Raw genomic sequence first — 48331 nt, 5'->3', positions numbered from 1 at the left:
GAACCCGAACGAGAACGGGGCCCCGCGGGTCTTCCTCGTGCAGGCGAAGATGCCGGGATGGTGGCAGGTCCTGCTGCCCGTCGAGCCCAACGGAAGCACCGGCTGGGTGAAGGCCGCCCAGGTCAACGCGAGCCAGACGCCTTACCGCATCGAGGTGGCGCGCGGCGCGCACGTGCTGCGTCTCTTCAGCGGCGATCAGAAGATCGCGGAGGAGAAGGTGGCCATCGGCACCTCGGACACTCCCACCCCCGGCGGCCGGTTCTTCCTGATGGAGCTGCTGCGGCCAAGCAACCCGAACGGTGCCTACGGGCCGTACGCGTTCGGCCTGAGCGGGTTCTCCACCAGCCTGGACGACTTCGGCGGCCGCGATCCGGTCATCGGGATCCACGGCACGAACGATCCGAGCTCGCTGGGCCGCGACGTCAGCCACGGCTGCATCCGGCTGAGCAACGACTCGATCACCCGGCTGGCACAGACCGTCCCGCTGGGGACGCCAGTGGAGATCGTCGCCTGATCCCGGACGGTCCCGGTGATCCCGGGCTGATCAGCCTCACTCGCGCTGATCAGCCCGGGTCCGGTCCACGCCGATGTTCGGCGATTCGCACGGTTGACACTCCACGAACGTTGCTGGACGTCTGAGCGCGATGCCCCGAATGGGCGAGTCCGATGCGTGAAGAGTTTTGGTCGTTCTGACGGCCACAATCCTCACCTCTTGCGGATCGCCAGGTGCCCTGCGGCCCCTTTTGCCCCTCTTGAGGCGGATTGCTGGCGCTGCGCGGCGCCGCGGGATCCCCGGTGGGTCGCGTGCCGCGGGTGGACGCGCCGTTTCGGACTCGCTCTGTCGGGATCAGCCCCGACGGCGCTCCGGCGGACGGGTGTGCCCGTGGCGCGTCGGCACGAGCTGCCCTCCACATCCCGCACCGACGCGGCCACGTCCGATGGAGCCCGTCACTTCCCCACCGGATGGACGGGCGAGGAGTCGAGCCCGCCGCCTCCCTGCCCATCTCAAGGGTGGCCAATCGCAGCCGAGTGAACCTGCGGACAGGGGAATCGGATGGTGTCGGATAGCCGACACGACCACCACTTGCGGCTAGACCAAACAACCCGATACGGGAAACATCCGACGATCCGCCGCACCGGGCCGCGCCGGGCGATTCAGATCCGCCTCGGCGCCGACGCCCCACCGGCCGACGCGTTCCGGGCCTGCGCGTGCCGTGCAAGGGCGTCACGGCGCTCCACCGCGTGGTCCACGATCGGGCCCGGGTACCCGTTCGGTGGGCCGCCCGGGCACTTCCACGGCTCGTGGACCAGCTCGGCGGGCAGACCGCGCAGCTCGGGAACCCAGCGCCGGATGTACTCCCCGTCGGGATCGAACCTGCGGCCCTGGGAGACGGGGTTGAAGACGCGGAAGTACGGCGCCGCGTCGGTGCCGGTGCCGGCCGTCCACTGCCACCCGTGGTTGTTCGAGGCGAGGTCGCCGTCCACCAGCCGTTCCAGGTACCAGCGGGCCCCGTGCGCCCAGTGGACGTGGAGGTCCTTGCAGACGAACGACGCCTCGATCATCCGTACCCGGTTGTGTACCCAGCCCTCGGCCAGCAGCTGGCGCATCCCGGCATCGACGATGGGATATCCGGTTCGCCCCCACTTCCACGCCTCGAAGCTCTCGCCGGGTGGTTCATAGGACATCCGGGCCAGGGTTTCGGAGAGGTCGCTCCGTGCTGAGGATGGATTAGCCGCGAGGACATCCGCGTAGAACTCCCGCCACGCGATCTCGCTGCGGAACTTCTCCGCCGCCTCCGTGGCGCCGTCGGTGGCGCCGTCGGTCGAGGGAGCCGTCGCCGTGCGCACGCCGTCCAGCACCGTTCTCGGATGTATGCAGCCCCATTTCAGGTAGGGCGACAGGCGCGAGGTGACGTCGGCCGCCGGCTCGTCGCGGTGCCGCGCGTAGTCGCCGAGCGGCCCACGCAGGAAGGCGTGCAGGCGGTCATGTGCGGCCTGCTCACCCGGCGGGGGCAACGTGACGCCGTCGAGGACGGGGTCCGGGGGAATCTCCTCGCTGCCCCCGCTCAGCGAGGCCGGATCAAGCCAGTCCGGCTCCGTGGGCGCGGGTGCGACCGGCTCGGGCCACCCGTGCGCCTTCCAGGCCCGGTAGAAGGGGGTGAAGACCCGGTAGGGCGAGCCGTCCGGCTTGACCAGCCGGCCGGGCTCGACAGCATAGGCCGAGCCGGTGCGCCGCAGCTCCCGTCCGCCCGCGAGCAGTGCCCGGGCGACCCGTTCGTCGCGGCGACGCCCGTACGGCCCGTGGTCGGCCGCGATGTGGACGACGTCGGCACCGATCTCGCCCGCCACGGCGGGGACGACCTGTTCGGGGTCGCCGGCGCGCACGCACAGCCGGCCGGCGAGCCTGCGGTCGAGATCCCGCAGACAGCGGTAGAGGAACGCGAGCCGCACCGGCCCGGCCGGGCGGCAGAGCGCCTCGTCGAGGACGAACAGTGCCAGCACCGGGCCCTGCCCGGCCGCGGCGATCAGGGCCGGGTTGTCGTCGAGGCGCAGGTCCCGGCGCAGCCACCACACGGTCCGACTCGATGTGGACGATCTCATCCACAGAAGGTAACGACCCACACACCGCAACACACTGTGGACCACTTCAGTGCCACACAGGTCCACGGCGTGGCATCACTTCATCGCCAGCCACACACTGTTGTGCTGTCGGGGTGACGCAGGCCGTGCAATGGGATCAGGGCATCTCGGACGCCTGGTCGCGAATGGCGCAGACCGGGCCCAAAGTGATCGTCTTCGCTCTGATCCTCGCGATCGGCGCGGTCGTCGTCCGGGCCCTGCTCCGTCTCGCGGACCGGACCCTGGAGGACAACGGTTTCGACCGTCTGCTGGCCCGCAGCGGCATCGGCCGGCTGCTCCGCTGCCATGACACCATGGTCCGCGACGGGCTGTTCCGGCTGGCCGCCGTGGCAGGTCTGCTGGCCGTCCTGCGCGTCGCGCTCGGCGTCTTCGGTCCCAGCCCGGCCGACCGGATGGCCGGCGCGGTCCTGGGAGTGCTGGTGCGGCTCCTGCTGGCGATCGCGATCGTGCTGGTCGGCCTGGCGCTGGCCGGCATCGCGCGTCAGTTCCTCACCGACTCCTTCAGCGGGCTGCCGCACGGGCGCGCCCTGAGCCGGGTCGTCGCCGCGGCGGCCTGCCTCCTCTTCGGAAAGGCCGCCCTGGACGAGCTCGGCATCGGAACCTCCGTCACGACCCCGCTGCTGTACGCGGTACTCGCCGCCGGCACCGGTGTGCTCGTGGTCGGAGTGGGCGGTGGGCTGATCCGTCCGATGCAGAGCCGCTGGGAGGAGATTCTCGATCGCGCCGAGGACGCCGCCGAGGACGCTCGTGCCGCCTGGCGTACCAGCCACCCGCCGACGGCACCCACCACACCGCCGCCCTCATCCACCGAGCCGGCGTCCCCCGCAGGCCAGGCAGCCTCAGCCAGCCAGACAGCCTCCGCCGGCCAGACAGCCTCCGCAGGCCAGGGGTCCTCAGCCGAGCAGGTCCGCCGCGAGACCCGCCCGGCGCCTGGCCCGCGGCCCCCCATCCCGCGGCGCCCGCCCATCCCACCGCCAGGCGAACGGCCGATGCCGGCGCTGCCGCCGCGTCCGTCGACGGCGACCCGCCGGACGGCCGATCCCCGGGGACCGATACCGTCTGCGGACCGCACCGTCCCGCCCCCAGCGACGGGCACCGCGCCACGGTCCGGGCAGCCTGCTCCACCGCCCACACCCCCTGTTCGGGGGGATCAGCCCAGCCCCTGACCACGCTTCTGACCGACCAGTAGGGGCGCGTTCGGCAAACTACGACGCGCCACGACGCCGGGTGGGGCACTCTGGGAAGACGAGAACTACTTCGGGTCGCGGCGCGGCGCCGACGCCGCTCCGCACGACGGGGGGAGCCCCCTACGCCAGGACGAACAGCGGACGATCAGCACCTCGCGGAGGGCGACGCCACAGTGGCGTCACGAGATTGCGAGCGAAGGGACTTCCGGGTGAACGAGCCATCGGACATGGAACGTTCACGGCTGCTCCTTGGCTGGCTGGCAGCCCGTCGGGCAGTGGATCACTGCCTGTCCGACCTGCTGGCCGCCGGCCCCGCCGGTGAACGCAGGGTCCGTGAGTCGCTCGCGAGGGTCGATGACCTGGAGACACGCGCCCAGGTGGCATTCGATCGCTATCGCAGCGCGGCCGGGTCGGCCGAAACGGCGATGCCAGGTACCGAGCCGCCCCAGATCTGGCTGGCCGACGCCGCGCCAGCCGCCGGCGCGGACGGAGCCGAGGACGGCCAGAACAGCAGGAACAGCGAGACGGGTCGCGGCCCGCGCAGCACCGTGGGCAGAATCGGCCCGGTCGAGCGCGGTGGCCCGGTCGACCGCGGGATCGGTGCGGCCCAGAGCAGCGCGGCCCAGACGGCCCAGAGCGGTGCGGCGCAGAACGGCGAGGCCCGCGCGTTCGACGCCGAGACGAGAAACGTCATGCCACTACCAATGCACTCCCGCAGCATGACCCCAGCCGGTCGGGAGCAGTCCGGAGCCGACCCCGCGGCGGATCGTTGGGCGCCACGTGAGCGCCCGCGACTGAACGTCGTGCGCGAGGGCGATCTCGCGCGCAGCAGTTCAAATACAAAGAGTAATCAACGACACCGTTGATGCACGGCCAGGTTGGCGGCGCGTCAGAATACCCGTCGTGTCGGCCGCCCGCCGCCGCCGCGTCGTCGCGGTCCGGCTTCTTACCTCGCTGCTCGCGACGATGATGGTCGTCACCGGCTGTGGACTCATCGGTGCCAACGATTCCTCCCCGCAGGCCAGCGCGACGGGCAGTCCGGTAACCGCGACAACCTCGCCATCACCGTCGCCCACATCGGGACCGGACGCCTTCGAGCGGAGTGGACGCGGTAGTCAGATCCGGCTGACGCTCCCGGACAGCGGCACGGTCGAGCCGTATCCCCTGGTCGTGGCTTTGCACAGCCTTTACCACGACGGCAGCGAGCCGCAGCTCGGCTGGGGCCTGGACGAGTTCGCCCGCTCGTCGGGCTTCGCGGTCGTCTACCCCGACGGCCTGAACCTGTCCTGGAACGCGGGTACCTGCTGCGGCGCCGCCGCCGCGTCAGGCGTCGACGACGTCGCCTGGCTGCGTTCGCTCATCGCGCATCTGGAGACCAGATACCCCATCGACCCCCGGCGAGTCAGCATCATCGGACTGTCGAACGGCGGAATGCTCGCCTACCGCTACGCCTGCGAGCACGGCGACGAGCTCGCAGGCTTCGCCGCCGTCGCAGCCAGCCTGCAGACGCTCAGCTGCGCCCCGTCGGCGCCACTGACCACAGTGGAGATCCACGGCAGTCTGGACGGGCACGTCCCCTACGCTGGAACACTGTGGTCGGAGCCGTTGCAGACCGGGATCACGCCGGTGGACGTCAGCCTCGCGCCGTTCCGCGCGGTCGACGGCTGCCCGGCGCCCACCCAGCCCGGCGACACGAGCTACACCGGCGCGGACGGCCGCCCCATCGGTGCCAGCACGAACCCCACGGCGGCCTCCTCCGGCTCCGCCGGCACGCCCACCGGCGACGGAGCCGCGTCCGCGATCATCTCGGCCGCGGGACCCGACGGCCAGCTGGCCGGCTCCGGGACGGCCGGCTCCGGGACGGCCGGCTCCGGGACGGCGGCGGGGGCAGCTGTCCCATCGCAGCAGGCCACACCCACGACCACGCCGGTCGCGATCCGGCACGAGACGCTCTGCTCGACATCGGCCCACCTCGTCCAGTACGTCCTGCCGACGCTGGGGCACGGGTGGCCGGCGCTGACCGGCCCGACCGCGTTCAACACCGCAGCGGTGCTGTGGGACCTGCTGAAGGACGCCCGGTCGGCTACCGCCGGGCCGCGCATGTAGATCCCTGGACCCGCGCGGCCCGCGGCCCGCGGCCAGCGGCCGTCGGGCCTTGCCCGAGCCCGCGCCGTTGCCGGAGCCGTTACCCGAACCGGAGCTGGCGGTCGTGGACGGTGTCGCCACGACCGCCAGCCGGTCAGGCCACGGGCTGGAAGGACGCCCGGAGCGCGGCCATAAGGGTGTTGAGCGTCCCCGAGGCCTCGGCGGGCACCCGGGCGATGAGCACGTAGACCGCGCCGGAACCGTCGACCGTGCGCATGAGGTAGGACACGCGCTGACCATCCCGGTCGTAGGAGCCGGCGAGCTCCTGGGTCGGCGCGCCGGACGAGTCGGTGGCGGCGCCGGAACGATCCTGGCTCAGGCCGCTGACGCTGCCGAACTCACCGGCCTGCACCTTGCTGAGGGCGGTGGCGGCGTCCGCCCCGGCCACCCGGGCCACTCCGATCATCTGTGGGCCGTACTCGGCCGAGGTCCCGGCGGCGCCGGCACCCGGCTCACCGAAGAAGACACCGGTGTTGTCCTGGCGTTGCTTCCAGGACCCCGGATGGGAGAACGTGGCCTTCTGAACGGCGTCCGTGTAGGCCACCCAGTCAGCCGGCACCGTCACCTGGGGCTGAGCACTCGCGGCGGCGCTGGGTGCCGGGGTGGTCGCCCCCGCTGCCACGGTGGGAGTCGCGGCCGGTTCGGTGCCCGTAGCACCCGTCGCGGACGTCGTGTCGTCGCCGCTGGGCCGCACCTTCTCCCAGACAACTCCCGCTCCCACCCCGACCCCGAGCGCCACGCCCAGCACGACCAGAGCGATCACCAGGCGGCGTAGGAAGGGCCCCAGCCCGGTGTCCTCGCCGCCGGGATAGTCGTCGTCGAGGTCGTCGTCGCCGACCTCGACCGGGAAGTCCGGTTCGTCGCCCAGGTCCGCGTCGCCGAAACCTCGCCGACGGGCCGCCGCGCGACGGCGTGGCCCGGTGCCGGCACGCTCCGCGCCGCCCAGGGCATCCCGGCCATCGAGATCCCGGCCACCCGGGTCGGCGCCACGGCCCGCATCCGCGCCGCGGCCGGGCAGGCCGCGCTCCTGGCCTGCGCGGTCAAGGTCCCAATCCCGACGGCCTGGGCCATCCGGGTCCGCGTCCCGGTAGGAACGAGCGGCGCCGCCCACCGGTTCGACGCGCGGTGATGCCGTCGCGGAACGCGCCGATCCCTGTTGGTGAAGATCCCCACGGGGGCCGGTGCCGTATCGCGGATCCGTCCCGGCGGTGTTCGCCGGCACGGGCCACTGCCCCGTGCCCACAGCGCCCATCGCACCCGTCGCACCAGCGGCACCCGCCGCGCCGAGAGCCCCCTGAGCACCGGTGGCGCCCTGGGGGCGGGGTGACGTGCGCGCCGCGCCTGCCCGCGGCACAAGAGCCCCCCGCACGGACGTCCCGCCGGAACGGGTGTCGGTCGGTTCGTCCCAGCCGTTGTCGGGCGGGTAGCCACCGGCGGTGGGGCCGGTCGGAGGCTGGCCCATGGCGGGGAACCGGCCTCCCGCCGGCTCCGCGGCAGCCGGGCCTGGTGACGGATGGCCACCGGCGGTCGCGCCAGGTACGTAGCCGGCCGTCGCGGCATAACCGGGCCCCGCGGGCTGACCGGACGCGAACTGTCCGGTCAGGGGGTCCAGGCCATCCGACGGATAGGCCTGCGGCGGCTGGCCCGACTGGAGGTATCCCGGCTGGGGCTGACCCGACTGCGGGTAGCCCGGTTGCGACTGTCCCTGCTGTGGGTATCCCGGCTGGGGCTGACCCGACTGCGGGTAGCCCGGTTGCGGCTGTCCCTGCTGTGGGTAACCAGGCTGTGGGTAACCAGGCTGTGGCTGAGCCGGCTGTCGATACTCCCCAGGCGCATAACCGCCCGGCGGGTAGCCGCCGTCCTGATATCCACCGCCCACGGGACGCCCACCCGGATACGGCGCAGCGCCGCCATAGGGATCTCCAGGCTGCGAATCGTTCGGGTGCGGCTGCGGCTCACGTGAGCCGGGTTCGCCCCAGTACCCCTCGGGTTCCGCGCCGCCCTGCGGGTGCCCCCGATAGCCGGGGCGACCTGGATCTCCAGGGCCTCCCCTCCATGCACCGTCCGTCACCAGACAACCTCCGATTCCGGGACATGCAGGAAAAACCCGCGCGGTATACCGGTGTACCACGCCGTTGCGAGTGCGTTGCGCGAGCCCCCTTGACATTCGGGCCAGCCGGAGACGAAATCCCGGCGAACAGCCGGGCCCCCTTCCCCGGATGCGACCTACGCCGAACGCGGCTCACCGTGCGCGGCACGCAACTCAGCCGTGCCGGCTCAACGCGGCGGGCGACGCAGTCATGACCGCCCAGCGACATCATGACCACATCCGACGGTCGACATGTCACGACATCATGCTCCGGCACTCACATCATGCCGCCTTCGCCCGAAAGCAGCACGAACTGGACGGGACCGTCCCAGCCTGGCACAAACGTGCCGGGATGCCAGCCGATCACGCCGGCAGATCTTCCTCCGCCAGGACCGCGCCCCTCCCCATCGCGGCCGCCGGCCGAGACATTTGTGAGTAGGCCTTCACAACCGCCGCATCAAGCCGCATCAATGAGCGACCACCGTCCGGCAGGCCACATCGCGAGACGATGCAACGCACGCGGATCAGATCGGGCCATCGACTGGGGGCGGGATCCCGGCGGGCGGCGGGCGATGTCCGGCGGCAGGCGACGGATCCGAGCGGCGGCAGACGACGACGCCTCGCCACCGCGTCGGCATCACGGAGGCCACGCGCCCCAGACCTCACCCGGGCCGGGCCGTAACCTGCGGCGACGGCGTGCCGGGCGACCACCACAGCGCGATCCGTCCTGGCGGGTTCGTGCCGGCCTGACCCACGCATCGGGCAGTATGTCGTGGATCGGACACGCGCCGCGGTGCCTGGCTAAGCGGAACGTTGGTCGGAATTCAGGAATCGCTCAGGGTGCCGGGGGAAAGTGCCTACCATGACAGCCACGCACGACGCTCGGTCTCCCTGGGCACCGCCCGACAACCTGCCGGAGCGGACCAGGCCCGAGGCGGCTAGTTCGGAGGGGCCGATGGAGCCGCGGTCGCACGACAACCAGCAGCCTCCTGGCGGGCCCTCCTCCGGCGCGCCCGCCTCGACGCCCAGCCCCGCCGGGCCTGAGCAGACAGGCGCTTTCCCCGCCGTCCACACTCCGGCTCCGGTTCCAGCTCCGCCTCCGACCGGTCCGCGCCCCGGCCCGGGCGTCCCAGCTGGCTATTACCCGCCCGGCGACCAGCGGAGCAACCCCTACCAGCAGTCGGGGGGAGGCCACCGGTGCCCCCGGAGGCCTCCTACGGCCAGCCCTCGCCCTGGGCCGCGCAGCAGGCCTCCACGAGCCAGGGCCAAGGCGAGCAGCGGCCGGGATACGGCTCCGGCGCCACGCCCGGCGGTCCAGGCGGTCCGGGGCAGCAGAGTGCCTGGTGGAGCTCCTCCTGGGGATCACCGGTCACGCCGCCCGCACCCGGTGGGCAGGCGCCCGGATCTCCCAACGGACCTGACGGCTACGGCCGGTTCACACCCGCCACGCCGACACCGGCGCCTATGCGGCGTCGCCGCCTGATCGCGGCAGCCGTGGCACTCGCGCTGGTGTCCGCTGGTATCGGTGGTGGTGTCGGCGCACTGGTCGCGGGGGACGACTCACCGGCCGCGGTCGTGTCGACCGATTCGGGCCTGCAGCAGGCGACCGGCAGCTCCGGCGGGGTCTCCGAGGCCGCCGACAACACGGTCTCCGCCGCCGCACAGACCATCCTCCCGAGCGTCGTGACCATCGCGGAGGAATCCAGCCAGGAGGCCGGAACCGGGTCCGGCACGATCATCCGCCGGGACGGCTACATCCTCACGAACAACCACGTCGTCTCCGGGGCGTCGAACGGCGGCACCCTCACGGTCACCATGCAGGACGGCCGGACCTTCGACGCGACGATCAAGGCCACCGACCCGAGCGCGGACCTCGCCGTCATCAAGATCAACGCAACCAACCTGCCGGCAGCCACCTTCGGGCAGTCCGACGCGCTGCAGGTCGGCGAGCTGGTTGTCGCCGTGGGCAGCCCGCTGGGCCTCAACGGCACGGTCACCTCGGGAATCGTCAGCGCACTGCACCGCCCCGTGCGCACCGGCGACTCAACTGTTCAGGACCAGACGAACACCGTGCTGGACGCAATCCAGACCGACGCGCCCATCAACCCCGGCAACTCCGGTGGCCCGCTGGTCAACAGCAAGGGCCAGATCATCGGGGTGAACACGGCCATCGCGACGGTTGGCGGCAGTTCCTCACCCTTCGGTGAGTCCCAGCAGTCCGGCAACATCGGAGTCGGTTTCGCGATTCCGGGCAGCTACGCACAGAAAGTTGCGGCACAGCTCATCGACACCGGCACCGCCCGGCACCCCTATTTGGGAGTCAGCGCCAACACCGCGGGTGAGAACACCCGGTCCACGGCGGCAAGCGGCACCGGAGCAAGGATCCAGTCGCTGGTCGACGGCGGCCCGGCGGACAAAGCGGGCCTCCGTTCGGGCGATGTCATCACCAAGGTGGGCGATCGGACCATCACGGACATCGATTCGCTGATCGCGGCGGTCAGGTCCCACGACATCGGAAACCAGGTCCAGGTGACGTACCTGCGCGACGGCCAGACCAACACGGTGACCGTAACACTGCTGGAACAACCGCCCAATTCCTGAGCACCGGCCGGGCGACGGTTTTGGGGAACATCCGGCGGTTTCCGCACCAGCCACCAGGACCACGCCACGCCGGCGATGCCGGAGCGGATGTGTCGAAGATGCCTTCGTATACGCTTGCTTCGGTGTCCGATGAAGGGGGATACGACACCATGTTCAGCGTCAAGCTGGCCATGGTGTCGAGGTGACGACAAAAAATCTTCACAACCTTCACCCCGGCCAGATCAGGCACCTCCTACTATTGAGCCTGCCTGACCGGTGACCAGGCCTGGCGCCACATTGGTCGCCAAACCTGGTCCCGGCGCCGAGACCAGGAACGTCGTCACGGGGAGTTGCAGCTGATGAACGACGACGCGGACCTGGTGGCCCGTGTTCGGCGTGGTGATCGTCAGGCTTTCAACGATCTCTACAACCGCTACGCCGACGACGTCTTCTCGATGTGCCTGCTGATCCTCGGCGACCCGACGGTCGCCAGGGCGGCGGCCGGAACCGCGTTCGCCCTGGTGGCGCGGACGCGGTTGAATCCCCTCTCCGATCCGACCCGCCTGCGCCCCTGGCTCCTCGAGCTCGCGCGCGGCAGCGCTCTGGCCTGGTCCGGCTCGCCGCAGGCCCGCAGCGTCCCGGTTCCGCACGGCGTCTCGCCGGAGGAACTGCTGGACGGTGCCATCGTGCCGGCGCCGACCAGCCTGCGAACCGGCCTGCAACGCACCTTCGACCGCGCGGCTGTCGCCGCCGCGGCCGCCGCGAACCGGCGGGCCGCGGAGCGCGCTGGTTCCGCTGGTTCCGCCCGAGGCGACGAAGCCACCGTCACCCCGCTCCCCGGCGCGGCCATCCCCGGAAACGCCCCGGCCTTCGGCGGCGCGCCGGCAGGTGCGCCCCCCGACCATCGGGTCGCCTTCACCGCCTCGGGCGGCGGAAACGGCGCCGGCGTGCGCGCCGTCGGGCCCGAGGACGCCGTCACAATCGTCTCCCCCTCCACCGGGCTGCAGGCGGGGCAGCTCGACGAGCAGGTCACGCCGCCAGGCGACCGTCCCGACGACGGGTCGGCGGACGGCCTGCCGCTGCTGGCCCTCGACCGGGCCCTGGCGGGCTCGAACGCCCGCGGCAACGGATTCTCCGACTTCCGGGCTCGGCCGACCATCGCGGTGGCGGCCGCGCTGGCAGTGGCCGTGGCCGGGCTCACCGCCGTCATCTCCTGGCCTACCGGGCGCTCCGAGCTGGTGGCCGACGCGGGCACCGGCATGGTCGCGATCACTCCGACGCTCCCGGCCGGCGCAGGCACACTGCCGACCGCGGCCCAACCGCCGGTCGCGCCAGTGGACGCGCCGCCCTCACCGACGGTGGCAGGCGCCTACACGAGCCGCCCCGCCACCTCACGCCCCACACAGATCGTCCGTGAGGTCGACGCGCCGAAGCCCTACACCCCGCCACCGTCGAGGCCCGCACCGGCGCCCACGCCGCCGGCCACGGTTCAGCCGCCGGCGCCCACCCCGGCGCCGCCCACCAGCCAGCCGACCGCGCCGGCCACCGTGGTGCCGACGACACCGCCGGCGCAGACGCCCACCGGCCCGTCGTCGACCACGCCGTCTGACGGCCACGCGCCGACGCCCACGACGGGGCCACCGACGACGCAGAACACGCCGACGACACCACCGACCTCGGATCCGTCCACGCCGACGACCGGGACGCCGGCACCTTCGACGCCGTCGTCGCCCCCGAGCAGCAATACGAACCCGTTCCCGTTCCCCCTCCCCTGGCAGACCAGTCCGGTCCCCGTCTGACCCATCCGGTCGAGGTCCGGTCCGGTCTCGTCGCGGGCACCGGACCTATGAGCGCTCGTAGCTCGGTTTGGCGAGTCGCAAGAGTGAACAATTTTGGTCGTTCCGACGACCAAAATCCTTCGTTCTTGCGGAGTTCTTGCGGGTCGCCAGACGACCCTGCGACCCTTTTGCCCCTCTTGAGGCGAATTGCCGGTGCCGTGCGGCGGTGCGGGATCCTCGGTGGGTGGCCGTGCGGGTGGAGTTAGCATTCCGTGGGCACGGCTCCGCCAGGCCCACGCTGGTGGCCCGGATCGGCCGCGTCTCAGGATTCTGCTACGGGCTCCTCCGGCGGCCACGATCCTGAGATCCTGCTCGGCAGCAGCGGCAGCCCGAGCCGGAACTCCACCGCTGCCCGCGCCCCGCCTGCCTCAGCGCACCTTGTAGAAGACCGTCGTCACGTACTGGTCGAAATCGTTGACGCGCAGGTAGAGACGCAGCTGCCACTGGCCCGGCAGAGGCACTCCGACCCCTTCGGCGACGGCCTGGCCGTCCGCGACCCTCACCAGTGGGACGTCCAGGGGCCCGACGCCCGCCGCCGGCAGGCTCAGCTCGCCCTTGGCCTCGACCAGCCGCTGCGACCGGCCCTGCGGGTCATAGGTATGGATACGGATGGTTTCCAGGCCGGTTCTGGTGGGCGCGATCTCGACGTCGACGGTCATCGGGCCGGCGATCACCGTCCTGGAGAACGGCGGCGCGTACGACTCCCGACCGGGAATGGTGTTCACGAGGATCGCGGTGACAGTGAGGACGGCGACGCCGACGATCATCTCGAAGAGCACGCCTCGGCGCAGCCCGGCGATGGCAAGCGAGGTGACAGCCTGATTCGATGCCGCCTGATTCGAAGCCGGCTTTTCCGAAGCCGGCTTCGGAGCAGCCGGGAAGTGGCGGTGCACCCAGCGCTGGGCCAGCAGGCCCAAACCCAGCACACCGAGGACGAACCAGAGCTTGTACAGCAGAAGACGCCCGTACGTCGTGCCGAACAGTGCTCCGAAGGCACCGATCTCCCGCAGGGTCTGGAAGATCCCGGTCAGCACGATCACGGCGACCGCGACCATCGCGGTCCTGGACCATCGGGGCAACACCCGGGCCATCTCGTCGGCCCAGCCGGGCTCGACGGGCTCGCCGTCGCCCAGCCCGTCGAGGCCGTAGAGCTTGTTGAGGCCCGGTAGCTCCATGGAACCGGCCGCCGAGACCGCCTCCGCACTCGCACTCGTGCCCGCGACGGCCCCGGTACCCGTACCCGTGCCCGCGACGGCCCCGGTGCCCTGGCCGGACGAGACCGCGGCCGGATCCGCGGGGCTGGCGAACGAGCCGGGAACGCGTGGGGAGCCCTCGGCGCCGCCGGTACCGGTGCCGGTGTGACGCGGTCTGGGCCGGCCGAGCAGGGACAGCCCGAGAACGCACAGGCCGCCGAGCCAGATCGCCATCGCCGCGGTGTGCAGCGTCATCGAGGCGGTCGCCAGCCAGACCAGCCCGCCCGCGCTCGCGTGGCCGATCATCGCCATGGTGGTCACGAGCACCAGCCCCAGCCCGGCAAGCTCGACCAGCCCTCGCCGACTCGGCCCGGTCGGCTGGTGGCCAGCGCTGCCGGCCTCGCTGCCGGCCTCGCTGTCGTCCTCGCCGCCCCCGCCGGCGGGCTGCCGCACCCGGCGCAGCAGCGGGACGGCGAGCAGCAGCGCCAACATGCGGATCGCCAGGAGCTGGCCGTAACGATCCTCCAGGGTCACCGCGATCTGATCGGCGTTCAGGACGGCGGAGATTCCCTCACCCGACGAATAGGGGCCCTGAAGCAGCAGCATGCCGATCGCGCCGAACAGGCTGAGCAGCCAGCCGGCGGCGATCAGCCGGACCGGGCCGCGGCGGCGCGCACCGGCCGGCCAGAGCACCGTCACGAAGAAGGTGGCACCGATCAGCAGGGCCGCGCCGGCGAAGGTCACCAGCCGGGCCGCGCCCAGCGCCACGCCGACCACTCGTGATCCGCCGCCGCCCGAGGGCAGCGCCGCGGCCGCCCCGGCGTCGGGCGGCCCGCCGACACCGAAGGCGAACGCGCCGCCGACCGGATGACTGTCCGCGGAGACCACACGCCAGCTCACAACGTAGGTTCCCGTGCCGAGACCGGAGCGCAGCGCGATCGTCACTTCCGACGCCGAGGAGCCGTTCTTCGCCTCGCCCTCGTCAGCCCGGGCGCCGGTGGCGTCGAGGACGCGAATCGCATCGGACTTGACCGACACGGCCTCGCTGAAGGTCAACGTCACCCTGGCGGGGGCCTGATCGAGGGCCGCGCCGCCGACCGGGTCGCTGCGCTCCAGCACGGCATGGGCCGACGCCGGCAGCGCCGTGCCCAGCAGCGCGACGGCGACGATCCCCACGACCGTGAGCACCCGCCGAAGCCCGCCGAACGACCCGCCCCCGCCCGGGCTGGGGCTACGGCGCGGATGCGTGCGGTGGTTGCTGGCGCGTCGATCGAGTCCGGTCATGAGGTTTCCGTTCTGAGTGATCTCCGGAGCGGGTGCCCCCGGAGCGGGTGCCCCTGGCGCCGGTGGCCGGGGGCACCCCAGGTGATCAGGCCCGGCGACGGGTGCTGATCAGCGCGAACGCGCCCGCGGCCAGACCGAGCACTCCCAGCACGAGGCCGGTGATCCCGAGCGCGCGTGCCGTGCCGTCCGACGCCGACGCCGACGCCGACGCCGATTCGTCGCCCGCCGCCGCGGAGTTCCCGGTGCCGGCATCCGCGTGCTCGTCGGCGGCGCCGTCGTCATGGTCGCTGTCCGAGGCCGCGGCCGTGGTCAGGGTGACGGCCGGTGCCGGGTGGTCCGGCTCGTCCGTGCCAGGCTTGGCCACGTCGATCCAGCGGACGACCTCACCGTCGGAGTAGGTCTGCAACGTCTTGAAGACCACCTGGTCGGCGTCGTCCGGCAGCGGGCCGGCCGAGACGTTGAAGGTGTCGAACTCGCCGGGCTTGATCCCGGCACCGTCCTGAGCCGTCCAGGTGATCTGCGTGACGACCTCGGTGATCTGCGTTCCGTGGGCGGTGAGCGGCTTCGCCGGCGCGTCCTTGGTCACCTTGTAGGTCCAGCCGGGCTTGGGCTGGACCGTCACCGAGGCGATCGGAGCGTCGGCCGGGAACTGCACGTCGAGCGCCGTGGTCGACGCGGTGTCGCTCTCGGTCGGAACCTTGAACGTCAGGGTGGTGTAGGCACCCTTGGCCGCCTCGGCCGGAGCGACGGTGACGTGCGCGGACGCCGGAAGGGCCAGCGCGATGCTGCCCGCCGCGGCGGCGAGCGTGCACAGTGCGCCCCGACGGAGGCGAACTGCGCGGGTGGTGCGAGACATGGGACCTCCTCGAGGACCGGACTGGTCCTCACGGGTGATCGGACTGGTTGACCCGAGCACCAGGGCCGTGGCACGGCGCGACAGGCCGGCCCGTGGGCAGCGCGATCGCGCTGCTGATCACGGACGGACCGCCGCGGCGCCTCCGTCCAGGCGGACGCGCGGAACCCGCTACCGGGCTGTCGCCATCACTGCGGACACACCGGCGCGGGGACACGACCCCGGCCGGCGCGCCGGCGGGCCGCGCCAACCAGCGTCGCTTCCCAGCAGGAGAAGGTGCGCACACCAGCGCGCCCCCGCGCCCCCGCCGCCACCACCGACGCCGTGGCCATCGCCACCACCGCTGCCGCCGACCCGGCCCAGCGCGGCGGCCACGCCGGCAGCGGCGTTGCGCAGCCGGGCCCACGTGCCCGCGCCCGATGCCATCAGCCGTGCCGCGGCCCGCAGGCGAACCAGGACGTCCATGAGCACGAACGCCACAACCGCGACGACCCGTTCGACGGCCACGCGCAGCGCCGCCGTCGCCCACAGCCGCCGCTCGCAGCGGCGCAGTGACACGGCCACGCAGCCGGCCGCGAGGGCATGGGCAGCGATCATGGGCCCGGCCGGGACCAGCTCGGCGAGCAGGTGGGCGCCGGCGCCCGGCCGCGGGCGAGCCGCCCCGGCCGCCTGGTGGTGATGCGCCTGGAGCGCGAACGCCGCGTGCAGGAGCACCTGGGCGGTCACGACGGCCGCCACCAGGGCGGGCAGTGCCCGCTCCCGGTCGGCGAACCCGAAGGCCACCCGGATCAGCAGCGCGGTGGCGACGGCGAGCATCGCGATCGGTGGACGGGGGTCGCCGGCGGCGACGTGCGCCGCGAGCGCGAGGCACGTCGAGGACACGCCGAACACGGCCGCTCGCGCGAGCCTGCCTGTCCCCCGTGCACATGTCATCGGTGCAAGCCTGCCACGTGCGGACGTCGCGGTCCGCAAAGACCACATCACGACATCAGCGGGTGGACGTAGCTGACACCGGCCGCACTCCGGAATCAGGGAAGATTCCTGGCATTACGGACCCCAGGCAGCCACGGAGCGCCGGATCTCCAGCCCGTCGCTCCCGTCCGAGGCGCAGATAGGGTTCGTTCTCGTACCGCCTCGACAACGATCGGGGAGCCGGCGGCGACGAACAGCCGCACCCGGCCGCCGTTGTGTTGGTAACCGAAAGCGAGCGCTGATGGGTACAGCTGCGGGCCTGGGCGCGGGCGGCGAGGCGGGTGACGAGGCGGGCCGCGCCGGGAGCCCGCCCCCGGGGCGGATCGTGCGCATCTACCGATATCCGGTGAAGGGCTTCAGCCCGGAGGAGCTGGCCGAGGTGTCGCTCACCCCCGGCGACGGCGTGCTCGGCGACCGGATGTTCGCGCTGGCCCGCCCGGACACGGAGTTCACCGAGGACGAGCCCGTGTTCCTGCCGAAGACCCGCTTCGTCATGCTGCAGAAGGACGAGGCGATCGCCCGGATCCGCACCTGCTACGACCCCGCGGCCGGAACGCTCACCTTCGGCCTCGGCACCCCCGGCGGGCAGGTCCGCACCGATCTGACCAGCCCGGCCGGGCGCGCCGTGTTCGAGGAGTTCGTCCAGTCGCAGCTCGGTCCGGGCCTCGGGGGTCGACCGCGGCTGGTCGCCGCCCGCCGGCACCACCGCTTCACCGACGCCGGTGGCGCCGGGGAGGCCTTCATGCACGCAGTCTCGGTCATCAATCTGGCGTCGGTGCGCGACCTCGCGGAGCGGATCGGGCAGCCGGTGGACCCGCTGCGCTTCCGCGGCAACATCTACGTGGACGGAATCCGGCCCTGGGCCGAGCTCGACTGGACCGGCCAGGAGTTCTCTCTGGGCGCGGCCCGGGTGCGGGTCCTGGCCCGTACGCCACGCTGTGCGGCGACCACGGTCAATCCGGACACAGGCGACCGTGACATCCGGATACTCAAGGAGCTGTCCAGTCACTACGGGCATATGGACTGCGGGATCTACGTCACCGTCCTGACCGGCGCGACACTGCGGCCCGGCACCTCCCTCACACCGCCGGGCGGATACGAGGAGGCTCTGCCGTGCGAGTCGTGATCGCGGAGGACTCGGTGCTGCTGCGCGAAGGCCTGCGCCGGCTGCTCACCGAAGCGGGCTGCGAGGTGGTGGCGGCGGTGGGCGACGGCCCGGGCCTCGTCGACGCGGTCGCGGCGCACCGGCCCGACGTCTCGGTGGTCGACGTCCGGATGCCGCCGTCGCACCGGGACGAGGGGCTGCGCGCCGCGATCTCCGCCCGGGAGAAGGTCCCCGGCTCCCCTGTTCTCGTCCTGAGCCAGTACGTGGAGAAGCAGTACGCCGGCGAGCTGCTGGCCGACGGCGTGGGGGCGGTCGGCTACCTGCTCAAGGACCGGGTGGCGGACGTCCGCGAGTTCGTCGAGGCGGTGCGGCGGGTGGCCGCCGGCGGGACGGTGATGGATCCCGAGGTGGTGGCCCAGCTGCTGGCGAGCAGCCGCCGCAACGACCCGCTGACCTCGCTCACGCCACGTGAGCGCGAGGTTCTCGGGCTGATGGCCGAGGGGCGTTCGAACACGGCGATCGCGGCGGCCCTCGTGGTCAGCGGCGGAGCGGTGGAGAAGCACATCTCGAACGTGTTCACCAAGCTCGGGCTGGAATCGTCGGGCAACGACCACCGCCGGGTCCTCGCCGTCCTCGCCTATCTGCGACGCTCCTGATCGGCCCCGACGTTTCCAGGTGGCCCGACGTTTTCCGGGTGGCTCGGCGTTTCCAGGTGGCTCGGCGTCGCGCCGCCTGACGGGTCACCACCCCCCGATGTCCGGTGGAGGTCGCCATGGCGCCGCATCCCCTCGACCCGCTTTCGGCCGCCGAGATCAGCCGGGCGTCGGCGTTGCTGCGCGCGGTTGCGCAACCGGGGCCGGAGTTTCGTTTCGTTTCCGTTGAGCTTCAGGAGCCACCAAAAGCGGCGCTGGTGGCCCGCGAGTCCGAGCGCGAGGCCGCCGACGCGCTCGCGCCGCCGGACCGGCAGGCGTTCTGCGTCCTGTACGAGCGCGGAACACGGCGGACGCACGAGGCGGTCGTCTCGCTCACCGCGGGCACGGTGGTCGACCTGCGCGTGGTGCCAGGGGTGCAGCCGTCGATCATGATGGACGAGATTCTGGCCTGCGAGGACGCCGTCCGCGCCGACGGCGCCTGGCAGGCCGCCATGGCCGGGCGCGGGGTCACCGACCTTTCGCTCGCCATGATCGACATCTGGTCCGCCGGGTACACCGGAAGCGACGACGATCCCGCGCGGCGCCGGATCGCCCGCCCACTCACCTTCGTCCGGGCGGCCCCCGGGGAGAACGGTTACGCCCGGCCCGTGGAAGGGCTCACCGTCGTCGTCGACCTCGACGCGATGGCCGTGGTCGAAGTCGTCGATCACGCGGCGGCGAGCGACGGACCGGCAGGCGACGCAACGGCAGGCGACGGAACGGCAGGCGACGGAACGGCAGGCGACGGAATCGTGCCGCTGCCGCCCCGGCCCGGCAACTACATCCCGGGGCTGATGACCGCCGATCCGGACAACGTGCCGGCGTTTGACCGGCTACGTGACGATCTGCGCCCGATCGAGGTCAGCCAGCCGCAGGGAGCGTCCTTCACCGTCGACGGGCATGCCCTGCGCTGGCAGCGCTGGGAGCTCCGGGTCGGCTTCACGCCCCGCGAAGGGCTGGTCCTGCACCAGATCGCCTACGTGGACCGGGGACGGCGCCGGCCCCTCATCCAGCGGGCCTCGGTGTCGGAGATGTTCGTCCCGTACGGGGACCCGGCGCCGACCCACCGAGTGAAAAACGTCTTCGACATGGGCGAGTACGGGGTCGGCCGGCTCGCGAACTCGCTGCGGCTGGGCTGCGACTGCCTCGGCGAGATCACCTACCTGGACGCGGTCGTGAACGACTCCGCGGGTGAGCCGGTGACCATCCCGAACGCGGTGTGCATCCACGAGGAGGACACCGGCATCGCCTGGAAGCACACCGACTTCCGGACAGACCACGTCGAGGTCCGGCGGATGCGCCGGCTGGTGATCTCGATGATCAGTACGGTGGGTAACTACGAGTACGGGTTCTTCTGGTACCTCTACCTGGACGGCTCGCTGGAGTTCGAGGTGAAGCTGACCGGCGTGATCTCCTCCGGCGCAGTCCGGCCGGGAGCGTCGCCGACCCACGGTGTGCTGGTCGCGCCCGGCCTCTACGGACCAAACCACCAGCACTTCTTCAACGTGCGCCTGGACATGGAGCTCGACGGCGGCCCGAACTCCGTCGTCGAGGTCGACTCGGAGCCGGAGCCGCCGGGCCCGGGCAACCCGACCGGCGTCGCCTGGCGCACGAAGGAGACGACGCTGCTCACCGAGAGCGAGGCCCAGCGCGTGGTCGACCCGGCCGCCGCACGCTTCTGGCGGATCACGAATCCCCGCCGGCATGGGCCGCTGGGCCGCCCGGTCGCCTACCGGCTCGTCCCCGGCCACACGGCCCCGCTGCTGGCGCATCCGGCGTCCCACCAGGCGGCCCGGGGCAGGTTCGCCGCACGCAATCTGTGGGTCACCGCCTTCGACGAGAGCGAGCGCTTCGCCGCCGGCGCCTACCCGAACCAGAGCGCGGGCGGTGAGGGGCTCCCGCGGTACGCCGCCGCCGACCGGCCGGTGGCCGACACCGACATCGTCGTCTGGTACAGCTTCGGCGCCCATCACGTCGTCCGTCCGGAGGACTGGCCTGTCATGCCGGTGAGCCGGATCGGCTTCGAGCTACGCCCGGACGGCTTCTTCGACGGCAACCCCGCGCTGGATCTTCCTCCCACCGCACACCACGGAACGGACCACGGAGCGGACCACGGAGCGCGCCGTCCGGCCGCCGGCACCGGGCGATCCCACCTGGGTGGGGGCACCGCCGAGGGGGCATGCGGTTGCTGACGGGCGGGCCCGGCGACACGGGGCCCACGCGACACGCGCGGCCCGGAAGGTCATGTCTTGCCCCAGAACGGGGGTACCTGCCCTAGGCTCCGGAAGATGTGAGCCCTGTTCTCGCCTCGAATCGGGCCGGGAACCTCGTCCGTGCTCTGATCATCATCGCCATCCTGGTCCTGATCATGCGCACGGCGTACCTGCTCTGGGTCTTCCACACGCCGGCCTGGACGTCCCGCCCGCACGACGTCCAGTACTGCGGCGGGTGGTACGAGCGAAGCGAGACCCCTGACCTCACCGGGGCCGAGGCCCGCAAGCGCGCCGGTGGCCGGCTCAAGCAGGTCATGCGGTCACCGGTGCTGCGGCCCATCACGGCCTACCGGCCCGGATCGGCCTGCCCTCGGTACATCTTCGCGAAGGTCGCCTCCGACACGTACGTGCAGTACGAGATCACCGACGACTGACCGGCGCCCGCGCCACCCTGGTGGCAGGTCAGAGCGCCAGGTCAGGTCAACGTGGCAGGTCAGCGGTGGCTGAGCTTGTTCGCGTGCCGGGCGGCGGCGTGCACGTGGACCCGGGCGTGGATGGAGGTCCGCTGCGCCAGGGCGGCACGCACGGCGCGGTGCAGACCGTCCTCCAGATAGAGCGTCCCGTCCCATTCGACGACGTGCGGGAACAGGTCGCCGTAGAAGGTCGAGTCGTCATCCAGCAGGACGTCGAGCGCGAGCACCCGCTTCGTCGTCACGAGCTGGTCGAGCCGCACCTGCCGCGGCGGAATCGCGGCCCAGTCCCGCTGGCCCAGGCCATGGTCGGGATACGGGCGACCGTCACCGACCAACTTGAAGATCACCCGGCACCTCCTTACTCGGGGGCGAGAGACTGCCCGACCACAACAGCCTAGAATCCTCCGCCCGCGCGCCGGATCCCGGTGTCCTTCCAGCCGCGCGTTGCGCAGACCTTGGGAATTCTGGCCGAAGTTGATCTGAGACGCGGACCCGTAACCAGACGAATGACTTGACCAACTCCGCATCTGCCACTTAAGTAAGCCTTACCTGATGCTAGAGGAGGTCCGGTGACGAGTCCCAGCACGGACGTCGACATGCCAGTGCTGGCCGAACAGGCGAGGACGATCCTCGCCGGCGGCCGGCGCGCGCTGCTCACCCTGCCCTGCGCCAACGTGCGCGGCTGGGCCGGACTCATCGACGACGGTGGCGAGCCGCTGCTGATCGTCGGGGCGGACAGCCCTCCGGTCCACTGCGCCGGCGCGGGTCGCCGCGCCCGCGTCGACGTCTGTGGCCACAACGGCGAACGCCTGGTCCTCGCCGGCGTGTTGCGGCTGGCACCGGAGAGCACCGACGATCTCGTCGATCGCCTGGCCGACCTGGGCCGTACCATCTCGGTGACCGCCGGTGACGTCAGTGCCCTCCGGGTCCTGTCCCTTTCAGTGGACGACGTCCTGATCTGTCTGCCGGAACGCGCGGAACGCGCGGATCGCGGGCTCGGTTCGGGTCGGGCGGCCCAGAACACGGCGACGTCACGCTCCAGGCCGGCCGGTCCCGCGGCGGCATCGTCGTCCCGCGGGTCCCGGCTGGGTCGGTCAGGGCGCGGATCACGGCGTGCGAACACCGTTCGGCTGGACGGCCGCTGGTCGGCACTCGGCCCCGCGCGCCGGGTCGATCTCAGCTCGTACGCCCTCACCGAGCCCGACCTGATCGCCGCCTACGCCCCGGATCTGGTCCGGCACCTCAACGATGAGCACGCGGCCCAGGTGCGGCTGCTCGCGGCACACGGTGTCGCGCCCACCGGGGCCCCGCAGGAGGCGACCGGTGCTCCCGTGACGCCACTCGAGGTGATCGGCGCGTCGGTGACCTCGCTGGACCGCCGCGGGCTCGACCTGTGGCGCGTCGACCCCGACGGCGCACGCCAGGTCCGGGTGGCCTTCAGCGCGCCGCTGGACGAGCCGCGTTCGCTCGGCCGCGAGCTGCGCCTGCTGCTCGACGGGACAGCACACGGAGCCGACGAGACGACATGCGGAACCGACTAACGCTGCCGCTGCTGCTCCTGCTCCTGCTGCCTGACAAGATCTGAGGATCGCGGTCGTCACAACGACCAAGATCCTCAGATCTTCGAGCCGCCACTTCGAGCCGCCGCTGCTACCGAGCAAGATCTGAGGATCGCGGTCGTCAGAACAACCAAAATCCTCGTCTATTCGCCATCTCTTCGCCCTTCAAGGAACTACTGAGGCGTTGCACCGGCACCTCCCGGCGCTTGGCCCGAACACGGCCTGCCGGGCCGCGACCCCGCACCGATGACCGAGCGCGACCATGGGAGCAGTTTTGGCCAGCACCGCCAGCGTGATCGACCAGCTGTTCCCGGTCGACGGCACGCCCGAGGGTGGCCCCGCCCACCCGAAGATCACCAGCACCGGCACACCGGATGCGCTTTCGCCGTTCGACTCACGGATCGCCGGCTGGGCACGGGCACTGTCCATACCGGGCCCCAGAGGGGCTGCGCCGGGCTCATAATCATCGGCGGACGCACCTGCCCCTCCCGTCCGGAGGTCCGATGCCGCACCCGCCGTTCCGACGCGCCCGGCCGACCCGGCCGACTCGGCCAGCCCGGCCGACTCGGCCAGCCCAGCCGACCCGGCCAGCCCAGCCGACCCGGCCAGCCCAGCCGGCTCGGAGAACGTCCGTCGTCCTGAGCGGTCTGCTGCTCGCCGGCCTCGCTGTCACGGGCTGCTCGTCCGGCTCCGATTCCGGCTCGGGCACCGGCACCGGCACCGGCACCGAAGGCGACAGGAAGACCACGCCTGCCCAGACCGGGTCGGTGGCCGACGACCGCTCACCGGCGGTGGCCTCCGCTCAGCCCGGCGGGGCACCGGGCAGTCCGGCGGCCGTGCGGACCACGCGCATCAAGGGTGCCGGCGGGAACGTCGATGTCGGATTCGTCGACCTGCGGGTGGACGGCAGGCTCCTACAGCTGGATCTGCTCTTCACCCCCCGCTACGCCGACGATCCCGGCACCGAGATCTCGCTCTACGAGATGGCCGGCCGGCGCGATGCCAGCGTGACCCTGATCGACACCACGAACCTGCTCCGATACACGGTGGTGGAGGATTCCGGCGGAGTGGCCCTGGCCCCGGCCGCAGGCACCACCCGGGCCCACAACAACGAGGCTGTCTCCGGCACGTACACCTTCGCCGCGCCGCCGGCGAGCGTGACAGCTCTGGACGTCTATCTCAACGACCAGCTGATCGTCGATGATGCCCCGATCAGCCGCTGACCGGGGCGCCAGGCGGGCCGTCGGGCCGGCGCTCGCCGTCTGTGCCCTTGCCTGTGTTCTCGTCGGCCCAGGGAGCCCTCGCGCGCTGGGCGCCACGGCCGACCCGTCGGCCGCGGGCCCGACGCGATCCGCGGACGTGCCCGACGAACATCTCACAGCGTCGGTGCGCGGCCTCGACACCGCCGTGTCGGTGCTGCCGATCGATCTGGCCGACGCCGTCAGCCCACTGCACACCGAGGAACGCCGGGATGACCAGGTGGTCGTCACGATCAGCGCGGATGTCCTGTTCGCCTTCGACTCCGCCGACCTGACGGACGTCGCCCGCGCCGAGATCACGAAACTCGCCCCACGGGTCAGGCCCGGCACCGAGACGGTCACCGTGCTGGGTCACACCGACAAGCTCGGCACCCCGGCCTACAACGTGATGCTCTCCCAGCGTCGCGCCGACGCGGTCGCCGGCGTGCTCCGCAGCCTGCTGCCGGCCGGGACGAGGGTCTCGGCGACCGGCCGCGGCGGCGCCGACCCGGTCACTCCGAACAGCCATCCGGACGGATCGGACGACCCCGACGGCCGCGCGCTGAACAGGCGAGTACAGATCAGCTTTCCCGCCAGCTGACCTCGCGCGCCCTTGGCTTTCTCTCCCCGGCTGCCTACCGGCCTGACGTGACCTGGCCGGGGCCAAGCAGGGCCAGGCGTTCCAACCACGGCACTGCGGAACCGCGGAACCGCGGAACCACGACACTGCGGAACCGCGACACTGCGGTTCCGCGGAACCGGACCGGCGGCCTCCCGCCGGTGCCGGTTCTGCTCGCGGGTCAGACCCAGCCCGCGGCATTCGCGCGGGATTCCGGGTGATCCGGCGATCCACGCTGATTTGACATCCGGATCGACAACCGTTTTCATTTTCCCATGCGCCCCGCCCAGCTCCGTGCCGCGGTCGGAAGACGATCGAAACGTCACCCCGCGACCGCCCGGCGGGCGCGCCTCACCGCCTCCGTAGTCGCCACCACACTCACCGCGGGCCTGGCGGCCTGCGGTGGTTCCGGCGCGGGGTCCACCGCGGGCGGGGAGGAGTCGGCTCCACGCGTCGTGGCGACCACGACCTATGCGGCCGATTTCGCGCGGGCCATCGGAGGCGACGGTATCGAGGTCACGCAGATCCTCCGGCCAGGGGTGGACCCGCACGACTACGAGCCCTCCCCAGCCGATCTCGCGGCGATCGCCGACGCGGATCTCCTGATCGAGAACGGGGTGGGGCTGGAGAGCTGGCTGGACGACGCGATCTCGGCGAGCGGTTTCGACGGTACCGAGGTCGTCATGGCCGACGGGGTCACGATCCGCCATCCGGACGACTCCGAAGAGGCTGCCGCCGCGGAGCACGACGAGCATGAAGGCCACGAAGAGGGCGATCCACATATCTGGCACGACCCCCGCAATGTGAAGATCATGGTTGGCAACATCGAGAAGGGCCTCGCCGCCGTTGATCCCGAGAGCTCGGCGGAGTACCAGGCCAATCTCGCGACATACCGCGCCAAGCTCGGCGAGCTGGACAGCGAGACCCAGCGCGAGATCGACAGCATTCCGGTGGCCCACCGCAAGCTCGTGACCAACCACGACTCCTTCGGCTACTACGTGCAGCGGTACGGCCTGGAGTTCGTCGGCTCGATCATTCCCAGCTTCGACACCTCCGCCGAGCTCTCCGGCCGGTCCATCGACGACATCGTCGGGAAGATCCGGGCCTCGGGCGCCGTCGCCGTCTTCTCCGAATCGTCGCTTCCGCCGCGAACCGCGCAGACGATCGGTAGCGAGGCAGGCGTCCGCGTGGTCTCGGGCGAGGACGCGCTGTACGCGGACACCCTCGGGCCGGCCGGTTCCGCCGGCGCCACATATCTGGAAGCTCAGCGCCACAACACCGACACGATCGTCGACGCACTCCGGTGAGCGGCCCGACCAGCGCTCCCGTCGTCGCGGTACCTGAGCAGGCGAGCACGGATGTCCGGCCCTCGGCCGGCGACCAGACGCCCGTCGGCGACCGGACCCCCGTCGGCGACCAGGCTTCCGCCGGCACCGCGCTCGCCTTCGATGACGCGGCGATCGCCTACGGCCGCTCCACGGTGCTCCACAGCGTGCACGGCACCCTGCACCAGGGCCGGACGCTGGCGCTCATCGGGCCCAACGGCGCCGGCAAGTCGACCCTGATCAAGGCCGTGCTCGGGCTGCTCCCCGTGAGCTCCGGATCGATCACCGTGCTGGGCCGGGCGCCGGCGGCGGCGCGTCGCGAGGTCGCCTACGTGCCCCAGGCCGACACCCTCGACCGGGACTTCCCGATCTCGGTCGGCCAGGTCGTCCTGATGGGCCGCTACCGCGGAATCGGTTGGATCCGCCGGCCGAGCCGAGCGGACCGCGCGGCGGCCCAGGCCGCGCTGGAGGCCGTCGGGCTGGCCGACCGAAGCCGGGACCGCTTCGGCCTGCTCTCCGGCGGGCAGCGCCAGCGCGTCCTGCTCGCCCGCGCCATCGCGGCCGAGCCACGCCTGCTGCTGCTCGACGAGCCCTTCAACGGGGTGGACGTCGTCTCCCAGGAGGCCCTGCTCACCGCGCTGGCGACCCTGGCCGGCACCGGCACGGCGACGGTCGTCTCGACCCATGACCTGGCACTCGCCCAGACCGTCAGCGACCAGGTGTGCCTGTTGAACGGCCGCCAGATCGCGTTCGGCCCGGCCACCCGGGCGCTGGCCCCCGACCAGCTGCGCGAGGCCTACGGCGGTGCCGCGCTGGAGATCGGCGGGGCAAGCGTCATCGTGACCCGGACATGATCGGCGTGACCCGGGCATGATCGGCGCCGATCTGTTCATCGCGCCGTTCGAGCTGCCGTTCATGTTCCGCGCGCTGATCGAGATCCTGCTGCTCGGCGCCGTGAGCGCCGGGGTCGGTGTGCTGGTGATGCTGCGGCGGCTGGCCTTCCTCACCGATGTGCTCACCCACGCGGTCTTTCCCGGTGTCGTCGTCGGGTTCATGATCGGCGGCACCTCCGGAATCGTCCCGGGTGCGCTGGTGGTGGCTGCCGTGGTCGCGGCGGGCTTCACCGCACTGGCCTCAACCCGGCGGATCAGCGAGGACGCGGCGATGGCGATGCTGCTCACCGGCTCCTTCGCGGTCGGTGTCGTCCTCGTCTCGCGCCGGGAGTCGTACACCTCGGACCTGACCGGCTTCCTCTTCGGCCGTCTGCTCACCGTCAACACCACGGACATCACCGTCACGGCGGTGACCGCCGCCGTGGCCGCCGCGGTGCTCGCGCTGGCCCGCAAGGAGCTGCTGCTGCGTGCGTTCGACCCCGAGGGCGCGCGCGCGGCGGGCTACCCGGTGTGGCTGCTCGACCTCCTCCTGAACCTCGTGATCGCGCTGGTGGTCGTCGCCGCGGTCCGCGCCGTCGGGACGGTCCTGGTCATCGCGCTGGTGGTGATCCCGGCGGCGGCGGCCCGGCTGGTCACCGGGCGGCTCACCGCCATCCTGGCGATCTCCGTCCTGCTGGGCCCGCTGTGCGGCTGGCTCGGGCTGGTCGCCAGCTACGAGGCCTCGGTGAACCATGACGTGCGGCTCGCGGCGGGCGCGACGGTCGTCCTCGTGCTGGTCGCGGCCTATGCGCTCGCCTTCGCCGGGAGCGCGCTGCGCCAGTTCACGGGACGGGCTCGGTCACAGCCGTCCCAACCGTCCCAGCGATCGCAGTCGCAGCGGTCACAGTCGCCCCCTGATCGGGAGGCCTCGGCGACGTCGACTGTTGCGTCCGGAGGTGCCTGATGACCCTGCTGGAGTCGTTGGGGGATGACTACATCCGACGCGCCCTCGCCGAGGTCGTGATCGTCGGAGTGCTGTGCGGTGCGGTCGGTGTTCATGTCGTGCTGCGCCGGCTCAGCTTCCTGACCATGGCGTTGACCCACGCGACGTTTCCCGGGGTGGTCCTCGCCTCGCTGATCGGGATGAATCTGGTGCTCGGCGCCGGCCTGTTCGGTGTGCTGGTCGTCCTCGCGGTGGTCATGATCGTCGGGGCGGCGGGCGGCTCGGTCGGCACCGGCGCGGCGGCCGGCGGCGGTACCGGCTCCGGGGGCGGCGCGGCGGCCGACCGGGGCGGCTCCGGGGGCGGCCGGGACATCAGCACCGTGACCGGGGTCGTTCTCTCCGCCGGGTTCGCGCTCGGCGTCGCGCTGATGTCGGCCCAGGACGGATCGAACCGCGACCTCAGTGCCTTCCTGGTCGGGTCCGTCCTCACCGTCCAGACCAGCGATCTCGCGGTCAGCGCGGTCACCGCGCTCGGAGTTCTCACCGTGCTGGTGGCGCTGCGCAAGGAACTGGTGCTCGCCGCCTTCGACCCGACCGCGCTGTCCGCCGCCGGCTACCCGCAGCGAACGCTGGGCCTGGTCCTCCTGCTGCTCGTCGAGGCGGCCGTCGTCACCTCACTGCCCGCGGTCGGCACGATCATGGCGGTGGCGCTGATCGTCGGGCCGGCGTCCACAGCCCGCCTGTGGTGCTCGTCCACCTCGACGATGACGGCCGTCTCGATCGCGGTGGCCATCTTCTGCGGTGTGACCGGCCTCGCCGTCAGCGAGCAGTGGGACGTCGCCGCCGGAGGCGCCATCGTCCTGACCGTCGTGGCGGTGCTGGTCGCCTCCATCCCGCTGAGCGCCGCCCTGACCGGACGCGGCGGACACACCGCCCGAAGTGGTCGCCGCGGCCACCCGCGGGAGGTGAACGAGCTCGCCCGGAAGGTAGCCGTCTGAAAATCCTTCGACAGGGCATCTACGCTGGTCGCTATGGAGTTCGCCCAGTCCGACAAGCTCGCTGACGTCTGCTATGACGTCCGAGGCCCCGTCCTCGAAGAAGCGATCCGGCTGGAGGCCGCAGGCCAGCGCATCCTGAAGCTGAACATCGGCAACCCCGGTCCGTTCGGCTTTTCCGCGCCGCCTTCGGTGCTCGCCGCGGTCGCCGAAAACCTGGCAGCCGCACAGGGCTACAGCGACTCGAAGGGCCTTCTCCCCGCACGCGAGGCCGTGGTCCGGTACTCGGTTGGAAAGGGCCTGACCGGCATCGGGCCCGACGACGTCTACCTCGGCAACGGCGTGTCCGAGCTGATCATGATGTCGCTGCAGGCGCTGTTGAACGACGGCGACGAGGTGCTCCTGCCGGCGCCCGACTACCCGCTGTGGACGGCGGTGGTCTGCCTCTCCGGTGGGCGCGCGGTCCACTACCGCTGCGACGAGTCCGCCGGCTGGAACCCGGACATCGACGATCTCACCAGCAAGATCACATCTCGCACCCGCGCCATCGTGATCATCAACCCGAACAACCCCACGGGTGCGGTGTACGACCGCCACGTGCTCGAGGAGATCATCGAGGTCGCCCGCCGGCACAACCTGATGCTGTTCGCCGACGAGATCTACGACCGCATCCTCTACGACGATGCCGAGCACCACTCGCTCGCCGCGCTCGCCCCGGACCTGTTCTGCGTGACCTTCAACGGCCTGTCCAAGTCCTACCGGCTGGCGGGCTTCCGCTCCGGGTGGATGGTGCTCTCCGGGCCCCGCGAGCACGCCACCAGCTACATCGAGGGCCTGAACATCCTGGCGAACATGCGCCTGTGCGCGAACGTTCCCGGCCAGTTCGCACTGCAGGCCGCACTCGCAGAGGGCGGCGGCGCCGGCGATCTCGTGCTGCCGGGCGGCCGGCTGCACGAACAACGCGACACGGTCGTGAAGCTGCTGAACGACATTCCGGGCGTTTCCTGCGTTCCGCCGCGCGGAGCGCTCTACGCCTTCCCCCGGCTCGACCCGCAGATGTACCCGATCCGGGATGACGAGCGCTTCGTCCTGGATCTGTTGCGCACCGAGCGGATCCTGCTGGTGCAGGGCACCGGCTTCAACTGGCCGGATCCAGATCATGTACGGATCGTGACGCTGCCCTGCGTTGACGACCTGACCGACGCCATCGGTCGGATCGAGCGATTCCTGGGCGCCTACGCTCGCACCTGAGCACCTCGAGCCGACCCGGGTTGGACGGGGCTGGACCAGGCTGGACCAGCCCGGGTCGGGCTGGCGAGGCGGCGGCAGATCGCGGCGGTGTCCACAAGGGACCACGCCCTGTGGATAGAACCTGTGGACAACCGGTGGAACAGACACAGGCGTCGGCCGGCCCGGCGCTGGAGTGCACGGACACACGTGAAACAACGGCACGATCGGGCCATCGAGTCCCCGATCAACAACCTGCGGTAACAGGACGTAGCCGGCTGCTGGCGGTGGCCGGGGTCGCCGCGGTCGCCGTCGCCGTGCAGGCGGTGCTGTGGCAGCGCTTCCGCCTGCCCCTCTGGTACGACGAGCTGTGGCGCCCGCACTTCGCCGGCGAGCCCGTCGGGAGCTTCTGGTCCGAGCTCGGGGTGGCGAACGCACCGTCCTCGCTCGGGTCGCTCGCGCTGGTCCGGCTGTGCGGCGAGGTGTTCGGCTGGCACGCCTGGGCGCTGCGGCTGCCCTCGGCCGTCCCGCTGGTCGCGCTCGCCGTGGGCACCTGGCTGCTGGCCCGCCGCCTCACCACCCGGCCCGCGGCCCTCGGGGCGGCGCTGGCCGTCACCCTCGCCGGCACCATGGTCGACCTCGCCTCCCAGATCAAGCCCTACACCTTGGACGCCGCCTGCGCGGTCGCCGTGGTCGGCCTGTGGATGGATTCCACGCTGCCCACCCGGCGGCTGATCCGGCGGCGGGTACTCGCGGGCATCCTCGCTGTGTTCTCGCTCCCAGCCCTGTTCCTGATCGTTCCGCTGTTCGTCCACGACGCCGCCCGGCCGCTGTGGACCAACCGCGGGCAGCTCAGGTCACGCGGCCCACGCGCTCTTCTGGTGGAGACGGTGCGTGCGGCCGGTCGGGCCGCTCCGGCGATGGCGATCAGCGGCGCCCACGCGTTGCTGTTCGTGACGCACCAGTCCGGCCAGCGGGCCAGCACCTTCTGGAACGACCACTTCCTCGCCGACCGAGGCCCGCTGGAGGCGGCGCGCTTCGTCATCGGCCAGCTCGCCGCGACAGCGGCCGGCGCGCCGCCCGGGAGCGATCGCTACGACCCGAACCTTGTTCACCCGCTGACCGACGCAACCGACGCGCTGGTCGTCGTTCTCGGCTGCGCCGTCGCGATCACCTTCGTGACCGGCGCGATCACGCTGGCCCGGCGCGCGGACGGCCGGGTACTGCTCGTCGCGGTCGGCGGCGCGGAGCTGATGGTCCTCGCGGCGAGTGCCTGGCGGTACTGGCCCTTCGGCGCCGTGCGGCCGAACACGTTCCTCGTGCCGCTGCTCACGATCGTCTCGGCGGTCGGCGCGGCCACTCTCGCCCGGCCGCTTCCCGCCCGGCCGCTTCCCGCCCGGCCGCAGGCCCACGCCCGGTCGACCCCGGCGTCGGCCGTGGCGAAGCTGCTGATCCCCGCGAACCTGGTGATCCTGCTGGCCGCGCTCGCCGTCCCGGTGGCCGGGGCGACCGGGCTGAAGCCGATGTGGGTGGAGCGTGCCGACCGGCGCCCAATCGACCTGATGGTGGACGCCACTCTGACCGCCCGCAGCCTGTACCGGCCGGGCGATCTGGTGTTGGTCGGCGGCAGGCTGGCCCGCGCCGGCTGGCTCTACGGCATGGAGCTCAGCCAGGACGGTGCCGTCACCAGCGCGGGCGCCGCCGGTACCGCCCAGCCGCGGATTCCGCTCTCCGCCACGGTCTTCCTGACCGCGATCGGGGACGGGGGCGTCGACCGCGCCCTGAGCCGCCAGGCTCCCGGACCGAACAGCCACGTCCTGATGTTCGTCCTCGCCTACGACCGGCGGGGCACCGAGCGTGCGTTGGACGAGGCCCGCCAGCGCGGGTGGTGCCCCACCCAGGCCCAGGACTTCGAGCTGACCGGCACGCTACAGGTCCTCGCCCGCTGCCAGCGAGCCGCCAGCGATGAGTCTGCCGGCCGCCGCGGGTCTACCTCCTGACGGAGACATCGGATTCATCAGGAGCTGGGCATGGGCCTCATCCACATCGAGCTGTTCACCACCCTCGACCTCGTCGGGCAGGCGCCCGGCGGCCCCGACGAGGACCCGGTGGGGTTCCCGTTCGGCGGCTGGCAGGCGCCCCTGCTGGACGAGGTCGCCGGGGCTCAGGTCATGGCCGCGTACGAGGGCACCGACGCCCTCCTGCTCGGCCGGCGGACGTACGAGATCTTCGCCGCCTACTGGCCGCACCAGGAGAGCGGCGTGGACGGCGGGATCGCCACGCTCTTCAACAGCGTCCCGAAGTACGTGGCCTCCCGCGGCCGGCCCGACCTCTCGTGGGCCGGGTCCACGCGGCTCGGCCCGGATCTGGCCGGCGCGGTGCGGGAGATCCGTGACCGGCACGAACACGTGAAGGTCGTCGGGAGCCTGAACCTGGTGCAGACCCTCCTGCGCGAGAAGCTCTTCGACCGTCTCGACCTCTGGGTGCACCCGGTCATGCTCGGCGTCGGGAAGAAGGTGTTCGACGGTGGCGCGGTGCCCACGAACGTCACCCTCCTCGAACCGCCCGTGGCCAGCCCGACCGGCACTGTGTACCTGCGCTACGGCCTCGCCGACGGCACGCCCGGAACAGGCGACATGAGCGCGCCCGATCGCGGCACCGGGAGAGGCGACCGCTAGCCCAACGCCGTGCCGCGGCCCGCGGCCGCGGTGCCACCGCCCGAGCCGGCGGACGTCACCGCCGAACTCCCGGCCTGCGCGCTCCCCGCCTGCACGCTCCCGGCCTGGGCCACGGGCAGACCTGTGTGCAGCGACAGCGACTCCCAGGACGCGTCGCCCTCCGCCAACGCCGTCCTCAGCTGGGACTGAAGCTCCGTCAGGGGCACCTGGGTCCCGTCGAAGAGGTGGGCACAGGTCTGCGCCGCGGCCGCGTAGTGTTCGATCCCGCCGGTGAACATTCCGTTGGCCTGCGGGTCCGGGCCGGCAGGCAGCCTGTTCGCGGCCTTGGCCTCCGCTGCCAGCTGGGTGCACCGCGGCTGAAGCCCGGCGCCGTCCTGGGCCTCGAGGTAGCCCCGGGCCACCGCGACGGTCGTGGCGATGCTTGCCCGCAGCCCCTGGGTGGACTGGTACCAGCTGGTCAGCTCCGAGGTGCCGACCGCGGCCTCCGCCGGAGCCGCGGTCGCCATGACCTCGTGCTCCTCCGAGCCGCCGACCAGCACACATCCGACGACAAGCGTGAGAGCACCGACCAGTGCCGCGCCGGTCGCCGCCGGCGACAGCGGCGGTTCCGCGATCGGCCGGAACCCCGTCCGTAGCCAGACCGGACGTCCCGCCAACTTCCACCCCCGCCACCCGATGGCGTGCCGGAACCATGATCGGCCCAGACTGAACGCAAACAGTACGGAAAGACTACGGGAGGCTGAGCACGGCCCCGCGCCTGTCCTCACCTGCGCGTTCAGAGCCCGTAACGGTCAGCTCTACACAAATCGCCAACCAGTGACGTAGGGCGACGCGGCACCATCAGCGGAGGGCTGGTCTCAGCAGTTGACGAACTCCGGGCGCTGGTTGAGCACCTGGGCACGGGAGGAGACAAACGCCTGGTGCTGCGGGCTACCGACCGCATTCGGCGGGAAGACGGCAACCCGGTGACAGTTCTGGAACGCCAACGCCACCCCGAAGTGCCGCTCCAGCGCTGTGCGGATGGACGTACTCGCCATGGCCCGCAGCAGCTGCCCACTCGCGGCATCGTCCGGCGGCGGTACCTGGTTGTCGACGAACACGCGGGCGGGAGCCTGCGTGGGGACCTGCGCGGGCCCCTGCGCCGACAACGCCGCGGCCAGCGTCTCGACCAGCTCGTACGCGTAGGGAAGGGAGGCCCGCACGCAGGCGAGGAACTCCTCGTCCGTCAGCTGGTCCGCGTTCGCGGCCTCGACAAGCTCGGGCGTGACGGTCAACGACATCTGGAACCTCCGGTGAGACGCACGGAACGGCGACTGATCGCGCCGAGGACGTCACCCACGGTCGCACAAAATGAAAACCGTTGTCAATGTCACGCGCTCGGCCGTGACCGGGCGGTTCACGCGCACTCCAGCCGAGCCGGGTAGATGAGAGAGTGGATGTCGTGGCGAAGGTGGAAGGCGACCGGGTGGGCGCCACAGGCGACACGAGCGACACGAGCGGCACGAGCGGCACGAGCGGCACAGACGACACCAGCGGCTCAGGCCGCGCGTCAGCGGCGTCCGACCAGGGCGCGCTGGAGCCGCGCACGTCAGAGCAGCGCGCGAACGGATCCGGCTCCGGTGCGCCCGGGGGCTCCGCGGGCAGGCGCACCGCCCAGGGGCGCGCCTCCGTCCGGGCGACCCGGCAGGGTGACGCCGTGTCCTCCGCGCTCGCGGCGACGAATGCCTTCACCAGCGCGCAGGACCTGCATGCCCGCCTGCGCCTGTCGGGCCAGTCCGTCGGCCTGACAACGGTCTACCGGCATCTGCAGGTGCTCGCCGAGCGCGGCGAGGTGGACGTCCTGCGCCGGGACGACGGGGAGACGGTGTACCGGCGCTGCACCACCGAAGCGCACCACCATCACCTGGTCTGCCGGCACTGCGGTCACACCGTGGAGATCGCCGGCCCCGAGATCGAGGCCTGGACGTCGTCGGTGGCGAGCGCGGAGGGTTTCACCGAGGTCGTGCACACCGTCGAGATCTACGGAACCTGCGCGGAATGCACCGCGGCCGGGCCCACCGAAACGCTGTGAGCCCGGCCCGCGGTCAGGTCGGTGAGGTCAGTGGCAGACGGCGCCCGAGGCGCCGAATCCCGGCTGGGACAGGTCGAGATCGAGGGTGTTGTTGCGCCCGCTGATTCCCTTGAGATCGATGACGCACTCACGGTTCGTCGCGGTGTCGGTAACCGTTATGCGCTGCGGGCCGGCGTACATGGCGCCACTGTCCCAGGTTGACGCGCCGGAGCTCGTGAATACGGCGAACGACGAGATCGGATAGCCGTTCGAGGACTCGGCGTTACCGCCGAAGATAAGAAACTTGACCCGGTCCTTCGCCAGCGCATGGCCGCCGTCCGTAAGCCGCCCACCGACACGGGCCGTACCCGGATCGTTCAGGGTTGCCAGTTTGATGCGGCCAACCCAGGCCGAATAGGTCCAGCCGTTTGCATGGTGACCGAAGGCGTCGATGTAGAACCGCGAGTGGACGAACTCCGGGTCCCGGTCGAGCTGCGGGTAGAACTCGAAGGAAAGGCCCGCCGTGCGACTGCCCCAGCTGGTGTTGAGCGTGCCGCCGCGGACGAGGTCGGGCTGGCTGTCACCCATGAAGTAGCCGTGCGGGAACATGAGGCCCTGGCCGGTCGCGAACCGCGTGTAGGTCGCGTAGCTGCCGCGCTCCTGACAGGCGTTGACATAGGTGTCGCCGGTGCCGGTGGCCCGGTTGTAGTTCTGGCAGGGCAGGTAGGGCTGCTGGGTCGAGCCGAGAACCAGGTCGACCCCGACGGCGCCGGAGATCGGCACCGGGTTTCCGTTCTGGTCCGTGAGCCCCTCGAAGGGGACGGCGACGCCCAGGCCCCGGGTGGTGTCGCCGGCGTACTGGGTGGTGTCCGCCGCCCATGCGGGGGTGGATCCCCCCAGGGTCAGCAGGCCGCTGCCGGCGAGAAGAACGAGTACGGCCAGGAATCTCCGGCGCGGGCCGGTCGCCCGGCGGCGGTGATGGTGACGGTGCCTTTGCTGCTGCGCGGTTCGCGACACGACGCTCCCGTATCTACCTGGACTGGGCGCGGGAAACCTGCGGCCGACAGCCGGCGGATATCTGCGAGGAAGTTCGCAGATATCCGTGGAGCGGACCTTCGGCGGAAACAGATGAAACGGCGGAGAAACAATGAGCCTTTTCCCTCTCACGGCCCACGACCAGGAAGGTCACGGTTCCGAGCCGACGACGGAAAAGGCTCAACATCCAGCACATTTCATGGCTTCCCGCCGGCCAAGTTACCGGAGGGCGCGTGAAAGCCGGTCGTCCAGGAGCGGAGAATTACCCCAATGGGCGGTGGGGGATCACCAGGGTGCGGTGCCCGTGAGCCCGGCGCAGCCGCGCAGGCTGTTCCACTTGTCGAGGGCCTGGGTACCGGCGGTTCCGGTCAGCTGCCTCGGCGCCCCGTCGACAATCCGGCCGGGCACCCAGTTCGCCGCGGTCACCGCGCGGCCCCGGAACGTCAGTTCGAGTACCCCGGTCTCGGTGTTCGGCCCGGTTCCCGACGCATAGAAAACGAAGTTACCGAGGCCGTACGCGACGTAGGCACCATCGCCGCTCCACCCCGCGCCCTGCAGGACATGCGCGTGCCCGCCGATCAGCGCGTCCGCGCCGGCCGCGACGAGCGGGGCGACCAGGCTGCGCTGGGCCTGGTTGGGGCAGGTCTCCCGCTCCGTTCCCCAGTGCAGATAGACAATCAGGGTGTCGACGGTGGGCCGAACCGCGCGGATGGCCGCGGCGAGGCGTTCGACGTTCTTCGCCGAGGCGAGGCCAGGCTTGCCGGGACCAGCCGTCCACGCCGTGGCGAGCTCGTCGTCCAGAACCTGGGTGGCGCCGAAGATCGCGATTCGCTGGCCGTTCACCGTGGTCAGGTACGGGGCGTAGGCCGACGTGTCGTCGGTCCCGATCCCGACGGTCGGAAAGCGCGCCTCGCCGGCGCTGCGCAGCGTGTCCGCGAGGCCGTCCTGCCCGTAGTCCATGCCGTGGTTGTTGGCCATGTTCACGACGTCGATACCGGCGCCACGCAACGCGGTGAACGCCGTCGGCGGCGCCCGGAAGACGTAGGTCTTGACCGCCGGTGTGCCGCCCGTCGTCACCGCCGTCTCCAGATTGACCATGGCGAGATCGGCACCGGCGAGATTCTGGGCCATCGGGCCGATCGCTGTTTCCGGATTCTGCGTGAGTCGCTGCCGCGACGACCCCTCGAAATGCACATCGCCACCGAAGGCGATACGCACCGGATTTCCGGTGGGCTGCCGCGGGCCGTTTCCGGCCGCGGCCGGCTCGGCCGGCCTGGATGATTCGGGGGTGGCCGGCAGGCTGACCGGCGGGATCACCGCGCCGGCCCGCACCGAGCCATCACCGGCGACCGAGGATCTATTGCCGTCGCCCGCGCCCAGCATGCCAAAGGTGGCCAGGACCACGCAGGTGACGGCGGCGAGAACGGAGCCGCCCAGGAGGGGCACACCCCAGCTTTCCCTGAATCGTCGACCACGACCGGAGATCGGTCTGGGTCGGTCGCGCCCCCGACCACCGACCATCTTCGTGACTCCCGCCCCACGAGAATTCCCGAGCGGAAGCCACACTACCTGGGGAGCCGGCTGCCGCCGGCTAAAGCGACAGCAGCGCCGGGGCCAGCTCGCGCCACTGCCGGCGCGGCAGCCCGCGGCGGTCGAAGTCGAGCACCTGGACGGCCACCTGGTCGGCGCCGGCGTCCAGATGCTCCTTGACTCGCCCGAGCAGGACGTCGACGTCCCCCCAGGGAACGATCGTGTCCACCAGGCGGTCTGATCCGCCATCGGCGAAATCTTCGTCGGAGAAGCCGTAGCGGCGCAGGTTGTTGGTGTAGTTCGGCAGGCGCAGGTAGGACCCGGTGTGGCGGCGGGCCAGCTCCCGCGCCTCGGTCGCATCCGGGTGCAGGACGAACGCCTGCTCCGGCACCAGCAGCTTGCCGGGCCCGAGGACGGCCCGGGCCGCTGCCGTGTGCTCCGGCGGCACGAAGTAGGTGTGCGCGCCGTCCGCGCGGTCCCGGGCGAGCTCCAGCATCTTCGGGCCGAGCGCTGCCAGCACCCGCGGCTGGGTGCCCTCCGGCGGAACCGCCCGGTACTGCTCGGACGCCATCCGGTCCATCTCGTCGAGGTAGGCCCGCATCTGGCCGAGCGGCTTGGAGTAGGTCGCGCCGCGGATGCTCATCAACTCCGCGTGCGAGACACCGAGCCCGAGCAGGAACCGCCCCGGGTGGGCCTCGGCGAGGGCGAGCTGCCCGGCGGTCATCGTCAGCGGGTTGCGGGCGAGGATCTGCGCGATCCCGGTCGCGATCGTCATCCGGCGCGTCGCGGCGAGCATGAGGCCGGCGGTCACCAGCACCTCGCGGCCCTTGACCTCACCCGTCCACAGCGTGGAGTAGCCCAGGTCGTCCAGCTCCGCGACGGCCTCGCGGACGGTGCCGGCCGGCGAGAAGTCGAACTGGCCGCTCCAGACGCCGACCTTGCCGAGCCTCGCCTCGACCGGCGGCCGGGCAGCGGCGGAGACGGGGGTGGGGGCGGAGGCGGCGCTCGCGTGGTCACTCACGCGGTCACCGTATCGAGGCCATCCGCGGTCACTCGTAGCGACCGGCCGGTACGCCCACGGCGCCGCGCCGGGTTGCCACCGCCCGAACGAGGGCTATCGTTTGCCGTTGTGACGGAGCTGGTGCAGCTGCTCACCCCGGACGGCCGGCGTACCACCTCGGGATCCGGTCCCGAGGCTGAGTACCAGGCGTTCGTCGCCGAGGTGACCGACGATGACCTGGTCGGCCTCCTGCGGGACATGACCGTGGTGCGTCGCCTCGACGACGAGGGAACGGCCCTGCAGCGTCAGGGCGAGCTCTCACTGTGGGCGAGCCTGCGCGGCCAGGAGGCCGCCCAGGTCGGCTCCGGGCGAGCCCTGGAACCCGCCGACATGGCCTTCCCGTCCTATCGGGAACACGGCGTCGCCTGGTGCCGGGGCGTCGACCCGCTCAAGCTGTTCGGGCTGTTCCGGGGCACCTCGCTCGGCGCCTGGGATCCGGCCGAGCACGGCTTCGCGCTCTACGCGATCGTCGTCGGCTCGCAGACGCTGCATGCCACCGGGTATGCGATGGGTGTCGCCCGCGACGGCGGCGAGGGCGCGGTCATCTCCTACTTCGGTGACGGTGCGTCCAGCGAGGGCGACGTGAACGAGGCCTTCGGCTGGGCGAGCGTGTTCGGCGCGCCGTTGGTCTTCTTCTGTCAGAACAACCAGTGGGCGATCTCCGAGCCGTACCGGCGGCAGAGCCGGGTGCCGATCTACCAGCGCGCCCGCGGTTTCGGCTTTCCGAGCGTGCGGGTGGACGGCAACGATGTGCTCGCCACCCTGGCCGTCACCCGGTGGGCCCTGCGCCAGGCCCGGTCGGGAGCCGGTCCGGTGCTGGTCGAGGCACTGACCTACCGGATCAATCCGCACACCACCGCCGACGACCCGTCCCGCTACCGGCCGGCGGACGAGCTCTCCACCTGGCGTCGACGCGACCCCATCGACCGGCTGCGGACGCATCTGCGCGCCAGGGGCGTCCTGACCGACGAGCTGGAGGCGAGCATCGCCGCGGAGGCGGACTCCACCGCCGCCGACCTGCGGGCTCGGTGCCTCGCGCTGCCCGATCCCCCCGGCGACGCCCTTTTCGATCACGTGCAGGTGGAGGAGAACAATCTGGTTGCCGCCGAGCGCGCCGCGTTCGTGAGTCTTCGGGGAGCGCTGCTTTGACGACCGACCTGACCATGCGGACCTCGGACGACGGTCACACCGACCGCGCTGACGACAGTCCCCAGGAGCCTCCCCCTGTGGCGCCCACGGCCAGCGCCAGCGTCCGCCGCACGCTGACCCTGGCGAAGGCCCTGAACACCGGTCTGCTGGAGGCCATGAAGGCCGACCCGAAGACCGTGATCATGGGGGAGGATGTCGGCAAGCTGGGCGGCGTCTTCCGGATCACCGACGGGCTGCAGGAGCTCTTCGGTGAGGAGCGGGTGATCGACACGCCGCTGGCGGAGTCGGCCATCGTCGGCACGGCGATCGGGCTGGCGATGCGCGGTTTCCGCCCCGTCTGCGAGATCCAGTTCGACGGGTTCGTATACCCGGCCTTCGACCAGATCGTCAGCCAGCTCGCGAAGCTGCACTACCGCTCGGGCGGCCGGATCAGGCTGCCGGTCACGATCCGCATCCCCTACGGCGGCGGCATCGGCGCGGTCGAGCATCACAGCGAGTCACCTGAGGCCTACTTCTGCCACACTGCCGGGCTGCGGGTCGTCACCTGCTCCAGCCCGGCGGACGCCCATCTCATGATCCAACAGGCGGTGGCCTCGGACGATCCGGTGATCTTCCTGGAGCCCAAGCGCCGGTACTGGGAGAAGGGCGAGGTCGACACCACACCGCTGGCCGACCTTCCGGCAGATCTGCGCACCGATCTGGGTACCTCCCGTGTGGTCCGGTCCGGGCAGGACGCCACCCTGGTCGCCTACGGGCCGATGGTCCGCACCTGCCTGGACGCCGCCGACGTAGCCACCGAGGAGGACGGCCGCTCGCTGGAGGTCATCGATCTCCGCTCGCTGTCACCGCTCGACCTCGACCCGGTGGTCGAGTCGACCCGTCGCACCGGGCGGCTGGTGGCGGTGCACGAGGCGCCGTCCAACGTGTCACTCTCGTCCGAGATCGCGGCCCGGGTCACCGAACAAGCCTTCTACCACCTGGAATCACCGGTGCTGCGGGTGACCGGGTTCGACACCCCCTATCCTCCCGCCCGGCTGGAGGACCACTACCTGCCCGACGTCGACCGCATCCTCGATGCCGTGGACCGGACGTTCGGTTACTGAGGGAGATCGCCGGTGCCACATCGACAGTTTCGTCTTCCCGACCTCGGCGAGGGCCTCACCGAGGCGGAGATCGTCCGCTGGCTGGTCGACGTCGGTGAGGCCGTGACCGTCAACCAGCCCCTGGTCGAGGTCGAGACGGCGAAGGCAGTCGTCGAGATCCCCTCCCCGTTCGCCGGTGTGCTGGTCGAGCGGCACTGCGAGGCCGGCCGCGAGCTCGCCGTCGGCGCACCGCTGCTGACCATCGACGCCCCGGGCGACGAGCCGTCGACCGGGGCGTCGGCCGGGCCACCGGCGGCATCCCTGCCGGAGTCCCGCTCCGGGGAGGCCGGGGACGCCACCACCGCGCCGGCCAGCGCCGGGCCAGGCAGCGGCGGGCCAGGCGGCGCCGCAGGCCGACCGTCGATGGCCACGGGCCGCACCCCGATGCTGGTCGGCTATGGTCCGCGCAGCTCCGAGCCGGAGCGCCGCCGTCGGCGTCGCCAGCGCGACGAGTCCGCGAACGGCGGCGCACCCGCAGCGTCAGCGGCAGCCGCGCCTGCGGCAGCCGCATCGCCGGCGCGCTCGGGCCGGGCGGCCGCGAAACCACCCGTGCGCAAGCTCGCCCGTGATCTGGGTGTGGACCTCTCCCTCCTCATCGGCACCGGCCCCGCGGGTTCGATCAGCAGGGCGGACGTCGAATCGGCGGCGGCGCGGGGCACAGCGGCTGCCGAGGTCGGCCTCGCCTCCGCGGCCCCCCGGCACCCCCGGTACCCGCCGCGACCCCGGCGCCGAACGGACACAAAGAGACCACACGACGCGTGCCGGGAGCGATCCCGGACGACGCCAGCTTCGACCCGGCCACCGGTGCCTGGCGGATCCCGGTCACCGGGATCCGACGCACCATGGCACGGGCAATGGCCGCCAGCGTGTTCACCGCGCCGCACGCCACCGAGTTCCTCAGCGTCGACGTCACGGAGGCCGTGGCGGCGAGGGAGCGCATCACAGCCCTGCCCGACTTCGCCGGCGTGCGGGTCACCCCGCTGCTGCTCGTGGCGAAGGCCCTGATCACGGCCGTCCGGCGCCACCCGCTCATCAACGCGACCTGGGTTGACGGGGCGGCCGGCGAGGACGCGGAGATCCGGGTGCGGTCGGAGATCAACCTCGGCATCGCGGTCGCCGGGCCGCGCGGTCTGGTGGTCCCGAACATCCCCGATGCCGGGTCGTTGGACCTCGCCGGGCTGGCCCTTGCCCTGCAGTCGCTCACCGAGGCCGCCCGGGCGGACCGGCTGCGCCCGGCCGACCTCTCGGGCGGCACCATCACCATCACCAACATCGGCGTCTTCGGTGTGGACACCGGCACGCCGGTTCTCAACCCGGGTGAGGCCGCGATCCTCGCGCTTGGCGCGATCAGGCCCACACCCTGGGTGCACCGCGGCGAGCTGGCCGTACGCACGGTGGCGCAGCTCGCGCTCACCTTCGACCACCGGGTGGTGGACGGCGAGCTCGGGTCGGCCGTGCTGGCGGATGTCGGAGCGATGCTCGCCGATCCCGTGGTCGCTCTAGCCTGGAGCTGAGGGCCTGAACTTCGCGCATCGCCTCATACACCCCCTCGGGAACAACGGACACATAGGGGTGCACAACGGAGACAGGTATCCCTCCTGGTACGGTTGCGCCTCACACCCGGCATCCGGCTCGACTTCCGCCACGAAGAGGTGAACGCATGACGCGCGTGGAGGCTCTGCAGGCCGCCGACGAGTTCGTCGCGAAGGTACTGACCTCCGCCAGCACCAGCGGCCGGTTCAACGGGGCGCTCAACCTGGCCGAGCGGGTGGACCTGACGCTGCGAGTGGCCCGGTTCCTGCTGGAGGGGCAGTCGTCCTCCGAAGCTGACGACATTCTCAAGCGGGACATGCGCAACGAGCTCGACCAGGCCTTCCCGCCGCTGCGCACCACCTGAGCTGCGCACCACCTGAGCCACCCGCGGCGGCGGGGCCCTCAGCGCAGGGGCCGAAACCGGTCCCCGCGCGCGGCGGCGGCCTCGTCGCCGGCCGCGACCGTGGCGCCAGCCCCAGGATGGATCGGGTCCTGGTGCGGCGGCGCCTCGACCCGCATGGTCGGATCCACCAGAACGGTGTCGTCGAGGCTGACCGGCGGCGGCACCCCGTGATCGATGGATTCCTCCACGAGGCGGCGGCGCCACTGGTCACGGTAGAGCGTGACAGCCAGCCCCACACAGCTGACGATCATAAAGATCACGCCGACAGTGGTCAGGTCGAGACCGGACGGATCCGCGTTCACGGCGAACGCAAGCACGGCTCCGAAGGCGAAAAGAAGAAGACTCAGCGGGATGCCCATGGGGCCCGTCTACCCCGGAACGGCCACCATAGCCGCACGTTTCGCATATCTGTCCACATTCCCGCCGCCACCGGTGGCAACCACCAGGCCCCACTCCGAGCACACAGCGATCACCAGAATCCCCGGGCGGGGGCACGCGGGGCGCGGGGCGACTTGCTCGGCCACGATGCCATCCGTGGGCGGAGCCACCGCTACCAGGCAGCCTTGAGGATTTTGGTCGCCAGCGAGCGTGGAGCAAAATCCCGAGCTTCGGGCTGTGGCTGCTGCCGGGCAAGAGTTGAGGGTCGTGGTCGTTCCGCCAACCAAAATCCTCAACCCTTGCGGAATGTCAAGTGGCTCTGCGCCCGTTTTGTTCCTCTTGAGATGAACTGCCGGCGCGGCGCAACGGTACGGGATCCCGGTGGGCCGCCATGCGCCGAGTGGACGCGGACCGCCAGGCCAATGCCGGTGGCCCTGGATCCGCTGGATCCTGGCCACCGGCTTCGAGGACAAGAAGATCCGCCCGCGGCGGCTACCAGGCCAGGCGGCCACCACGGGCGGATCAGCGATCAGACGAACCAGCGAAAGCGGATCAGGCGGAAGCGGATCAGAAGGCCTCTTCGGCCAGTTCCATCAGCCCGAGGTCGGTGCTCTCCAGCACCGTCCGCCGGACGCGCAGCTCGGGCAGGATGTTCGCCGCGAACCAGCGGGCCGACGCGACCTTGCCCTCGTAGAAGGCACGGTCCCGCTCGGACGGCGAGCCCGCCAGGCCGGCCAGAGCGGCCTCCGCTCCGCGCAGCAGCAGCCATCCGATGATCAGGTCACCCAGGCTCATCAGCAGCCGGGTGGTGTTCAGGCCGACCCGGTAGACCTGGGCCGGATCCTCGGCGCCCGCGGTGAGGAAGCCGACCAGCGCCGCCACCATCGCCTGGACGTCCTCGAGCGACGCACCGAGCACCTCCCGCTCGGAGCGCAGCGCGCCGTTGCCCGTCTCGCCCTTCGCGAACTCCTGGATCTGGCCGAACAGCGAGGTCAGCGCATGACCCTGATCCCGGACGATCTTGCGGAAGAACAGGTCCTGGCCCTGAATGGAAGTCGTCCCCTCGTACAGGGTGTCGATCTTCGCATCCCGGATGTACTGCTCGATCGGGTAGTCCTGCAGGTAGCCGGAGCCGCCGAACACCTGCAGCGAGGTCGCCAGCAGCTCGTAGGAGCGCTCCGAGCCGACTCCCTTGACGATCGGGAGCAGCAGGTCGTTCATCCGCTCAGCGGCCTCGTCCGCCTCGCCGCGGGCCGCGGCGAGCGCCACCGCGTCCTGGAACGTCGCGGTGAACAGGACCAGGGAGCGCATGCCCTCGGCGTAGGCCTTCTGCAGCATGAGCATCCGGCGGACGTCCGGGTGATTGATGATCGTGACGCGCGGCGCGCTCTTGTCCGTCGACCGGGGCAGGTCCGCGCCCTGCACCCGCTCGCGGGCGAAGTCCAGCGCGTTGAGGTAGCCGGTGGACAGGGTGGCGATGGCCTTCGTCCCGACCATCATCCGGGCGTACTCGATGACCCGGAACATCTGGGCGATGCCTTCGTGCACGTCGCCGACGAGCCAGCCGACGGCCGGCTCCCGCTCACCGAAGCGCAGCTCGCAGGTGGCGGAGACCTTCAGGCCCATCTTCTTCTCGAGGTTGGTGACGTAGGCGCCGTTGCGGGCGCCGAGCTCACCGGTCTCCGGGTCGGGCATGTACTTGGGGACCAGGAACATCGACAGGCCCTTGGTGCCGGGGCCGTGCCCCTCGGGGCGGGCGAGCACCAGGTGGAAGATGTTCTCCGGGACGTCCCAGTCACCGCTGGTGATGAATCGCTTCACACCCTCGATGTGCCAGGTCCCGTCCGGCTGCGCGATGGCCTTCGCCCGCCCGGCGCCGACGTCGGAGCCGGCGTCCGGCTCGGTCAGCACCATGGTCGCGCCCCAGTGCCGCTCGATCGCCCACCGCGCGAACTTCTTCTGCCACTCGGTGCCGATGCTCTCCAGGATCGCGGCGAAGGTCGGGCCGGCCATGTACATGAACACGGCCGGGTTCGCGCCGAGGATCAGCTCGGAGGCCGCCCAGGCGATGGTGGGCGGAGCGCCCATGCCACCAAGGTGCGGCGGGAGGAACAGCCGGAACCACTCGCCGTCGAGGATCGCCTGGTAGGACTTGCGGAACGACTCGGGCAGGGTGATCTCGCCGGTGGCGGCGTCCAGCACCGGCGGGTGCCGGTCGGCGGCCGCGAACGACTCCGCGATCGGGCCGGAGGCGACCCGCTCCATCTCGGCCAGGACCTCGTGGGCGGTGTCGCGGTCCATCTCCGCGAAGGGCCCGGTCCCGAGCGCCCGGTCCACGCCGAACACCTCGAACAGGTTGAACTCGATGTCCCGAAGGTTGCTCCGGTAGTGACCCATGGACGGTTCCTCCCCTCGACCTCACCGCCTGATCCTGAGCGGCGCGGACGCAGTTACTCGCTGGTAGGTGATGCCCATGCTACCCGCGAGTAACCATCACGGGAAGAAGATCCCAGGACGAAACAGCCAGGGGGCCCGCAGTCGGCCGCAGAACCGCGAAAGCCACCGTGTCACCCATTTCCGGTACGTCTACTCTTGCGACCATGACGGGGGGCGACGCAGAGCACACGGACGAGTTCGACGAAGGGACCACGCAGGAGATCCGGCTCGCGGTCGTGATGACCGGCGGGGCGAGCCTGGCCGTGTGGATGGGTGGTGTCGCGCGCGAGATCAATCTCCTCACCGCCGCACGGGCCCACCAGGATGACCCGGCCGTGGCCGGCGCCCGTGGCTGGTCCGCCACCGACACGGCGGTCGCCACCCGCTGGGCCGCCCTGCTGGCGGCCCTCGACCTCGAGGTCTCGGTGGACGTCCTGGCCGGCGCCTCGGCGGGTGGCATCAACGTGGCACTGCTGGGCTACGCGAACGTGCAGGACACCGACCTCGGCCCGCTACGCGACCTGTGGATCCAGCTCGGCTCGCTGCGTGAGCTGATGCGGCGGCCCGACGCACACAGCTTCCCGTCCCTGCTGCGCGGCGACGAGGTCATGCTGCCGGCGCTGCGCAGCGCGCTGCAGAGCCTCGACCCGCACCCGGGGGCCAGCACGCCGGTCTCGAACCACGGACCACGGGCCCACTCGGCGCGACCGATCCGGCCGACCTCGGTGTTCATCACCACCACGATCCTGCGCGGCGAGACCAGCCGCTGGCCGGACGATCTCGGCGGTCTCGTCCGCGACCGCGACCACCGTGGCCTGTTCGTCTTCGGGGAGGACGACCTCGCCGATCCCGAGGGCGCGGCCCGCCTCGCGCTTGCGGCCCGGGCCAGCGCGGCCTTCCCCGGTGCCTTCGAACCGGCCTACATCCCGGTCCGGAACTCGCCGGACAGCGCTCATCCCGACATGGCCGATCACGTGAACGCGGCCGGCGACTTCCACGGCTCGGACGGCGGCATCCTCGTGAACCGCCCGCTCGGGCCGGCGCTGCAGGAGATCTTCGACCGGCCCACGCGGGGGCGGCAGGTCCGCCGCGTCCTCACATATGTGGTGCCGGCGCCGAACCCACCGGCCGACGCGGCCAACGCGGCCGACGCGGCCGACGAACCGGCCGACCGATCGCCCCCGTCTGCCGTCGACACCCTGCTCGGCGCGCTGAGCGCGGCGCTGAACCAGTCCATCTCGACGGATCTGCGCCGCATCAGGGCGCACAACGAGGCGGTGCGGGGGCTGCGGACAAGCCGGCGCCGGCTCGCCCGGCTCGCCCCGGCCGGCGGGCCACGACTCGCCGACCAGGACGTCTACACCACCTACCGGGCGCAGATCGCCGACCGCGCGGCGGACCTCGTCCTCGACACGTTCGACCGGATTGTCATCGACTCGCTCACGGCCCCGACCCCGCCCGAGGCCATACCCTCCGACGCGGCCCGGCGGCTCGCCGACGCGCGCGGACGCGCCGAGCTCCGGCTGGCGGCCGTCAACGCGGCGACGGGGGAGTTTCCCGACCGACTGCCGGGGGCGCGCGACCTCGGCGAGCTGTGGCGGCTGGGCCGCCCCGCGGTGGACGCCGTCAAGGGCACGCTGATCTCCATGATCAACGAGGGCTACGTCCTGACGACGGATCCGGACGAACGCCGGGCGCTGAGCGCCATCGCCCGGGGAGTGCACGGCGCCGTCGTCGCGCCGCGGGAACAGGCCGGAGCCCAGCTGCTCCCTCTTCCGTCGACGCCGGCGAACAGGGGCGCGTTCACGGTGGTCCGCCACACCCTGCGCGACCTCGCCGGGGCGTCATCGGACGCGGTTGTCGCCGAGGCTGCCAGGCGCTGGCTGCGCGGCGCCGGCGACGCGCAGACCAGCAGAACCGATCTGACCCTCGCCTGGAGCACGCTGAGCTCGCTCGCCGAAAGCCTGCGCGGTCTGCTGGACCGGATCGTGGCCCGCTCCGGCAACGACGACGGCAACAGCAACAGCAACAGCAACACCGACGGCGACGGCGACGGCGACGGCGGCGGCGCTCCGGGCGACCGGCCGAGGACCGCGGGGGCCGGCGGCCGGCTGGTGTCGGCCGCGCTGCTCGCGCCACCACCGCCACGCGGCCGCAGGACCGGCCTGAGCCTGGCAGCCCGACGTCAGCGAGCCGCCCAGGGGCTGCGGGACTTCATCGGGTACCTCCCGGCCGACCGGGAGCGGGCCGCGATCGCGCTGCTCGACCTCCACCTCGTCACCCGCACGCTCACCGGTGCCGACGTCATCGACCAGCCGGTCGAGCTGGTCCAGGTCAGCTCGGACATCCGATGCGATCTCGATCCGGCCCGCTCCGACGCGCATCACAAGCTCACCGGGCTCGCGCTCGGCTCCTTCGGAGCGTTCGCGAAGTCGTCCTGGCGCGCGAACGACTGGATGTGGGGGCGCCTGGACGGCGCCGCCTGGCTGGTCCGCATCCTGCTCGACCCGCGGCGGCTTGTCTGGTTACGCGACCTGGCGGTGGAGCGCGCGGATGGCGACCCCGCCGCCGGCGAGAGCTGGCTCGCCGGGTTCGTCGCGGTGCTGTCGACGATCGCGTCGACGCCGGTGACCGCGCCGGTGCTGGCCGAGCTGGCCTGGCTCGACGACCCGGGTGCCCCGGTACCGCCCCTCCTGCCGGAGACCGCGGCGTGGGTCGCCGCCGGCATCCAGCGCGAGATCGCCGCCGGTGAGCTGGTGAGCGTCGCCGCCGCGGTCCGCGCGGACATCAAGGAGACGGGCGCGGCGGTGGGCCGGAACCGGGAGTTCCTCGATGCGGTGCCCACGAAAGCCGCCGGCGCCGCCGGTGCCGCCGGCGCCGCCGGTGCCGCCGGCG

The 48331-nt window shown here is 71.7% G+C and carries 41 protein-coding genes and 1 pseudogene; 29 read left to right on the top strand and 13 right to left on the bottom strand.

Annotation, left to right across the window (positions count from 1 at the left end):
* Positions 1-514, top strand: a 514-nt coding sequence (locus tag FREUN1FDRAFT_RS19490; protein WP_006541864.1) for a L,D-transpeptidase, incomplete at its 5' end; no start/stop codon positions are given.
* Between the two features lie 641 nt (positions 515-1155).
* Here FREUN1FDRAFT_RS19490 and FREUN1FDRAFT_RS19485 read toward each other — a convergent pair.
* A complete protein-coding gene (locus tag FREUN1FDRAFT_RS19485) occupies positions 1156-2574 on the bottom strand; it encodes a deoxyribodipyrimidine photo-lyase (protein ID WP_006541863.1) in 1419 nt (472 codons plus the stop codon).
* Positions 2575-2714: 140 nt separating this feature from the next.
* On the opposite strand from FREUN1FDRAFT_RS19485, the gene FREUN1FDRAFT_RS19480 reads away from it, so the two are divergent.
* The 3 genes from FREUN1FDRAFT_RS19480 (at position 2715) to FREUN1FDRAFT_RS19470 (ending at position 5933) form a co-directional block, all read left to right on the top strand.
* On the top strand, positions 2715-3806 hold the full coding sequence (locus FREUN1FDRAFT_RS19480) for a hypothetical protein (RefSeq protein ID WP_035952381.1): 1092 nt from the start codon (positions 2715-2717) through the stop codon (positions 3804-3806).
* A gap of 248 nt (positions 3807-4054) precedes the next feature.
* A complete protein-coding gene (locus FREUN1FDRAFT_RS39940; protein ID WP_006541861.1) occupies positions 4055-4693 on the top strand; it encodes a hypothetical protein in 639 nt (212 codons plus the stop codon).
* Between the two features lie 37 nt (positions 4694-4730).
* The gene (locus FREUN1FDRAFT_RS19470; RefSeq protein ID WP_006541860.1) at positions 4731-5933 is read left to right on the top strand and encodes a PHB depolymerase family esterase; all 1203 of its coding nucleotides are present in this window, start codon (positions 4731-4733) and stop codon (positions 5931-5933) included.
* Positions 5934-6066: 133 nt separating this feature from the next.
* Here the strand turns inward: FREUN1FDRAFT_RS19470 and FREUN1FDRAFT_RS19465 are convergent, their stop codons facing one another.
* Positions 6067-7434 (bottom strand): hypothetical protein, encoded by a 1368-nt coding sequence (locus tag FREUN1FDRAFT_RS19465; RefSeq protein WP_006541859.1) that lies wholly within the window; start codon positions 7432-7434, stop codon positions 6067-6069.
* Between the two features lie 51 nt (positions 7435-7485).
* Here FREUN1FDRAFT_RS19465 and FREUN1FDRAFT_RS44005 point away from each other — a divergent pair, with 51 nt between their 5' ends.
* The 3 genes from FREUN1FDRAFT_RS44005 (at position 7486) to FREUN1FDRAFT_RS45215 (ending at position 12440) form a co-directional block, all read left to right on the top strand.
* Positions 7486-7935: a hypothetical protein gene (locus tag FREUN1FDRAFT_RS44005; RefSeq protein WP_006541858.1), complete on the top strand. Its 450-nt coding sequence runs from the start codon at positions 7486-7488 to the stop codon at positions 7933-7935.
* A 1323-nt stretch (positions 7936-9258) separates the two neighbouring features.
* Complete coding sequence (locus FREUN1FDRAFT_RS19455; RefSeq protein ID WP_006541856.1) at positions 9259-10662, top strand: S1C family serine protease; 1404 nt, start codon at positions 9259-9261, stop codon at positions 10660-10662.
* A gap of 338 nt (positions 10663-11000) precedes the next feature.
* Positions 11001-12440, top strand: coding sequence for an RNA polymerase sigma factor (locus FREUN1FDRAFT_RS45215; protein ID WP_006541854.1), 1440 nt, complete (start codon positions 11001-11003; stop codon positions 12438-12440).
* A 407-nt stretch (positions 12441-12847) separates the two neighbouring features.
* Here FREUN1FDRAFT_RS45215 and FREUN1FDRAFT_RS19445 read toward each other — a convergent pair whose 3' ends face one another.
* The 3 genes from FREUN1FDRAFT_RS19445 to FREUN1FDRAFT_RS19435 form a co-directional block, all read right to left on the bottom strand.
* Positions 12848-14956, bottom strand: coding sequence for a copper resistance protein CopC (locus FREUN1FDRAFT_RS19445; RefSeq protein WP_006541853.1), 2109 nt, complete (start codon positions 14954-14956; stop codon positions 12848-12850).
* A gap of 85 nt (positions 14957-15041) precedes the next feature.
* Entirely contained in the window at positions 15042-15812 is a 771-nt protein-coding gene (locus tag FREUN1FDRAFT_RS19440) for a YcnI family protein (RefSeq protein ID WP_006541852.1), read from the bottom strand.
* Between the two features lie 168 nt (positions 15813-15980).
* Positions 15981-16691, bottom strand: coding sequence for a hypothetical protein (locus tag FREUN1FDRAFT_RS19435; protein ID WP_232295287.1), 711 nt, complete (start codon positions 16689-16691; stop codon positions 15981-15983).
* A 331-nt stretch (positions 16692-17022) separates the two neighbouring features.
* Here FREUN1FDRAFT_RS19435 and FREUN1FDRAFT_RS19430 point away from each other — a divergent pair, with 331 nt between their 5' ends.
* The 4 genes from FREUN1FDRAFT_RS19430 to FREUN1FDRAFT_RS19415 all read left to right on the top strand — a co-directional run bounded on the left by FREUN1FDRAFT_RS19430 (position 17023) and on the right by FREUN1FDRAFT_RS19415 (position 21225).
* A complete protein-coding gene (locus FREUN1FDRAFT_RS19430) occupies positions 17023-17907 on the top strand; it encodes an MOSC domain-containing protein (protein WP_006541850.1) in 885 nt (294 codons plus the stop codon).
* Positions 17895-18542, top strand: a complete 648-nt coding sequence (locus tag FREUN1FDRAFT_RS19425; protein ID WP_006541849.1) for a response regulator transcription factor — start codon at positions 17895-17897, stop codon at positions 18540-18542. The genes FREUN1FDRAFT_RS19430 and FREUN1FDRAFT_RS19425 overlap by 13 nt, the downstream gene beginning before the upstream one ends.
* 116 nt (positions 18543-18658) lie before the next feature.
* Positions 18659-20770: a primary-amine oxidase gene (locus tag FREUN1FDRAFT_RS19420; protein ID WP_006541848.1), complete on the top strand. Its 2112-nt coding sequence runs from the start codon at positions 18659-18661 to the stop codon at positions 20768-20770.
* Between the two features lie 98 nt (positions 20771-20868).
* Positions 20869-21225 carry a hypothetical protein gene (locus FREUN1FDRAFT_RS19415; protein WP_006541847.1) on the top strand — a complete coding sequence of 119 codons (357 nt, stop codon included), beginning with the start codon at positions 20869-20871 and terminating at the stop codon, positions 21223-21225.
* Positions 21226-21284: 59 nt separating this feature from the next.
* Here FREUN1FDRAFT_RS19415 and FREUN1FDRAFT_RS19410 read toward each other — a convergent pair whose 3' ends face one another.
* Positions 21285-21611 carry a type II toxin-antitoxin system VapB family antitoxin gene (locus FREUN1FDRAFT_RS19410; RefSeq protein WP_006541846.1) on the bottom strand — a complete coding sequence of 109 codons (327 nt, stop codon included), beginning with the start codon at positions 21609-21611 and terminating at the stop codon, positions 21285-21287.
* Between the two features lie 222 nt (positions 21612-21833).
* Here FREUN1FDRAFT_RS19410 and FREUN1FDRAFT_RS19405 point away from each other — a divergent pair, with 222 nt between their 5' ends.
* The 11 genes from FREUN1FDRAFT_RS19405 to FREUN1FDRAFT_RS19355 all read left to right on the top strand — a co-directional run bounded on the left by FREUN1FDRAFT_RS19405 (position 21834) and on the right by FREUN1FDRAFT_RS19355 (position 32720).
* Complete coding sequence (locus FREUN1FDRAFT_RS19405; protein WP_006541845.1) at positions 21834-22805, top strand: DUF2470 domain-containing protein; 972 nt, start codon at positions 21834-21836, stop codon at positions 22803-22805.
* 280 nt (positions 22806-23085) lie between these two features.
* Positions 23086-23286: a hypothetical protein gene (locus FREUN1FDRAFT_RS19400; protein WP_006541844.1), complete on the top strand. Its 201-nt coding sequence runs from the start codon at positions 23086-23088 to the stop codon at positions 23284-23286.
* A gap of 40 nt (positions 23287-23326) precedes the next feature.
* Positions 23327-24046, top strand: a complete 720-nt coding sequence (locus FREUN1FDRAFT_RS19395; protein WP_006541843.1) for a hypothetical protein — start codon at positions 23327-23329, stop codon at positions 24044-24046.
* Entirely contained in the window at positions 24024-24662 is a 639-nt protein-coding gene (locus FREUN1FDRAFT_RS19390) for an OmpA family protein (RefSeq protein ID WP_006541842.1), read from the top strand. The genes FREUN1FDRAFT_RS19395 and FREUN1FDRAFT_RS19390 overlap by 23 nt, the downstream gene beginning before the upstream one ends.
* A gap of 293 nt (positions 24663-24955) precedes the next feature.
* The gene (locus FREUN1FDRAFT_RS19385; protein ID WP_006541841.1) at positions 24956-25987 is read left to right on the top strand and encodes a metal ABC transporter substrate-binding protein; all 1032 of its coding nucleotides are present in this window, start codon (positions 24956-24958) and stop codon (positions 25985-25987) included.
* Entirely contained in the window at positions 25984-26859 is an 876-nt protein-coding gene (locus tag FREUN1FDRAFT_RS19380; RefSeq protein ID WP_006541840.1) for a metal ABC transporter ATP-binding protein, read from the top strand. The genes FREUN1FDRAFT_RS19385 and FREUN1FDRAFT_RS19380 overlap by 4 nt, the downstream gene beginning before the upstream one ends.
* A gap of 16 nt (positions 26860-26875) precedes the next feature.
* Positions 26876-27841: a metal ABC transporter permease gene (locus FREUN1FDRAFT_RS19375; protein WP_006541839.1), complete on the top strand. Its 966-nt coding sequence runs from the start codon at positions 26876-26878 to the stop codon at positions 27839-27841.
* Positions 27841-28818, top strand: coding sequence for a metal ABC transporter permease (locus FREUN1FDRAFT_RS19370; RefSeq protein ID WP_006541838.1), 978 nt, complete (start codon positions 27841-27843; stop codon positions 28816-28818). The genes FREUN1FDRAFT_RS19375 and FREUN1FDRAFT_RS19370 overlap by 1 nt, the downstream gene beginning before the upstream one ends.
* A gap of 33 nt (positions 28819-28851) precedes the next feature.
* Complete coding sequence (locus FREUN1FDRAFT_RS19365) at positions 28852-30066, top strand: pyridoxal phosphate-dependent aminotransferase (protein ID WP_006541837.1); 1215 nt, start codon at positions 28852-28854, stop codon at positions 30064-30066.
* Between the two features lie 263 nt (positions 30067-30329).
* On the top strand, positions 30330-32042 hold the full coding sequence (locus tag FREUN1FDRAFT_RS19360; protein ID WP_006541836.1) for a glycosyltransferase family 39 protein: 1713 nt from the start codon (positions 30330-30332) through the stop codon (positions 32040-32042).
* Between the two features lie 30 nt (positions 32043-32072).
* Entirely contained in the window at positions 32073-32720 is a 648-nt protein-coding gene (locus tag FREUN1FDRAFT_RS19355; protein ID WP_006541835.1) for a dihydrofolate reductase family protein, read from the top strand.
* Here the strand turns inward: FREUN1FDRAFT_RS19355 and FREUN1FDRAFT_RS19350 are convergent.
* The gene (locus FREUN1FDRAFT_RS19350) at positions 32717-33376 is read right to left on the bottom strand and encodes a hypothetical protein (protein ID WP_006541834.1); all 660 of its coding nucleotides are present in this window, start codon (positions 33374-33376) and stop codon (positions 32717-32719) included. The two genes, FREUN1FDRAFT_RS19355 and FREUN1FDRAFT_RS19350, sit on opposite strands and share 4 nt — an antisense overlap.
* A gap of 201 nt (positions 33377-33577) precedes the next feature.
* Positions 33578-34000, bottom strand: a complete 423-nt coding sequence (locus tag FREUN1FDRAFT_RS19345; RefSeq protein WP_006541833.1) for an SCO5389 family protein — start codon at positions 33998-34000, stop codon at positions 33578-33580.
* A 293-nt stretch (positions 34001-34293) separates the two neighbouring features.
* Here FREUN1FDRAFT_RS19345 and FREUN1FDRAFT_RS46510 point away from each other — a divergent pair, with 293 nt between their 5' ends.
* Positions 34294-34791, top strand: a complete 498-nt coding sequence (locus tag FREUN1FDRAFT_RS46510; RefSeq protein ID WP_050795936.1) for a Fur family transcriptional regulator — start codon at positions 34294-34296, stop codon at positions 34789-34791.
* Between the two features lie 27 nt (positions 34792-34818).
* Here FREUN1FDRAFT_RS46510 and FREUN1FDRAFT_RS19335 read toward each other — a convergent pair whose 3' ends face one another.
* The 3 genes from FREUN1FDRAFT_RS19335 to FREUN1FDRAFT_RS19325 all read right to left on the bottom strand — a co-directional run bounded on the left by FREUN1FDRAFT_RS19335 (position 34819) and on the right by FREUN1FDRAFT_RS19325 (position 38356).
* Positions 34819-35787 carry a hypothetical protein gene (locus tag FREUN1FDRAFT_RS19335; protein ID WP_006541831.1) on the bottom strand — a complete coding sequence of 323 codons (969 nt, stop codon included), beginning with the start codon at positions 35785-35787 and terminating at the stop codon, positions 34819-34821.
* A gap of 303 nt (positions 35788-36090) precedes the next feature.
* On the bottom strand, positions 36091-37326 hold the full coding sequence (locus FREUN1FDRAFT_RS19330) for a CapA family protein (RefSeq protein WP_006541830.1): 1236 nt from the start codon (positions 37324-37326) through the stop codon (positions 36091-36093).
* Positions 37327-37396: 70 nt separating this feature from the next.
* Positions 37397-38356 (bottom strand): LLM class F420-dependent oxidoreductase, encoded by a 960-nt coding sequence (locus tag FREUN1FDRAFT_RS19325; RefSeq protein ID WP_006541829.1) that lies wholly within the window; start codon positions 38354-38356, stop codon positions 37397-37399.
* Between the two features lie 108 nt (positions 38357-38464).
* Here FREUN1FDRAFT_RS19325 and FREUN1FDRAFT_RS19320 point away from each other — a divergent pair, with 108 nt between their 5' ends.
* The 5 genes and pseudogenes from FREUN1FDRAFT_RS19320 to FREUN1FDRAFT_RS19305 all read left to right on the top strand — a co-directional run bounded on the left by FREUN1FDRAFT_RS19320 (position 38465) and on the right by FREUN1FDRAFT_RS19305 (position 42583).
* Positions 38465-39544, top strand: a complete 1080-nt coding sequence (locus tag FREUN1FDRAFT_RS19320; protein ID WP_035952372.1) for a thiamine pyrophosphate-dependent dehydrogenase E1 component subunit alpha — start codon at positions 38465-38467, stop codon at positions 39542-39544.
* Between the two features lie 155 nt (positions 39545-39699).
* A complete protein-coding gene (locus tag FREUN1FDRAFT_RS19315; protein ID WP_050795935.1) occupies positions 39700-40647 on the top strand; it encodes an alpha-ketoacid dehydrogenase subunit beta in 948 nt (315 codons plus the stop codon).
* A 12-nt stretch (positions 40648-40659) separates the two neighbouring features.
* Positions 40660-41277: pseudogene (locus FREUN1FDRAFT_RS46505) on the top strand (biotin/lipoyl-containing protein); the annotation flags it as partial.
* Between the two features lie 167 nt (positions 41278-41444).
* Positions 41445-42200 carry a 2-oxo acid dehydrogenase subunit E2 gene (locus FREUN1FDRAFT_RS46500; protein ID WP_006541826.1) on the top strand — a complete coding sequence of 252 codons (756 nt, stop codon included), beginning with the start codon at positions 41445-41447 and terminating at the stop codon, positions 42198-42200.
* A 146-nt stretch (positions 42201-42346) separates the two neighbouring features.
* Positions 42347-42583 (top strand): hypothetical protein, encoded by a 237-nt coding sequence (locus tag FREUN1FDRAFT_RS19305; protein ID WP_006541825.1) that lies wholly within the window; start codon positions 42347-42349, stop codon positions 42581-42583.
* Positions 42584-42621: 38 nt separating this feature from the next.
* Here FREUN1FDRAFT_RS19305 and FREUN1FDRAFT_RS19300 read toward each other — a convergent pair whose 3' ends face one another.
* Both FREUN1FDRAFT_RS19300 and FREUN1FDRAFT_RS19295 read right to left on the bottom strand, forming a co-directional pair.
* A complete protein-coding gene (locus FREUN1FDRAFT_RS19300; RefSeq protein ID WP_006541824.1) occupies positions 42622-42981 on the bottom strand; it encodes a hypothetical protein in 360 nt (119 codons plus the stop codon).
* Between the two features lie 586 nt (positions 42982-43567).
* The gene (locus FREUN1FDRAFT_RS19295; RefSeq protein WP_006541823.1) at positions 43568-45397 is read right to left on the bottom strand and encodes an acyl-CoA dehydrogenase; all 1830 of its coding nucleotides are present in this window, start codon (positions 45395-45397) and stop codon (positions 43568-43570) included.
* Positions 45398-45600: 203 nt separating this feature from the next.
* Between FREUN1FDRAFT_RS19295 and FREUN1FDRAFT_RS19290 the strand changes: the two genes are divergently transcribed.
* Positions 45601-48331: patatin-like protein (locus tag FREUN1FDRAFT_RS19290; RefSeq protein WP_006541822.1), on the top strand; the 2731-nt coding region annotated here is incomplete at its 3' end.

The sequence above is a fragment of the Parafrankia sp. EUN1f genome, from assembly GCF_000177675.1.
Taxonomy (GTDB): domain Bacteria; phylum Actinomycetota; class Actinomycetes; order Frankiales; family Frankiaceae; genus Parafrankia.
This window is presented reverse-complemented; position numbering and strand designations above follow the sequence as displayed.

Bases quoted from the DNA above. Each gene is read 5' to 3' on its own strand.
- FREUN1FDRAFT_RS39940 (WP_006541861.1), top strand. From the start codon at position 4,055: ATGGAACGTTCACGGCTGCTCCTTGGCTGGCTGGCAGCCCGTCGGGCA.
- FREUN1FDRAFT_RS19465 (WP_006541859.1), bottom strand. From the start codon at position 7,434: ATGGGCCAGCCTCCGACCGGCCCCACCGCCGGTGGCTACCCGCCCGAC.
- FREUN1FDRAFT_RS44005 (WP_006541858.1), top strand. From the start codon at position 7,486: ATGGCCACCGGCGGTCGCGCCAGGTACGTAGCCGGCCGTCGCGGCATA.
- FREUN1FDRAFT_RS45215 (WP_006541854.1), top strand. From the start codon at position 11,001: ATGAACGACGACGCGGACCTGGTGGCCCGTGTTCGGCGTGGTGATCGT.
- FREUN1FDRAFT_RS19445 (WP_006541853.1), bottom strand. From the start codon at position 14,956: ATGACCGGACTCGATCGACGCGCCAGCAACCACCGCACGCATCCGCGC.
- FREUN1FDRAFT_RS19440 (WP_006541852.1), bottom strand. From the start codon at position 15,812: ATGTCTCGCACCACCCGCGCAGTTCGCCTCCGTCGGGGCGCACTGTGC.
- FREUN1FDRAFT_RS19430 (WP_006541850.1), top strand. From the start codon at position 17,023: ATGGGTACAGCTGCGGGCCTGGGCGCGGGCGGCGAGGCGGGTGACGAG.
- FREUN1FDRAFT_RS19420 (WP_006541848.1), top strand. From the start codon at position 18,659: ATGGCGCCGCATCCCCTCGACCCGCTTTCGGCCGCCGAGATCAGCCGG.
- FREUN1FDRAFT_RS19400 (WP_006541844.1), top strand. From the start codon at position 23,086: ATGGGAGCAGTTTTGGCCAGCACCGCCAGCGTGATCGACCAGCTGTTC.
- FREUN1FDRAFT_RS19395 (WP_006541843.1), top strand. From the start codon at position 23,327: ATGCCGCACCCGCCGTTCCGACGCGCCCGGCCGACCCGGCCGACTCGG.
- FREUN1FDRAFT_RS19390 (WP_006541842.1), top strand. From the start codon at position 24,024: ATGATGCCCCGATCAGCCGCTGACCGGGGCGCCAGGCGGGCCGTCGGG.
- FREUN1FDRAFT_RS19385 (WP_006541841.1), top strand. From the start codon at position 24,956: ATGCGCCCCGCCCAGCTCCGTGCCGCGGTCGGAAGACGATCGAAACGT.
- FREUN1FDRAFT_RS19375 (WP_006541839.1), top strand. From the start codon at position 26,876: ATGATCGGCGCCGATCTGTTCATCGCGCCGTTCGAGCTGCCGTTCATG.
- FREUN1FDRAFT_RS19370 (WP_006541838.1), top strand. From the start codon at position 27,841: ATGACCCTGCTGGAGTCGTTGGGGGATGACTACATCCGACGCGCCCTC.
- FREUN1FDRAFT_RS19365 (WP_006541837.1), top strand. From the start codon at position 28,852: ATGGAGTTCGCCCAGTCCGACAAGCTCGCTGACGTCTGCTATGACGTC.
- FREUN1FDRAFT_RS19355 (WP_006541835.1), top strand. From the start codon at position 32,073: ATGGGCCTCATCCACATCGAGCTGTTCACCACCCTCGACCTCGTCGGG.
- FREUN1FDRAFT_RS19345 (WP_006541833.1), bottom strand. From the start codon at position 34,000: ATGTCGTTGACCGTCACGCCCGAGCTTGTCGAGGCCGCGAACGCGGAC.
- FREUN1FDRAFT_RS19330 (WP_006541830.1), bottom strand. From the start codon at position 37,326: ATGGTCGGTGGTCGGGGGCGCGACCGACCCAGACCGATCTCCGGTCGT.
- FREUN1FDRAFT_RS19315 (WP_050795935.1), top strand. From the start codon at position 39,700: ATGAAGGCCGACCCGAAGACCGTGATCATGGGGGAGGATGTCGGCAAG.
- FREUN1FDRAFT_RS19305 (WP_006541825.1), top strand. From the start codon at position 42,347: ATGACGCGCGTGGAGGCTCTGCAGGCCGCCGACGAGTTCGTCGCGAAG.
- FREUN1FDRAFT_RS19300 (WP_006541824.1), bottom strand. From the start codon at position 42,981: ATGGGCATCCCGCTGAGTCTTCTTCTTTTCGCCTTCGGAGCCGTGCTT.
- FREUN1FDRAFT_RS19295 (WP_006541823.1), bottom strand. From the start codon at position 45,397: ATGGGTCACTACCGGAGCAACCTTCGGGACATCGAGTTCAACCTGTTC.